Source organism: Streptomyces sp. NPDC033174, assembly GCF_055577795.1.
This window is the reverse complement of the sequence record NZ_JBVIPQ010000002.1, coordinates 12507-68796: the sequence shown is the minus strand read 5'-3', so window position 1 is coordinate 68796 and position 56290 is coordinate 12507. Positions and strand designations below refer to the sequence as shown.

51 protein-coding genes (1 of these 51 running past the window's edge) are annotated in these 56290 nt (G+C 71.6%); 30 read left to right on the top strand and 21 right to left on the bottom strand.

From position 1 onward, the window contains the following. Together ACZ5VC_RS06580 and ACZ5VC_RS06575 are read left to right on the top strand one after the other, a co-directional pair. On the top strand, positions 1-1299 hold the 3' portion of the coding sequence (locus ACZ5VC_RS06580; RefSeq protein ID WP_469119010.1) for an amino acid deaminase. 24 nt of this gene lie to the left of the window's left edge; the window shows 1299 of its 1323 coding nt (coding positions 25-1323); its start codon lies beyond the left edge, outside the window; the stop codon is at positions 1297-1299. 12 nt (positions 1300-1311) lie between these two features. After that, positions 1312-2931, top strand: a complete 1620-nt coding sequence (locus ACZ5VC_RS06575; RefSeq protein ID WP_469119009.1) for an N-acyl-D-amino-acid deacylase family protein — start codon at positions 1312-1314, stop codon at positions 2929-2931. On the opposite strand, the gene mptB is transcribed toward ACZ5VC_RS06575, so the two are convergent. Continuing rightward, entirely contained in the window at positions 2870-4345 is a 1476-nt protein-coding gene (mptB, locus tag ACZ5VC_RS06570) for a polyprenol phosphomannose-dependent alpha 1,6 mannosyltransferase MptB (protein ID WP_469119008.1), read from the bottom strand. The genes ACZ5VC_RS06575 and mptB overlap by 62 nt on opposite strands. 356 nt (positions 4346-4701) lie before the next feature. Between mptB and ACZ5VC_RS06565 the strand changes: the two genes are divergently transcribed. The 3 genes from ACZ5VC_RS06565 to ACZ5VC_RS06555 all read left to right on the top strand — a co-directional run bounded on the left by ACZ5VC_RS06565 (position 4702) and on the right by ACZ5VC_RS06555 (position 6735). Continuing rightward, positions 4702-4980 (top strand): hypothetical protein, encoded by a 279-nt coding sequence (locus ACZ5VC_RS06565; RefSeq protein ID WP_469119007.1) that lies wholly within the window; start codon positions 4702-4704, stop codon positions 4978-4980. A gap of 58 nt (positions 4981-5038) precedes the next feature. Continuing rightward, positions 5039-6250: a pyridoxal phosphate-dependent aminotransferase gene (locus ACZ5VC_RS06560; RefSeq protein ID WP_468714485.1), complete on the top strand. Its 1212-nt coding sequence runs from the start codon at positions 5039-5041 to the stop codon at positions 6248-6250. A gap of 92 nt (positions 6251-6342) precedes the next feature. Then, on the top strand, positions 6343-6735 hold the full coding sequence (locus tag ACZ5VC_RS06555) for an SCO4983 family protein (protein WP_469119579.1): 393 nt from the start codon (positions 6343-6345) through the stop codon (positions 6733-6735). A 219-nt stretch (positions 6736-6954) separates the two neighbouring features. On the opposite strand, the gene ACZ5VC_RS06550 is transcribed toward ACZ5VC_RS06555, so the two are convergent. Next, positions 6955-8778: a phosphoenolpyruvate carboxykinase (GTP) gene (locus ACZ5VC_RS06550; protein WP_469119006.1), complete on the bottom strand. Its 1824-nt coding sequence runs from the start codon at positions 8776-8778 to the stop codon at positions 6955-6957. 209 nt (positions 8779-8987) lie between these two features. Between ACZ5VC_RS06550 and trhA the strand changes: the two genes are divergently transcribed. After that, positions 8988-9650, top strand: coding sequence for a PAQR family membrane homeostasis protein TrhA (gene trhA / locus ACZ5VC_RS06545; protein ID WP_469119005.1), 663 nt, complete (start codon positions 8988-8990; stop codon positions 9648-9650). 26 nt (positions 9651-9676) lie between these two features. Further along, positions 9677-10306 (top strand): TetR/AcrR family transcriptional regulator, encoded by a 630-nt coding sequence (locus ACZ5VC_RS06540; protein ID WP_469119578.1) that lies wholly within the window; start codon positions 9677-9679, stop codon positions 10304-10306. Positions 10307-10309: 3 nt separating this feature from the next. On the opposite strand, the gene ACZ5VC_RS06535 is transcribed toward ACZ5VC_RS06540, so the two are convergent. Then, positions 10310-10990 carry a vitamin K epoxide reductase family protein gene (locus ACZ5VC_RS06535; RefSeq protein ID WP_469119004.1) on the bottom strand — a complete coding sequence of 227 codons (681 nt, stop codon included), beginning with the start codon at positions 10988-10990 and terminating at the stop codon, positions 10310-10312. Positions 10991-11187: 197 nt separating this feature from the next. On the opposite strand from ACZ5VC_RS06535, the gene ACZ5VC_RS06530 reads away from it, so the two are divergent. Further along, positions 11188-11601, top strand: a complete 414-nt coding sequence (locus ACZ5VC_RS06530; RefSeq protein WP_469119003.1) for a tyrosinase family oxidase copper chaperone — start codon at positions 11188-11190, stop codon at positions 11599-11601. Beyond that, positions 11585-12454, top strand: a complete 870-nt coding sequence (locus tag ACZ5VC_RS06525) for a tyrosinase family protein (protein ID WP_469119002.1) — start codon at positions 11585-11587, stop codon at positions 12452-12454. The genes ACZ5VC_RS06530 and ACZ5VC_RS06525 overlap by 17 nt, the downstream gene beginning before the upstream one ends. 57 nt (positions 12455-12511) lie before the next feature. Here the strand turns inward: ACZ5VC_RS06525 and ACZ5VC_RS06520 are convergent, their stop codons facing one another. The 5 genes from ACZ5VC_RS06520 to ACZ5VC_RS06500 form a co-directional block, all read right to left on the bottom strand. Continuing rightward, positions 12512-12781 carry a chaplin gene (locus ACZ5VC_RS06520; RefSeq protein ID WP_469119001.1) on the bottom strand — a complete coding sequence of 90 codons (270 nt, stop codon included), beginning with the start codon at positions 12779-12781 and terminating at the stop codon, positions 12512-12514. 288 nt (positions 12782-13069) lie between these two features. After that, positions 13070-13585 (bottom strand): hypothetical protein, encoded by a 516-nt coding sequence (locus tag ACZ5VC_RS06515; RefSeq protein WP_469119000.1) that lies wholly within the window; start codon positions 13583-13585, stop codon positions 13070-13072. Positions 13586-13806: 221 nt separating this feature from the next. Continuing rightward, the gene (locus tag ACZ5VC_RS06510) at positions 13807-14067 is read right to left on the bottom strand and encodes a hypothetical protein (RefSeq protein ID WP_469118999.1); all 261 of its coding nucleotides are present in this window, start codon (positions 14065-14067) and stop codon (positions 13807-13809) included. 245 nt (positions 14068-14312) lie between these two features. Continuing rightward, the gene (locus tag ACZ5VC_RS06505; protein ID WP_469118998.1) at positions 14313-14909 is read right to left on the bottom strand and encodes a hypothetical protein; all 597 of its coding nucleotides are present in this window, start codon (positions 14907-14909) and stop codon (positions 14313-14315) included. A gap of 260 nt (positions 14910-15169) precedes the next feature. Then, a complete protein-coding gene (locus tag ACZ5VC_RS06500) occupies positions 15170-15412 on the bottom strand; it encodes a chaplin (protein WP_469118997.1) in 243 nt (80 codons plus the stop codon). A gap of 338 nt (positions 15413-15750) precedes the next feature. Here ACZ5VC_RS06500 and ACZ5VC_RS06495 point away from each other — a divergent pair, with 338 nt between their 5' ends. Genes ACZ5VC_RS06495 through ACZ5VC_RS06455 form a run of 9 tightly spaced genes read left to right on the top strand, consistent with a single transcriptional unit; the run spans position 15751 to position 26133 of the window. Continuing rightward, complete coding sequence (locus ACZ5VC_RS06495; RefSeq protein WP_469118996.1) at positions 15751-16851, top strand: DUF3344 domain-containing protein; 1101 nt, start codon at positions 15751-15753, stop codon at positions 16849-16851. Position 16852: 1 nt separating this feature from the next. Next, the gene (locus ACZ5VC_RS06490) at positions 16853-18016 is read left to right on the top strand and encodes a glycosyltransferase (protein WP_469118995.1); all 1164 of its coding nucleotides are present in this window, start codon (positions 16853-16855) and stop codon (positions 18014-18016) included. Next, complete coding sequence (locus ACZ5VC_RS06485; RefSeq protein ID WP_469118994.1) at positions 18013-19464, top strand: sugar transferase; 1452 nt, start codon at positions 18013-18015, stop codon at positions 19462-19464. The genes ACZ5VC_RS06490 and ACZ5VC_RS06485 overlap by 4 nt, the downstream gene beginning before the upstream one ends. Positions 19465-19466: 2 nt before the next feature. Next, positions 19467-20801, top strand: coding sequence for an O-antigen ligase family protein (locus ACZ5VC_RS06480; RefSeq protein WP_469118993.1), 1335 nt, complete (start codon positions 19467-19469; stop codon positions 20799-20801). Further along, a complete protein-coding gene (gene murJ / locus ACZ5VC_RS06475; RefSeq protein ID WP_469118992.1) occupies positions 20794-22530 on the top strand; it encodes a murein biosynthesis integral membrane protein MurJ in 1737 nt (578 codons plus the stop codon). The genes ACZ5VC_RS06480 and murJ overlap by 8 nt, the downstream gene beginning before the upstream one ends. Beyond that, positions 22499-23218 (top strand): polysaccharide deacetylase family protein, encoded by a 720-nt coding sequence (locus tag ACZ5VC_RS06470; protein WP_469119577.1) that lies wholly within the window; start codon positions 22499-22501, stop codon positions 23216-23218. Before murJ ends, ACZ5VC_RS06470 begins: the two co-directional genes overlap by 32 nt. Further along, entirely contained in the window at positions 23215-24354 is a 1140-nt protein-coding gene (locus tag ACZ5VC_RS06465; RefSeq protein ID WP_469118991.1) for a glycosyltransferase, read from the top strand. Before ACZ5VC_RS06470 ends, ACZ5VC_RS06465 begins: the two co-directional genes overlap by 4 nt. Positions 24355-24361: 7 nt before the next feature. Further along, positions 24362-25018, top strand: coding sequence for a YveK family protein (locus tag ACZ5VC_RS06460; protein ID WP_469118990.1), 657 nt, complete (start codon positions 24362-24364; stop codon positions 25016-25018). A 2-nt stretch (positions 25019-25020) separates the two neighbouring features. Further along, a complete protein-coding gene (locus ACZ5VC_RS06455; protein WP_469118989.1) occupies positions 25021-26133 on the top strand; it encodes a GNAT family N-acetyltransferase in 1113 nt (370 codons plus the stop codon). A 31-nt stretch (positions 26134-26164) separates the two neighbouring features. On the opposite strand, the gene ACZ5VC_RS06450 is transcribed toward ACZ5VC_RS06455, so the two are convergent. From ACZ5VC_RS06450 to ACZ5VC_RS06440, 3 genes are all read right to left on the bottom strand, one after another. Beyond that, a complete protein-coding gene (locus ACZ5VC_RS06450) occupies positions 26165-27421 on the bottom strand; it encodes a glycoside hydrolase family 26 protein (protein ID WP_469118988.1) in 1257 nt (418 codons plus the stop codon). Between the two features lie 207 nt (positions 27422-27628). Beyond that, on the bottom strand, positions 27629-27865 hold the full coding sequence (locus ACZ5VC_RS06445; RefSeq protein WP_469118987.1) for a chaplin: 237 nt from the start codon (positions 27863-27865) through the stop codon (positions 27629-27631). A 183-nt stretch (positions 27866-28048) separates the two neighbouring features. Continuing rightward, entirely contained in the window at positions 28049-30085 is a 2037-nt protein-coding gene (locus ACZ5VC_RS06440) for a thioredoxin domain-containing protein (protein ID WP_469118986.1), read from the bottom strand. Between the two features lie 124 nt (positions 30086-30209). Between ACZ5VC_RS06440 and ACZ5VC_RS06435 the strand changes: the two genes are divergently transcribed. After that, positions 30210-33425, top strand: a complete 3216-nt coding sequence (locus tag ACZ5VC_RS06435) for a tetratricopeptide repeat protein (protein ID WP_469118985.1) — start codon at positions 30210-30212, stop codon at positions 33423-33425. Positions 33426-33451: 26 nt separating this feature from the next. Here the strand turns inward: ACZ5VC_RS06435 and ACZ5VC_RS06430 are convergent, their stop codons facing one another. From ACZ5VC_RS06430 to mca, 3 genes are all read right to left on the bottom strand, one after another. Continuing rightward, on the bottom strand, positions 33452-34030 hold the full coding sequence (locus ACZ5VC_RS06430; RefSeq protein WP_469118984.1) for a TetR/AcrR family transcriptional regulator: 579 nt from the start codon (positions 34028-34030) through the stop codon (positions 33452-33454). 135 nt (positions 34031-34165) lie between these two features. Beyond that, positions 34166-34402, bottom strand: coding sequence for a hypothetical protein (locus ACZ5VC_RS06425; protein WP_469118983.1), 237 nt, complete (start codon positions 34400-34402; stop codon positions 34166-34168). Further along, the gene (mca, locus tag ACZ5VC_RS06420) at positions 34395-35276 is read right to left on the bottom strand and encodes a mycothiol conjugate amidase Mca (protein ID WP_469118982.1); all 882 of its coding nucleotides are present in this window, start codon (positions 35274-35276) and stop codon (positions 34395-34397) included. Before mca ends, ACZ5VC_RS06425 begins: the two co-directional genes overlap by 8 nt. 96 nt (positions 35277-35372) lie before the next feature. Between mca and ACZ5VC_RS06415 the strand changes: the two genes are divergently transcribed. From ACZ5VC_RS06415 to ACZ5VC_RS06400, 4 genes are all read left to right on the top strand, one after another. Next, positions 35373-35774 (top strand): DUF4307 domain-containing protein, encoded by a 402-nt coding sequence (locus tag ACZ5VC_RS06415; protein WP_469118981.1) that lies wholly within the window; start codon positions 35373-35375, stop codon positions 35772-35774. Between the two features lie 165 nt (positions 35775-35939). Beyond that, complete coding sequence (gene greA / locus ACZ5VC_RS06410) at positions 35940-36437, top strand: transcription elongation factor GreA (RefSeq protein ID WP_468708003.1); 498 nt, start codon at positions 35940-35942, stop codon at positions 36435-36437. A 115-nt stretch (positions 36438-36552) separates the two neighbouring features. Next, complete coding sequence (locus ACZ5VC_RS06405; RefSeq protein ID WP_469118980.1) at positions 36553-38928, top strand: protein kinase domain-containing protein; 2376 nt, start codon at positions 36553-36555, stop codon at positions 38926-38928. 20 nt (positions 38929-38948) lie between these two features. Beyond that, the gene (locus tag ACZ5VC_RS06400; RefSeq protein WP_469118979.1) at positions 38949-41243 is read left to right on the top strand and encodes a protein kinase domain-containing protein; all 2295 of its coding nucleotides are present in this window, start codon (positions 38949-38951) and stop codon (positions 41241-41243) included. Positions 41244-41367: 124 nt separating this feature from the next. Here ACZ5VC_RS06400 and ACZ5VC_RS06395 read toward each other — a convergent pair whose 3' ends face one another. The 3 genes from ACZ5VC_RS06395 to ilvA all read right to left on the bottom strand — a co-directional run bounded on the left by ACZ5VC_RS06395 (position 41368) and on the right by ilvA (position 44683). Then, positions 41368-42219, bottom strand: a complete 852-nt coding sequence (locus ACZ5VC_RS06395; RefSeq protein WP_469118978.1) for an ABC transporter permease — start codon at positions 42217-42219, stop codon at positions 41368-41370. Then, entirely contained in the window at positions 42216-43253 is a 1038-nt protein-coding gene (locus ACZ5VC_RS06390) for an ATP-binding cassette domain-containing protein (RefSeq protein ID WP_469118977.1), read from the bottom strand. The genes ACZ5VC_RS06395 and ACZ5VC_RS06390 overlap by 4 nt, the downstream gene beginning before the upstream one ends. A gap of 200 nt (positions 43254-43453) precedes the next feature. After that, positions 43454-44683 carry a threonine ammonia-lyase gene (gene ilvA / locus ACZ5VC_RS06385; protein WP_468708010.1) on the bottom strand — a complete coding sequence of 410 codons (1230 nt, stop codon included), beginning with the start codon at positions 44681-44683 and terminating at the stop codon, positions 43454-43456. A gap of 146 nt (positions 44684-44829) precedes the next feature. On the opposite strand from ilvA, the gene ACZ5VC_RS06380 reads away from it, so the two are divergent. The 4 genes from ACZ5VC_RS06380 (at position 44830) to ACZ5VC_RS06365 (ending at position 46400) form a co-directional block, all read left to right on the top strand. Further along, positions 44830-45342 (top strand): MarR family winged helix-turn-helix transcriptional regulator, encoded by a 513-nt coding sequence (locus tag ACZ5VC_RS06380; protein ID WP_468708011.1) that lies wholly within the window; start codon positions 44830-44832, stop codon positions 45340-45342. 68 nt (positions 45343-45410) lie between these two features. Further along, positions 45411-45887 (top strand): sigma factor-like helix-turn-helix DNA-binding protein, encoded by a 477-nt coding sequence (locus tag ACZ5VC_RS06375; protein ID WP_469118976.1) that lies wholly within the window; start codon positions 45411-45413, stop codon positions 45885-45887. Continuing rightward, a complete protein-coding gene (locus ACZ5VC_RS06370) occupies positions 45884-46132 on the top strand; it encodes a hypothetical protein (protein ID WP_469118975.1) in 249 nt (82 codons plus the stop codon). The genes ACZ5VC_RS06375 and ACZ5VC_RS06370 overlap by 4 nt, the downstream gene beginning before the upstream one ends. Before the next feature lie 76 nt (positions 46133-46208). After that, entirely contained in the window at positions 46209-46400 is a 192-nt protein-coding gene (locus tag ACZ5VC_RS06365) for a DUF1059 domain-containing protein (RefSeq protein ID WP_469118974.1), read from the top strand. A gap of 81 nt (positions 46401-46481) precedes the next feature. Here the strand turns inward: ACZ5VC_RS06365 and ACZ5VC_RS06360 are convergent, their stop codons facing one another. Then, the gene (locus ACZ5VC_RS06360) at positions 46482-47636 is read right to left on the bottom strand and encodes a cystathionine gamma-synthase (RefSeq protein ID WP_469118973.1); all 1155 of its coding nucleotides are present in this window, start codon (positions 47634-47636) and stop codon (positions 46482-46484) included. Positions 47637-47695: 59 nt separating this feature from the next. Here ACZ5VC_RS06360 and ACZ5VC_RS06355 point away from each other — a divergent pair, with 59 nt between their 5' ends. The 3 genes from ACZ5VC_RS06355 to ACZ5VC_RS06345 all read left to right on the top strand — a co-directional run bounded on the left by ACZ5VC_RS06355 (position 47696) and on the right by ACZ5VC_RS06345 (position 52201). Continuing rightward, positions 47696-48808: a hypothetical protein gene (locus ACZ5VC_RS06355; protein WP_469118972.1), complete on the top strand. Its 1113-nt coding sequence runs from the start codon at positions 47696-47698 to the stop codon at positions 48806-48808. A 236-nt stretch (positions 48809-49044) separates the two neighbouring features. Beyond that, positions 49045-49707, top strand: a complete 663-nt coding sequence (msrA, locus tag ACZ5VC_RS06350; protein ID WP_469118971.1) for a peptide-methionine (S)-S-oxide reductase MsrA — start codon at positions 49045-49047, stop codon at positions 49705-49707. A 274-nt stretch (positions 49708-49981) separates the two neighbouring features. Further along, entirely contained in the window at positions 49982-52201 is a 2220-nt protein-coding gene (locus tag ACZ5VC_RS06345) for an FhaA domain-containing protein (RefSeq protein ID WP_469118970.1), read from the top strand. A gap of 39 nt (positions 52202-52240) precedes the next feature. Here ACZ5VC_RS06345 and ACZ5VC_RS06340 read toward each other — a convergent pair whose 3' ends face one another. The 3 genes from ACZ5VC_RS06340 to ACZ5VC_RS06330 all read right to left on the bottom strand — a co-directional run bounded on the left by ACZ5VC_RS06340 (position 52241) and on the right by ACZ5VC_RS06330 (position 56056). Continuing rightward, positions 52241-53020 (bottom strand): Imm52 family immunity protein, encoded by a 780-nt coding sequence (locus ACZ5VC_RS06340; RefSeq protein ID WP_469118969.1) that lies wholly within the window; start codon positions 53018-53020, stop codon positions 52241-52243. A gap of 31 nt (positions 53021-53051) precedes the next feature. Then, positions 53052-55328 carry a Tox-REase-5 domain-containing protein gene (locus tag ACZ5VC_RS06335; protein ID WP_469118968.1) on the bottom strand — a complete coding sequence of 759 codons (2277 nt, stop codon included), beginning with the start codon at positions 55326-55328 and terminating at the stop codon, positions 53052-53054. Between the two features lie 368 nt (positions 55329-55696). Further along, positions 55697-56056 carry a DUF1330 domain-containing protein gene (locus ACZ5VC_RS06330; protein WP_469118967.1) on the bottom strand — a complete coding sequence of 120 codons (360 nt, stop codon included), beginning with the start codon at positions 56054-56056 and terminating at the stop codon, positions 55697-55699. Positions 56057-56290: the final 234 nt, after the last annotated feature.

The following is a 56290-nucleotide window of genomic DNA, read 5'->3' as shown; positions in this document are numbered from 1 at the left end:
CAAACGCCCCGAGGAGGCTCCGTGCACGCCGAGAACCCGGTCGAGCAGCTGGCGAGCGAACGCGTCGACCACCGCTTCAAGGGCCTTCCGCCGGACGCCGAGGGTCTCACCGTCGGCGAACTGGCGGCCGAGCGGCGCGACCTCTTCACCGGCGGCTTCACCACCCCCGTGCTCGCGCTCTCCGCCGAGGCCCTGGAGCACAATCTGCGGCTCCTGGAGACCTACGCGCTCCGCCACGGCCTCGCCTTCGCCCCGCACGGCAAGACCTCGATGTCCCCGCAGCTCTTCGACCGCCAGATGGAACACGGCGCCTGGGGCATCACCGCCGCCGTCCCCCACCAGGCCCGCGTCTACCGCGCGTTCGGCATCCGGCGGATCTTCCTCGCCAATGAGATCGTCGACGCGGCCGCCCTGCGCTGGCTCGCCCGAGAGCTGGATGCCGACCCCTCCTTCGAGTTCATCTGTTACGTCGACTCCGTGCGCGGCGTCGAGCTGATGGACGCGGCGCTGGCCGGCTCCTCCCGCCGGGTGGACGTCGTCGTCGAGCTCGGCGCGGGCGAGGGTGCCCGCACCGGAGCCCGTACGGATGCCGACTGCACGGCCGTCGCCGACGCGGTCGCCGCCTCGACGGCCCTGCGCCTGGTGGGCGTCGCCGGTTACGAGGGCGAGGTCCCCGACGCCACGCCCGAGCGGGTCCACGCCTGGCTGCGCCGGCTCACCTCCCTGGCCACCGACTTCGACAAGGCCGGCCGCTTCTCCGCCGACCTGGACCGGATCGTGGTCAGCGCGGGCGGCAGCGCCTGGTTCGACGCGGTCGCGGACGTCTTCGGCGAGATCCCGGCGCTCTCCCGGCCCGTGCTCAAGCTGCTGCGGTCCGGCGCCTACGTCTCGCACGACTCCGGCCACTACCGCCGGCTCACCCCCTTCAACCGGGTACCCGGCGAGGGCGCGCTCGAGCCCGCGTTCCGGCTCTGGGCCCAGGTCGTCTCCCGCCCCACGCCCGAGCAGGCGTTCACGAACGCGGGCAAGCGCGACGCCGCCCACGACCTGGACCTCCCCGAGGCACAGGTGGTCCGCTCCGCCCGCGACGGCCGGACCCGCGAGGCGACGGGCATCACGCTCACCGGCCTGTCGGACCAGCACGGCTGGCTGCGCACGGCCCCCGAGGCGGACCTGGAGGTCGGCGACTGGGTGGGGATGGGCCTCTCCCACCCCTGCACGTCCTTCGACAAGTGGCAGCTGATCCCCGTCGTGGAGGCGGACGGCACGGTCACGGACTACATCCGCACCTTCTTCTAGGAGCCCCCGGCCATGGATCTGGTCCTGCGCGACGCCACCGTCATCGACGGCTCCGGTGGGGACTCCTACCGCGCCGACGTGGCCCTGGAGGGCGGACGAATCGCCGCGATCGTCAAGGAGGCGGCCACGGCCGGCTGCCCGCGCCCCACGGCCCGGCGGATGGTGGACGCCGGGGGACTCGCCCTCTCCCCCGGCTTCATCGACATGCACGCGCACAGCGACCTGGCGCTGCTGCGCGACGCCGCGCACGAGGCGAAGGCCGCGCAGGGCGTGACCCTCGAAGTCCTCGGCCAGGACGGCCTGTCGTACGCCCCCGTCGACGACCGCACCCTGGCCGAGGTCCGCAGGGCCGTCACCGGCTGGAACGGCGACGGCTCCGACATCGACTTCGACTGGCGGACCGTGGGCGAGTATCTGGACCGCCTCGACCGGAACTTCGGCGGCCGGGGCATCGCCGTCAACGCCGCCTATCTCATCCCCCAGGGCACGGTCCGGATGCTCGCGGTCGGCTGGGACGACCGCCCCGCGACATCCGACGAGCTCTCCCACATGAAGCGGCTCGTCGCCGAGGGCCTCGAACAGGGCGCGGTGGGGATGTCCTCCGGCCTCACCTACACCCCCGGCATGTACGCGGACGACGCCGAACTGACCGAGCTGTGCCGGGTCGTCGCCCGCTACGACGGCTACTACTGCCCGCACCACCGCTCGTACGGCGCCGGGGCCCTCGGGGCGTACGAGGAGATGGTGACCCTCACGCGCGAGGCGGGCTGCGCGCTCCATCTCGCCCACGCCACCATGAACTTCGGCGTGAACGAAGGCCGGGCGCCCGACCTGCTGGCCCTGCTCGACGACGCCCTCGACGCCGGCGCGGACATCTCCCTGGACACCTACCCCTACACGCCGGGGTGTACGACGCTGGTGGCGATGCTGCCCAGCTGGGCGGGCGAGGGCGGCCCCGAGGCCGTCCTGGCCCGGCTCCGGGACGACGCGACCGCCGAGCGGATCCGCCACCACATGGAGGTCGTCGGCGCGGACGGCTGCCACGGCGTACCGATCGAGTGGGACACCATCGAGATCTCCGGGGTGTCCGACCCGGCTCTGGCGGACCGGGTCGGCAGGACGATCCAGTACTCCGCCGACCTGCGCGGCGAGGAACCCTGGGTGACCGCCCGCCGGCTGCTGATCGACGACCGGCTCGGCACGACGATCCTCCAGCACGTCGGTCACGAGGAGAACGTCCGCGCGATCATGCGCCACCGGGTGCACACCGGCGGCTCCGACGGGATCCTCCAGGGCGACAAGCCGCACCCGCGCGCGTACGGCACGTTCCCGCACTATCTGGGCCGGTACGCACGGGAGTTGGGGGTGCTCTCGCTGGAGGAGTGCGTCGCCCGTCTCACCTCGCGTCCGGCGGCCCGCCTGCGTCTGCCGGACCGCGGCCTGATCCGGGAGGGCTACCGCGCGGACCTCGTGCTCTTCGACCCCGACACGGTCGCGGCGGGCTCGACGTTCGAGGCGCCGCGCACACTGCCGGTGGGCATCCCGCACGTCCTGATCGACGGACGGTTCGTCATCGAGGACGGCCGGCGTACGGACGTCCTGGCGGGGAAGGCGATTCGCCGGACGCGATGAGGTCCCCGGCCGGCCGGGGCCACGGCCGCCGTCGGATCCAGAGGGCGCCCAGTACGCACACGGCCCCGGCCAGCACGAACCCGTACGCCGGTGTGTGACCGGAGGGCTGGGTCTCGTACACCAGCGCCGCCGACAGGACCGCCAGCACCTGGCCCAGCCTGCTGTCCCAGGCGGTGGCGGCGATCACCGTCATGCCCCACAGGAGATACCAGGGCTGCACCATCGGCGAGAGCGCGACGAGCACCAGCAGGGCGAGCCCGAGGGCGTGGACGGGGTCGGGCCGCCGCCACGCCAGATGGGCGATCACCGCCAGTGCGGCCACCAGGCCGGCCTTCTGGACCACCGCCTTCACGGGGTCCGGGTCCGTGCCGAAGAGCGCCTGCCCGAGGTGACCGAGGCCCAGGCCCAGATCGCTGGTGAGGGAGAGCGCGGTGTGGATGGTCCCGGCGACGCTCTGCGTCCGCAGCCATCCGAAGCCGGTCCCGGCCAGGAGCGTCGCCCCGGCGGCGACCGCGCAGGCCACCAGACCGGGCAGGACGAAGGCCTTCACCGTCCGCCGGACCACCCCGCCGTCCGCCGCCCGCACCACCATCACACCGATGAAGAGCAACGCCAGGGCGGCCGGCGACTTGATCATCATCGCCAGGCCGACGACGGCGCCGGCGACCACCCAGCGCCCGCGCAGCGCGAGGACGACCGCGCACAGCATCAGGCCGGCCATCAGTCCGTCGTTGTGCGTCCCTCCGACGACATGGACGAGCAGCAGCGGATTGAGCGCGCCGAGCCACAGGGCCCCGCTCGCGGCGGTCCCCCGCGCGGCCGCGAGCCGCAGGAGGCCCCACACGATCAGGGCGAGCGCGGCCAGCGAGAGGATCCGCATCCCGAGGACGGCGGGCACGATGCCGCCTCCGGTGACCCTGACGACGGCCTGGGCGAGGACAAGGAAGACCGGGCCGTAGGGAGCGGGGGTGTCGCGCCAGTGGCCGCCGACGCTCGCGGCCGCGTCACCACCGACGCCGCCCGGGTCCAGGACGGAGGGGCCGGACGTGTAGACGTCGTGGCCCTCGACGACCATCGCGCCCTGGGCGATGTAGCTGTACACATCGGCGCTGTACAGAGGCGGCGCGAGAGCCAGCGGCGCGGTCCACCAGCCGAGCGTGACCAGCGTCCGGCGTGCGCCGAGCGTGGCACCGTCCGCGAGCAGTCGCCCGTACCGCCACCACGCGAGGACCAGCAGGGTCAGTCCGAGGTACGCGAGAACAGCGGCGGCGACGGTCGTGCCGTGGCCCCGCGGAACCCAGATGCCCCAGGGCTCGCGGGCCGGCAGCGTCCCCGCGGCCAGACCTCCCAGGGCGATGGCGAGCGACCCGGTCGCCCCCAGCCACCGGCACCGCGCCGCGCTCAACACCCACATGACCCGTCAACCTATCCGAGGCGGTCCCTGGGGTTTTCCCCCGCGGGATCCGGGGGCGTGCGGGCGTGTCCCGGGTGCCCGCCGGGGACGACGATCGGGAGGTCGCACCGACCGCCCAGAAACGAGGCCCCCATGTCCCGCACCCACGCCGCTCCGGCGCTCGCCCCCGCCCGCCTTCCTGTCCTGCCCGCCCCGGTCCGCGCGGCCCATCGGCTGTGGATCGTCGCCATCGGGGCCGGGATCTTCGAGACGGTGCTTCTCGTCGGCCGGACGGTGGCCGACGGTTCGGCGTCGGGAGGCGAGCTCGCCTCCGGCATCGCCGTGCGGACCGTGGTCTTCGCGTCGCCCTCACCGTGGTGGCGCTGCTGCGCCGCGGGCGCGCCTGGGCCCGGATCGCCCTGGCCGTCGGCCTCGGCGGTCTCGGCACGCTCTCCCTGGTCGTCGAGCCGGTCCGGGCCCTGGCCGACGGTGTCACGGTCACCGCCGCACTGGCCGACGCCGGCGCCCTGGACCTGGTCTTCGCCACCAGTCGGGTGATCCACCTGGCGGCGGTCCTGACGGCGACGGCGCTCATGTTCCACCCGGCGGCGAACGCCTTCTTCCGTCCCGCGCACCGCCTCGACGGCACGCGGTGACCCCCCACGTGTCCCAAAACACGAGGCGAGCCGAAGCCGCTCCCCGTAAGCTCGCGTCATGCAGGTGATCCAGTCCACGAAGCTCGCCAACGTCTGTTACGAAATCCGGGGTCCGGTGCTCGAGGAGGCGATGCGACTGGAGGCCGCAGGCCACCGCATCCTCAAGCTCAACACCGGAAATCCCGCCGCGTTCGGCTTCGAGTGCCCGCCCGCGATCCTCGAGGACGTGCTGCGCAATCTGCACGACGCGCACGGCTACGGCGACGCCAAGGGCCTGCTGTCCGCCCGCCGCGCGGTGATGAGCCACTACGAGACCAAGGGCATCCCGCTCTCCGTCGAGGACATCTACCTCGGCAACGGCGTCTCCGAGCTGATCCAGATGTCGATGCAGGCACTGCTCGACGACGGGGACGAGGTCCTCGTCCCCGCCCCGGACTACCCCCTGTGGACGGCCTCCGTCTCCCTCGCCGGAGGCACGGCGGTGCACTACCGCTGCGACGAGCAGGCCGACTGGATGCCGGACCTCGCCGACATCGAGCGCAGGATCACCGACCGGACCAAGGCCATCGTCGTCATCAACCCGAACAATCCGACGGGTGCGGTGTACGACGACGAGATGCTGCGGGGCATCACCGAGATCGCCCGGCGGCACAATCTGGTCGTCTGCTCCGACGAGATCTACGACAAGATCCTCTACGACGGCACGACGCACACGCCGACCGCCGCGATCGCCCCCGACCTGATGGTTCTCACCTTCAACGGGATGAGCAAGAACTACCGGGTGGCCGGTTTCCGGTCCGGCTGGCTCGCGGTCTGCGGCCCGAAGGCCCATGCCACGTCGTACATCGAGGGTCTGACGATCCTCGCGAACATGCGGCTGTGCGCCAACATGCCGGCGCAGCACGCGGTCGCCGCCGCGCTGCAGGGCCGGCAGTCGATCGAGGACCTGGTGCTGCCCGGCGGGCGGCTGCTGGAGCAGCGCGACGTGGCGTACGACCTGCTCACCAGGATCCCCGGCGTGACGTGCGTGAAGCCGAAGGGCGCGCTGTATCTCTTCCCGCGCCTGGACCCGGACGTATACAAGATCAAGGACGACCGGCAGATGGTCGTCGACCTGCTCCGGGCCGAGAAGATCATGGTGGTGCACGGCACCGGCTTCAACTGGCACGAGCCCGACCACTTCAGGATCGTCACGCTGCCGAACGCGAAGGACCTCGCCGACGCGATCACCCGGATCGGGAACTTCCTGGAGGGCTACGGCCAGCCGTAGCCCCTCTCCGGCCGGGCGGCTCCGGACATCACTCAACTTTAGAACCAATCTAAGCTAGGATGGCTGCACAGCTGCTGCAGGAGGCCATCCCCATGTACGAACCGATCCGCACCAAGTCGGTCCACCGGATGGCCGACGACGACCAGAACGCGTACCCGCACCGCTCGCGCGAGGAGGAGCTGGACATCCAGCTCGCCGGCCATCTGGCCGCGCTGCTCGCCGTCACCGACGAGATCGGCGACACCGCCGCGAGCGAGCGCATCGCCGAGCAGGTGGCGCGCCTCCGCGGCGCCCCGCCCGCCCGGCACGCGGGCCTCAGCGGCGACGCGACCCCGGAGCTCCACAGGCGGGCCCACGCCCTCGCGGGCCGCGCCCTGGTCGTCGCCGCCTCCCGGGCGGACACCGCCGCGGCCATCCTGGCCGCCGAGCGCATGGACGCACACACCGCCGCGCTGGCCTCGCCCCGACTGGTCGGCGCCCCCTGACGGCCCCGGTCCCGCGGGCCGGGGAGGCGCGCGGACCGGGTGCCACCCATCCCAGGACTCCGGCCGCAGCCGGGGTCCCCTTTTTTGTTTTTCGGCAGCAAAGCGCCGGCCCCCGGGGCCTGAGGGGGCTCCGGGGGCCGGCGTGCAACGCGACGGGTCAGGAGATGACCCACAGGTCAGGGCGGATGTCGACTGCCCCGCCGCGAAGTCGGGCGAGGATCAGCCCAGACGGGCGACCAGGGCGCGGTACTCGTCCCACAGCTCCTTCGGCGTGTGATCGCCGAAGGTGTTGAGGTGCTCGGGGACCAGGGCGGCCTCCTCGCGCCAGACGTCCGTGTCGACCTTGAGGAGGAACTCGAGGTCCTCCTCGGGCAGGTCCAGACCGTCGGTGTCCAGGGACTCCTTGGTCGGCAGGATGCCGATCGGCGTCTCGACGCCCTCGGCCTTGCCCTCCAGGCGCTCCACGATCCACTTCAGGACACGGCTGTTCTCACCGAAGCCGGGCCACACGAACTTGCCCGCGTCGTTCTTGCGGAACCAGTTCACGTAGTAGATCTTCGGCAGCTTCGCCTGGTCGGCGTTGGCGCCGACCTTGACCCAGTGGGCCATGTAGTCGCCCATGTTGTAGCCGCAGAACGGCAGCATGGCGAACGGGTCGCGGCGCAGCTCGCCGACCTTGCCCTCGGCGGCGGCGGTCTTCTCGGAGGCGACGTTCGCACCGAGGAAGACACCGTGCTGCCAGTTGAAGGACTCGGTCACCAGCGGCACGGCGGAGGCGCGGCGGCCACCGAAGAGGATCGCCGAGATCGGCACGCCCTTCGGGTCCTCCCACTCCGGCGCGATGATCGGGCACTGCGAGGCGGGCACGGTGAAGCGGGCATTGGGGTGGGCGGCCGGCGTCTCGGACGCGGGCGTCCAGTCGTTGCCCTTCCAGTCCGTCAGGTGGGCCGGAGCGGTCTCCGTCATGCCCTCCCACCAGATGTCGTTGTCGTCGGTGAGGGCGACGTTGGTGAAGACGGCGTTGCCCCAGAGGGTCTTCATCGCGTTGGCGTTGGTGTGCTCGCCGGTGCCGGGCGCGACACCGAAGAAGCCGGCCTCGGGGTTGATCGCGTACAGCCGGCCGTCCTCGCCGAACCGCATCCAGGCGATGTCGTCACCGATGGTCTCGACGGTCCAGCCGGAGATCGTGGGCTCCAGCATCGCCAGGTTCGTCTTGCCACAGGCGGACGGGAAGGCCGCGGCGACGTACTTCGACTCGCCCTGCGGTGGGGTGAGCTTGAGGATCAGCATGTGCTCGGCGAGCCAGCCCTCGTCGCGCGCCATCACGGAGGCGATGCGCAGCGCGTAGCACTTCTTGCCGAGCAGGGCGTTGCCGCCGTAGCCGGAGCCGTACGACCAGATCTCCCGGGTCTCGGGGAAGTGCGAGATGTACTTGGTCGAGTTGCAGGGCCACGGCACGTCGGCCTCGCCCTCGGCGAGCGGAGCGCCGAGGGTGTGGACGGCCTTGACGAAGAACCCGTCGGTGCCAAGCTCGTCGAGGACGGCCTGGCCCATGCGGGTCATGGTGCGCATGGAGACGGCGACGTAGGCGGAGTCGGTGATCTCGACGCCGATCGCGGACAGCGGAGAGCCGACGGGGCCCATGCAGAAGGGCACGACGTACATCGTGCGGCCCTTCATCGAGCCGCGGAAGATGCCCTTCTCACCGGCGAAGACGTCCTTCATCTCGGCCGGGGCCTTCCAGTGGTTCGTGGGGCCCGCGTCCTCCTCCTTCTCGGAGCAGATGAAGGTCCGGTCCTCGACGCGCGCAACGTCGGAGGGGTCGGATGCCGCGTAGTACGAGTTCGGCCTGAGCGTCGGGTCCAGCTTCTTGAACGTGCCCTTGGCGACGAGCTCCTCGCACAGACGCTCGTACTCCGCCTCGGAACCGTCACACCAGACGACCCTGTCCGGCTGCGTGATTGCTGCGATCTCGTCGACCCAGGAGACGAGCTCCTGGTGCTGGGTCGGGACGGTGGTGGGAGCCGCGTTGTCGCGCGCCACGATTGCTCCTTGTTGAGGGGTTTTTTAGGTGTATGCCCCGTGGGGGCTGCGACCCGGATGCTTCACGGGGTTAACCGCCTGGCGCTCATCCGGTGCCGACCGCACTCATTTGATCATCCGACGCAAGTGCCCATATGTCCAGAGGGTCGCCCACGTGAGCATGGCCACTCCCGCACAGTACTTACGGACGCGTAGGTAACATTCGGCCCATGACTGCAGCGCTTCCCGATGTGACCGAGATAAAGCCACGGCTGCGCGGCTGGCTGCACGCGGGCATGTTCCCGGCCGTCCTCGTCGCCGGCCTCGTGCTCGTCGCGCTCTCGGAATCCCCCCGGGCCCGGATCGCCTGCGGTATCTACGTCCTCACCGCCTGCCTGCTCTTCGGCATCAGCGCGATCTACCACCGGGGCACCTGGGGTCCGCGCGGCGAGGCCATCCTGCGGCGGCTCGACCATGCCAATATTTTTCTGATCATCGCGGGCACATATACCCCGCTGACCCTGCTCCTTCTCCCGGATTCCACCGGGCGGCCGCTCCTGTGGGCGGTCTGGACGGCCGCGGTCGGGGGAATCGCCTTCCGGGTCTTCTGGGTCGGCGCCCCGCGCTGGCTCTACACCCCCTGCTACATAGCGATGGGCTGGGCCGCCGTCTTCTTCCTCCCGGACTTCATGCGCGCGGGCGGAGTCGCCGTGCTCGTCTGCGTGGTCGTCGGCGGTCTGCTCTACAGCGCGGGCGGGGTCATCTACGGCATCAAGCGCCCCAACCCCTCCCCGCGCTACTTCGGCTTCCACGAGGTCTTCCACTCGCTCACGCTCGCGGCGTTCGCCGTCCACTACGTCGGCATCTCCCTGGTCGCCTACAAGCACGGCTGACCGGGACAATGACGTCCATGTCCCCCATGGCCGCCGACCACGACGCCGATCCCGGTACCGGAGGCCGTCCCGTGATGGGGCTGCGCGAGCGGAAGAAGCTCAAGACCCGGATCGCGATCCGGCGGGCGACCTACCGGCTCGTCGCCGAGCGGGGGTACGAAGCCACCGGCATCGAGCAGATCGCCGAGGCCGCCGAGGTCTCCCCCAGTACCGTCGTGCGCTATTTCCCGGTCAAGGAGGACATCCTCCTCACCGACGAGGACGACGCGCTGATGGACGCCCGGCTGCGGGCGCGCCCGGCCGGCGAGGAACCCCTGGAGTCGCTGCGGGCCGTGCTCCTCGAAGCGGTGAGCGCCGCGCTCACCAGGGAGCCCGAGGAGACCAGGCTGCGCGCCCGTCTGATGGTCGAGATCCCCGCCGTCCGGGCCCGGCTGACCGAGACGACGGCCCAGACGTCACTGCTGCTGGCCCGCGCCATCGCCGACCGCACCGGCCGGGGAGCCGACGACCTGGAGGTACGGGTCTTCACGGCCGCCGTCCTCGGCGCGCTGCGCGAGGCGACGCTCTACTGGGCGGAACGCGGCCAGGGCGACGACCTGATCCCGCTCCTGGACCGGACCCTGGACACGCTCAGGGGCGGCCTGAGCCTTCCCTGAGGATCAGCTGGTCCAGAAGTCCCACCAGCGGGTGAGGACGAGCATCCCGATGATCCCGATGTGCAGCACGGGCAGCACCCAGGTGAACTCGCCGAAGAACCGCCGCAGCCACCCCGGCGCCGGCAACAGGCCCTTACGCACGTTGTGCGAGGTCACGTACCAGAACATGACGATCGTGGCGGTCCACGCCAGGCTGCACCACAGGCACAGCGCATTGATCTCGTACAGCGACTGATACATCAGCCACATGCAGAAACCGACACCGAACAGAGTCCCCGCGTTCAGACCCAGCCAGTACCACCGGCCATAGCGCGCACCCGCCAGCAAGCCCACGCCGATCGCGATCACCATCCCGTAGGTGACCAGCCCCAGCATCGGATTCGGGAACCCGAACACCGACGCCTGCTCGCTCTTCATGATGTTCCCGCACGACACGACCGGATTCAGACTGCATCCGGGCCGGAAGTTCGGGTCCTCGAGGAGCTTGAACTTGTCGATGGTGATCACCCAGGCGGCCAGCAGCCCGGCCGCACCGGTGACCACGAACAGCCACGCCAGCGCCCGGCTCGCACCCACGAGTCCGCCCCCGGCCCGGCCGTCCTCTCCCGGGGAGGGTCCGCCGCCCCTCGCGCCGGGCACCTTCGCGAAGGGAGTGTCGGCCGAACCTGCGGTGAGTGAGGTCATGGTTCCGGATGCTAATAGCCCAACAGGGGGTCATCCGACCCGACTTCATCCGATCGGCGGATCCCGCGCCGCAATGCGTCCACGTCCCCCCTGGAACGCGTGTGCGTCCGCAACGAACGGCGGACCGGCTCGTTGTGCCCAGAGGGCGTTCGCCGCCCTTCGCCACACGCCGGGCACGACCGACACGGAGGTCGCTCATGTTTTCGCGCCGGGCCGCACTGCGCACACTCTTCACCCTGGCCGCCGCCGCCTTCACGGGCGGCGCCCTCGCCCGAATCGCCACCACCCCCCGTCCGGAGGGGGACCGAGCCCTCGAAGGGGAAGCGGACGCGTCCCTCGCCTTCGACGAGATGTACCGGGGCCGCCGCATCCAGGGCGGACCGGTCCCGCACCACGGCGCCGTCCATGTCCTGGTCGACGGCCGCCCGCTGCATCTGATGCGGCGCGCGGACGGCAGTTACCTCAGCGCCGTCGACCACTACGCATCCTGCCCGACGCCCCGGGCGGCCGCCCGGACGGCCGTGGACGCGCTGGGAACCGCGCTTCCGGCCCCCGCCGCCGCCCGTCATGGCGCACCGACCGGAGGGAACCCGCGTGGCGTACACGCGTAAGAACCAGCGCGATCTCACCAGCGCCGAGCGGAAGAAGTTCGTCGCCGCCGTCCTGGAGCTCAAACGTTCGGGTGTCTACGACGAGTTCGTCCGTACCCACATCGACTTCTATGTCGCCGACGGCGACGACGAACTGCGCGCGGCCCACATGGCCCCGACGTTTCTTCCCTGGCACCGCAAGTTCCTGCTGGACTTCGAGCGGGAACTGCGGCGGGTCGATCCCTCGGTCACCGTGCCGTACTGGGACTGGACCCGTGACAACACCCCTGCCGCGTCGCTGTGGAGCGAGGACTTCATGGGCGGCAACGGGCGTCGCGGTGATCTGCAGGTGATGACCGGGCCGTTCGCGTACTCCCGCGGCAGGTGGACGATCAGACACTCGATGACCGATGTCCGTTTCCTCACGCGGGACCTGGGCCGCCCACGCGACCCACTCGCCCTTCCGACAGCGGCCGACCTGCGGCAGGCGACCGACGACCCCGTCTATGACGTGGCGCCCTGGGACTCCACCAGCGCGTCGGGGTTCCGCAACAGACTCGAGGGCTGGGGGCGGGGCAGGGGGAACGCGAGCTGGCGCAACCACAACAGGGTGCACCGCTGGATCGGCGGCATGATGCTCGGCGGCGCCTCGGTCAACGACCCCGTGTTCTGGCTCCACCACTCCTTCGTCGACCTCCTCTGGTCCCGTTGGCGGCGCCGGCACCCTCGGTCCGGCTATCTGCCCGCGACCCCTCCCGCGCCCGGTTCCGCGCAGTACGGCCGGGTCGTCGCGCTCCATGAGCCGATGCCTCCGTGGAACGTCACTCCGGCGTCCCTTCTCGACCACAGCCGCATCTACCGCTACGCGGATTAACGCGAAGGCCCCCCGGCCTGTGGGCCGGGGGGCCTTGCGGAGCGTGTGGCAGGCGGATCAGCTGCCGTAGCCGCCGTCGTGGCCACCGTCGCTGATCACGCACTGGTTGCCGATGGCCGGGTTCAGGAGCGCGATGAAGTTCACGGTGTTACCGCTGACGCAGAGCGGGATGTGGATCGGGGCCTGAACGACGTTGCCCGAGGCGAGACCGCCCGAGTTTACGGCCGCACCGTGAGCACCAGCGTCTGCGACGGCCAGACCGGCTCCGCTGAGGGCAACGGCACCCGTGCCGGCGAGAACCGCGGCCGCCTTCGCGATACGAGACATCAATACTCCTTGGACGTGGAAAGGTGACCACAATTTCGCGGTCATCATGTTTCTTCAACGCGGCCCAGGGGGAGCCGGTAACGGCCTTGCCGGGGACATTCCCCCAACGGTGCATAAATGATGGCCCGCAAGTCCGATGAGCGGCCACCGCTGGAAACGGCGGCGGGCAGACGGACTCGCGGGCCGAGGCCATGCGACAAGCCCTGTGTGTAACGAGCAACGATCGTTCGGGTGACGGGGAAGAACCGTGTCTTCACCCTGCCTCGTCGGCCGCACCCGGAACGCGGATCAGACCTCCGGCGCCTGCAGGCCGAGGTTGGAATTCAGGTCTCCGGCCAGCTCGGGCGTGAGGACCGAGGACTTCGGAAGCGTCAGGTCCGGCATTCCGCGGCGCTCCGCCTGCGGGGCGGTGAGCGGCGCGGCGAACCTGGCGCCCGGGGTCGACGTGTGCAGGTCGGAGCTCGGCGAGCTGAGCAGCGCCCGGCCCGGGTTGATCTCCTTGACCACGCGCGGCAGCGGAGCGTCGACGGCGGCCTGGGGGAGCTCACTCGCGAACGGGACCTGCGGAAGCGCGGCGCCCACGACGCCGGCGCCCACCCCCTCCTGGAATCCGGTGGGCGCTCCCGGCGACAGCAGCGGCACACCGCTGCGCACGGTGGGAGCGTCCAGCGCGGGGGAAGCCGCCTCCAGTCCCTCCAGCGGGAGGTTGACCGGTACCTGGGCGGCGGCCGCGGGAGAGGCCAGGGCCGCCGAGGCGAGACACGAGACGATAATTCCCAGACCGGCTTGAGATCGCAGGTTCATTACTGCGCACGTCCTTCAAGAGCTTTTCGACGAGGCTGTCCTTGCTGTGCTTTACAACGAGCGTGCCGCTGGTTAAGTCGCCAAATTCCCCCATGTGCAGCAACGCGAGCCCTCGAAAACATGTCGGCCCCCACCCTCGAAAGGGCGGAGGCCGACATGAAGAAATGACTGGTCTGCGACACGCGCGGCACCACAGAATCCGGAGGACGAGCGGCCGGTGGCTAGTGACCCAGCGGAACGCCGCCGAGCAGCTGCGTGGCCTTCGTCGTGGCGTTCAGCTTGTCCGTGGCCTTCGTCACCGACCCGACGGCGGAACCGTCGGCCGTGCTGGTCAGCGCGTCGGTCTTGAGCGCCTTGCCGCCCACCGAGTCGAGTGCACCGTTCAGGCTGACCGGCGAGGCAGGGGCGGCGAAGGCCGGAGCGGCGACCCCCATGGCCATCACAGAACCGGCGACGACCGCGGCAACCTTCATGGGCTTCATTGAGCGAGTCCTTCCCTCGTGCTCCCTCGCGGAAGCAAGTCACTTACCGCACAGGCCTATTGGAGACTTCTGTACGTCCTTCTGCCTTCTGTAACGAGCCCTGCGCGTGGCGGAAACTCCGGGAGGAAGGATTTCTGGGCACTGCACCCGAATGATGAGAGGCAGTCGTATTTGCCGATCAGATTCAGCACACACGGCCGTGCCGGCTCAGCGGGGCTGAGCCGGCACGGCGTCGGGGGGCCGATCTATATGGTCGGCGGCTTGACCGAGGGGGTCGCCGGGGCGGCCGGGGCCGTTCCGGGCAGGATGCCGTCGACGACCCCGGTGACGAGGTCGAGCAGCGAGTCGAGCGTGCCCTTCACGAGGTCCACCACTCCGAGCGCGTCGCCCTTCAGCAACCCGTCGAGCAGAGAGTCCAGGGCCTTTTCGAGTGCCGCCAGGGCGTCGTCCACGACGTCCGTGGGCGCGGCTTCGGGTGCCGCGTCCGGTGCCGCCTTGGGCGGAGTGGCGGGTGTGGCGGGAAGGTGGCGCCTGATTTCCGCCAGCGCCTCCTCGATGTCCGCCTCCAGCTCCTCGGCCTCGGCGGCCGATATGCGGCCGTTCTCGGCCTTCAGCGCACGCTCCATCAGGTCGGACACCGGGTCAACGGCCTCGCCGAGGTCGGAGAGGGAGTCCACCTTCTCGAGGAGCGCGACGCTGTCGGGGTGGGACACCTGAGCAGCCAGGGATCTCGCCGCGAGGGGTGAGTCGTTGACGTCGGCGAAGGCGGGGCCTGCCGCGCCGATGGTGAGGGCAACACATATCGCGGCTGCTGCGACACGGCTGGGTGCCAGGAGACGCATACAAGGGTCCTTTCGGGATGCGCCGGAAACGTGTCTTCACCATCGAACGGCCCACAACCCTCTGCAACCGGTCGTCGCGCTGGGTGATTGCGCTCATCGGGTGAAACCGGGCTTCTGACCAGGGGCGCCCGTCCGCTCCTACGGTCACGGCACGGCTGCGCGTCCCCCCGCCGAACGGGTGCGAACACCGAAAAAACCGGCGCGCCGCACCCCATGGGGGCGGCGCGCCGGTCTGAGGAGGCCGCGGCTGGGCCCTGACCTCAGCCCTTGATGGTGCAGCGGTTCCCGATGGCCGGGTTCAGCAGCCCGCCGATGTTCACCGTGTTGCCGCTGAGGCAGATCGGGATGTGCACCGGAACCTGTACGACGTTGCCGGAGACGAGTCCGCCGGACTCCACGGCCGCGCCATGGGCTCCGGCGTCGGCGAGGGCCGCACCGGAGGCACCCACGACAGAGGCGGCAACGGTCGCGGACAGGACAGCAGCCTTCGCGATACGGGACATGGAGAGGTACTCCTCGATCGATTGATTTCTTGAGGCGAGTGCGGGAAATGTGCCCGGCTCCATCAAGAACGCATGACTTATTCATCGGTTGCTCTCCCGAACGGGTGATGGGCGGGGAATGGAGCAACACGCGCCGCAGAGAACGATCCGAAGAGATAAGAAAGTTAGCCTGAGTGGGCATCTAATGCCTAGTATCGCGCCGTGTTGGGGTTATAAAGTTCCCAAACCTTGCTTCCGGTCCTTCCGACCGGACATCCACCGAGCGGCTGACACTCCTCCCACTCCCCGGTCTCTTCACGGGTGTTGCCACGCCTCACTCATCAAAGCGGAGAACCTGTATGCGCAATTCAGTGGTTCTTGCTGTGCGTCGCGGTCTCTTGTGTGCGTTGTCCTGCGCGGCTCTGTCCGCCGTACTGCCGGCCGACGCCGCGCCGCGGGCGAAGGAAGCCCCTCGCGTGCCGTTCGCCCTCCGGTATCACGCGCTCCAGCACGGCGGGATCGTGCGTGCCGCCAACGCGGCCCTGAGCTGCCGCGCCACCAAGACGCTGGGCAGCGGGGCGGTGCCGTGCACCTCCGCGCGGCAGGGTGCCGCCCCGGCGACCAACGACGCCTTCGACCTGGTCCACGTGGACGTCGACCACGACCCGAACACCTTCAACTCCAGCCGCGCCGAGGTACGGATGCCCCAGGGCGCGCGGGTGAGTTACGCGCGGCTCTACTGGGGCGGCAACCTCCTCGCCGGTGACCACAGGCCCGCCGAGGACAACGGCCGCGTACTGATCGCCGAGCCGGGCGGGTCGTACCGGGAGGTCCTCGCGGACAGCACGGTCGGCCATCGGATCGCGGAGGGCGCCGACGCCTTCCAGGCCTCGGCGGACGTCACCGGCCTGGTCCGCGGTGGCGGCCCGGGGCAGTACACGGTGGCGCAGATCAACGGCGCGACGGGCCGCTCGCCGGTCGGCGCCTGGGCCGGCTGGACGCTGGTCGTCGCGTACGAGAAGAGCGACGAGCCACTGCGCCGTCTGGCGGTGTGGGACGGCTTCGACACGGTCGGCGCGGACGCCGGTCCGCTCCGGGTCGGCCTCGGCGGCCTCGCCGTTCCGAAGGACGCGGAGGGCCTGCTCGGCATGGTCGCCTATGACGGGGACCAGGGAACCGAGGGCGATTCCCTGACCGTCGAAACGGGCCGGGGCAGCGCCGTACTCGGCGACCCGGCCAATTCCCCGGACGACGTGATGAACTCCAGCATCACCGATTTCGGAAGGGGTCCGGCCGGGCGAACCCCCGGGCACAAGAACACTCTGGGATACGACTCCGATGTCTTCGATCTGCGGGGTGCGCTGCGTCATGGGGCCGACCGGGTCAATGTCGGCCTTACCACCCGGAAGGACACCGTATGGCTCGGTGCTCTCTTCCTCCAGGCGGACTCACGGAACTGACGTGGGGCCCGAGGCAGAGACGACCATTCCGGATTTCACCGTCCTCCATGTGGTGCAACCGGGTGACGGTGGAGTCGCCCGCGTGGTGGCGGATCTGGTGCGCGCGCAGGTCGCGGACGGGATGCGGGTGGCGGTGGCCTGCCCTCCCGGTACCCCGCTCGACGAGGCCGTGCGGGAGCACGGCGGTGAGGCCCATGCGTGGCGCGCCCTGCGCGACCCCGGGCCCCGGCTCGTCCGGGAGTGCCGCAGGGTCACCGAGCTGGTCGGGCTCGTCCGGCCCGACGTGGTCCACGCGCACAGCGCCAAGGCCGGGCTCGCCGCCCGCATGGCCGTACGCGGCCGGACGCCCACGGTGTACCAGCCGCATGCCTGGTCCTTCGAGGCCGTCGACGGTACGACGGCCACGCTGGCCAGGCGCTGGGAGCGGTGGGCCGCGCGCTGGACCGCGCGGGTCGTCTGCGTCAGTGACGCGGAGCGCCGGACCGGCGAGAAGGCCGGGATCAGGGCGTCGTGGTCGGTCGTCCACAACGGTGTCGACATCGAGCGGTTCGCCTCGAACGCCGGGGACCGCGCCGTCGACGGCGTGGTCGGCGAGGAGGCGCGGCCGCCGACCGTGGTGTGCGTCGGGCGGCTGTGCCGGCAGAAGGGGCAGGACGTCCTCCTGAAGGCGTGGCCGGCGGTCCTGGCCGAAGTGCCGGACGCCCGGCTCGTGCTGGTCGGGGACGGCCCCGACGCGGAACGGCTGCGGGCCTGCGCTCCTGCCTCGGTGGTCTTCGCCGGAGCCGTCGAGGACACCGCTCCCTGGTACCGCGCGGCGGACCTGCTCGTCCTTCCCTCCCGCTGGGAGGGCATGGCGCTCGCTCCGCTGGAGGCCATGGCGGGCGGACGGCCCGTGGTGGTCACCGATGTGGACGGCGCGCGCGAGAGCCTGCCGCCGGGCCATGAGGAGCGCTGTCTGGTCCCGGCCGAGGACCCGGCCGCGCTGGCGGCCGCCCTCGGCGGTCTGCTCGGCCGGCCCGAACTCCTTCACATCCTGGGCCGCGAGGCCCACCAGCACGTACTCAGCAGATTCGACGTGCGGCGCACCGGCGCGGCCATCGCGGATGTCTACCGCGAGGTGGCCGGCTCGCAGTGCCCCGAGCTCAGAGAGCCGATTTCCCAGTGACAACGGAAAGCACCAGTGTTCCCTCCTCGTCCGGGACCGTGCCGACAACAGGGCACGCTCCCGGCCTCACCTCCGTGGCGCCGCAGCGGAGCGCGTCCGACCGGCTGGCCCTTCCGCCGCGCCGGACCGCGCCCGTGCGGCCCCTCGCCCTTCCGCTGGTGGCGGCGGACTGTGTCGCGGTGCTCGCGGCGGCCGCCCCACTGTCCGTACCGCAGCGAGATGTCTGGCTGCTCGCCCAACTCACTCTTCTGCTGGTGTTGTTGAACGCTTCGGCGGGCTTCTACCGGCCGGGCGTCGTCATGTCCGTACTGGACGAACTACCCGCGCTCGCCGCCCGGGCCGCCGCCGCCTGGTGCGTGGCCGCCGCACTCCTCGCCTCGTACGCGCCCGGCGACGCGATCGGGCTCCTCACGCTGGCGAGCGCGTACGGCATCCATCTCACCGTCGTGTGCCTGTGCCGCGCCGCCCTGCACGCACGTCGGCGCCAGGCCGCGAGGGAGCGTCCGCGATCGGCGCTGGTGATCGGCGCGCAGGCCACGGCGCAGCGGCTGGCCACCGCACTCGCCCAGCACCCCGAGTACGGCATCCGGCCGGTCGGCGTCGTCGGCGCGCGGCACGACGGGCCGCCGTCGTCCGGTGCGGACGTCCCGGCGCTGCCGGTGCTGACCTCCATGGAGGAGATCCACCGCGCGGTCATCCAGAACACCGTGCGCGACGCGGTGTTCCTCACGGACGACAGCGGTCTCATGACCCTCTTCCAGCACTACGGCTGCACCACGTGGCGGGCGGGCGGCGCCGCGGGCGACACGTCGATGAGCGAGCACCTGTGGGGGTACGAGTGCCGGCGCGTCGACCCGCCGCGCGCCCGTCGCGGCCACACCGCCAAGCGGCTGCTCGACATCGCCGTCGCGGGGTTCATGCTGGCCTGCGCCGCTCCCGTCCTGCTGCTGTGCGCGGTGGCGGTCCGGCTGGCGGACGGTCCCGGTGTGCTGTTCCGCCAGGAACGGGTCGGCCAGCACGGGCGGTTGTTCACGCTGCTGAAGTTCCGCACGCTCCGCCCGGCCGACGAGAGGGAGTCGGCGACGCGGTGGAGCGTCGCCGGCGACGAGCGGATGAGCGCCGTCGGCGGCTTCCTGCGGCGCAGCTCGCTCGACGAGCTGCCGCAGCTGTGGAACGTCCTGCGCGGTGACATGAGCCTGGTCGGCCCCCGGCCCGAGCGGCCCTTCTTCGTCGCCAAGTTCAGCCGTCTGCACGCGGGCTACGCGGCCCGCCACCGGATGCCGGTCGGGCTGACCGGGCTGGCGCAGGTCCACGGGCTGCGCGGGGACACCTCGATCGAGGACCGCTGCCGCTTCGACAACCACTACATCGACCACTGGTCGCTCTGGCAGGACGTGTGCATCCTGCTGCGTACCGCCGCCTCCTTGGTCCGACCGGCGGGGAGCTGAGGATGGCGGGGGGAATCTGCGCGGTACCGGCGCGAAGCGCGCTCCGGTGGGAGCGGGTCCGTGCGACGGGGCCGCTGCTGCCGGTCCTGGCGGTCGTCGCGCTGTTGAGCGCGCCGGCCGGTGACGGCTCGTCCGGTACGGGAACGGTCGCCGACGCGGCCTCGGGGGCCCTGGTCCTGGTGTGCCTGGTACGGATCCTGCGGGAGCGGGCTCGGCCGCTGTCCCGCACGGCGGCGGTGGTGCTGGCACTTCCGGTGTTCGGGATCTGTCTCGCGGCGGTCACCTCGCACGATCCGGCGTCCAGCCTTCCGGGGGTCGCCCGGTACGTCCAGGTCTTCGTCCTGGTGCCGGCCGCCGTCGTGCTGACCGTCCGCGACCGGCGGGACTTCGCCGTGGTGGCCTGGTCCCTGGTCGCGCTGGCCCTGGTCCAGGGCGCGGTCGGAGTGGCGCAGTACCTGACCGGTACGGGCGCCTCGTACATGGGTGAGGACATCCGCGCGGTGGGGACCTTCGGGCCGACCGACGTGATGGGCATGGCGACGGTGGTCGCGTTCGGGATCGTCATCGCGGTCGGTGTCGGGCTGGGCACGGCGGGGCCCGCCCGAGTGCCCGCCCTGGTGTGCGCGGGGCTGCTGCTCGTCCCGCTGGTGCTGTCGTTCAGCCGCGGTTCGTGGATCGCGACGGTTCTGGCGTGCGCGGTGCAGCTGGTGCTCTCCGGGGCGCGGCGGGCCGTGCGGGTCGCCCTCGCCGTGGGGGCGCTCGCCGTGGTGCTGGTCGGCGGTCTCGGGATCGGCTCACAGCTGGTGAAGGAGCGGGCGGCCAGCATCACGCAGGTCACCGAGGCGCCCGACCGGTCGGTGACCGACCGGTACACGATGTGGGCGGCGGCCGGGGCGATGTGGCGGGCCGAGCCCGTCACCGGTGTCGGGCTGAAGGGCTTCCCCCAGTACCGCGACAGCCACGCCTCGCTGGCACTCTCCTCGGGCAGCGACACCGCGGGCGCGGGCCGGGCCTTCGAGCGCCAGGAGCTGCTCTCCCCGCACAACATGTATCTGCTGGTCCTCAGCGAGCAGGGCCTGGTGGGGGCGGCGCTGCTGGTGGGCAGTTGGGCGGCGCTCCTGGTCGGGGCGCTGCGGCGGCTGCCGGGCGCGCGGCGCGCCGGGCGCGGCGCGGACTGCGCCCTGGTGGCGGTGGGGCTGCTGGTGTGGCAGTTGGTGGACTTCGCGTACGCGGACATCGGCGGCCCCTCCACGGTTCTCACGGCGGTCGTGCTGGGGCTCTGTGCCTGGTGGGCGCTGGCCTCGGACGGCGAGCGGGTGGAGGCGGACCGTGCCTGACGTACAGGAGTCGGCGCCGCGCGCGGCGGTGGTCACACCGGCCGGGCGCGGCGGGCGCCGCCGCGGCTGGTCCCCGTCGAACGCGTTCCTCGCGCGGGCGGCGCTGGTCACGGCCGCGCTGACCGCCGCCGGGGCGCTGCTGGGTCTCCTACGGGACCAGATCCTCGCGCACTACTTCGGTGCCGGACCCGACACGGACGCGTTCCTGGTCGCCTGGACGGTCCCGGAGTTCGCCTCGACGCTGCTGATCGAGGACGCGATGGCGCTGATCCTGGTGCCCGCGTTCAGCCGCGCGCTGACGCGCCGCGCCGAGAACCAACCGCTCGATCCGGTCCACGCGTTGGTGCGTTCGACCCTTCCCCGGATCACGCTGTGGCTGGGGGCGGTCGCCGCGCTGGTGGCGGCGGGGGCGCCGTGGGTGGTGGGCGCGCTGGCCCCGGGGCTCGCGGCGCCGGGACTGGCAGTCGACTGCACCCGGCTGACGGCGACCTGTGTGCTCAGCTTCGCGCTGGCCGGGTACTGCAGCGCGGCCCTTCGCGCGCACGGCCGGTTCCTTGGCCCTGCGGCCATCTACACCGTGTACAACGCCGGGATCATCACCACGGTCGTGCTGATGTGCCGGCAGTGGGGCGTACGCGCCGCGGCGGCCGGAGTCGCCTTCGGCGGCGTGCTGATGCTGCTCATCCAGATCCCCTCCCTGCTCGCGGCGTTGAGGGTCCGGGGTGCGGCCTTCAGGAAGGCGGCGGGCCGCCGCGAGGGGCGGCTGATCGTGCTCGGCCTCGTCGCGCCGGTCATCGTCTTCGCCGTGAGCCGGCAGGCCCAGGTGCTCGTGGAGCGCTTCCTCGCCGCCCCGCTCGCCGCCGGTGCGATCTCGCACCTGAACTACGCGCAGAAGGTCGCGCAGGTGCCGATGGTCCTCTCGCTGATGCTGTGCACGGTCTCGTTCCCGGTGGTGGCCCGCGCCGCGGCGGCCGGCGACACCGCCCTTGCCCGGCGCCGCGTCGAGCGCGATCTGCTGCTGGCCGGCGTGGTCGTCCTGATGGGCGCGGCGGTGGTGATCGCGGGCGCCCCGCAGATCGTCGACGTGCTGTTCCAGCGGGGCGCGTTCGACAGCGCGGACACGGCGGCCACCGCGGCCGTCATGCGGCTCTACGCGCTCGGCCTGCTCGGACAGACCCTGGTCGGCGCGCTCGTACGCTGCTACTTCTCCGCCGCGCGCCCCTTGTGGTTCCCCGTCGTCGCCATGCTGACCGGTCTGGCCGCGACCGCGCTCACCGGCGCGGCCGGGGTTCGCCTCTGGGGAGCGCCCGGGATCGCCGCCGCGAACGCCCTCGGCATCACTCTGACCGCCGCGCTGCTGCTGTACGGCGTGCCGAGGCAGGGCATCCCGCTGCGGACCGGCCGGGTGTGCGCCGGTCTCGCCAGGCTCGCCGCGGCCGCCGCCGGGGCCTGCGCAGCGGCCTGGCTCTGCGCCGCGCGCGTCGAGGCGCCGTCGCTCGCCGGGGCCGCCGTCTGTCTGGTCGTCACCGTCGTGTTTCCGCTCCTCGCCCGGGTCTTCCGGGCGCCGGAGGTCCCGTCCCTGATCCGCTCCGCCGCACGGAGGCTCCCGCATGTCCGCCACATCCGCCGCCACGGCGCCCGCCCGCTCCCGGAGCGGGACTCGGCGTCTGCTGCCGAGGCCGCCCCTGTGGGTGGCGATGTACCACTCGATCGCCGACCCCTCGGATGACCCGTACCAGGTGACCGTCTCGCCGGTCACCTTCGCCCGGCAGCTGCACTGGCTGAGCGACCGGGGCTTGCGCGGGGTCGCCGTGCGGGAGCTGCTGGACGCCACCGCCCGGGGCGGGGCGGACAACCTGGTCGGGCTGACCTTCGACGACGGCTACGCCGACTTCCTCGGCAGCGCCGTTCCACTGCTGCGCCGCCACGGGTTCACGGCCACCGTCTTCGTCCTGCCCGGCAGGCTCGGCGAGGTCAACTCCTGGGACGAACGCGGACCGCGCAAGCCGCTGTTGACCCGCGACGGGATGCGCGCCGCCGCGGCCGCCGGGATGGAGGTCGCCTCGCACGGCCTGCTGCACACCTCCCTCCCCGCCCTGGACGACCTGGGCCTGCAGCGGGAGATCGAGCAGAGCAGGGACCTGGTCCACGAGATCACCGGCACCGCGCCGGAGGGCTTCTGCTATCCATACGGCGATGTCGACGCGCGGGCCATGAACGCCGTCCGGGACGCGGGCTACCGCTATGCCTGCGCGATCAACCCGCGATCGCTCACCGGGGTGTTCGCGCTCCCGCGCGTCCACATCGGCGAGCAGGACACCTCCTGGCGGCTGCACGCCAAACGGGGTCTGCACGCCCTGCGCCGCAGACATCCCGTGGACCTTCCGAGGCCCCGCCGCGCCCGGGTCGGCCCATGAAGGCCCTGCACGTCATCACCGGGCTCGGCATCGGTGGCGCCGAGCAGCAACTGCGGCTCCTGCTGCGCCACTTGCCGACCCGGAGCAGTGTCGTCACCCTCACCAACCCGGGTCCCGTCGCCCGGGGCATCGAGGCCGACGGCGTGCCCGTCACCCATCTGGGCATGACGGGCAACCGCGACCTGGGGGTGCTGCCGGGGCTCGTCCGCCTCATCAGGGGCGGCGGATACGACGTGGTCCACACCCACCTCTACCGGGCCTGCCTCTACGGCCGGATCGCGGCCCGCCTCGCCGGTGTCCGTACGGTCATCGCCACCGAGCACTCCCTCGGCGAGGCGCAGATCGAGGGCCGGCCGCTCACCGCGGGCGCCCGCGCGCTCTATCTGACCGGGGAGCGCCTGGGGACCTCGACGGTCGCCGTCTCCCCGTCCGTGGCGAGGCGCCTGGAGGAGTGGGGCGTGCGGCCCTCCCGCATCCATGTCGTTCCCAACGGCATCGAGATCCGCCGCTTCGCCTTCGACCCTGCGGCCCGGCGCGCGACGCGGCGGCGCCTCGGCCTGCCGGAGGACGCCTTCGTCGTCGGCGGGGTGGGTCGGCTCACGGCGGGCAAGCGCTTCGACCGGCTGGTGCGGGCGGTGGCGTCGCTGCCCGGCGCCCGGTTGCTGCTGGTGGGCGAGGGCGACCAGCGCCGGCCTCTGCTGAAGGTGGCGCAGGAGTACCGGGCCGCGGACCGGGTCCATCTCACCGGCGCCTGCGAGGACCCCCCGCCCGCCGGGGGCACCACGGACTCCCCCGACCTGCCGTCGCTGCTCGCCGCGATGGACGTCTTCGTCTCCACCTCCCCCGACGAGGCGTTCGGCCTGGCGATCGTCGAGGCCCTGGCCACCGGGCTGCCGGTGCTGTACGTCGCCTGCCCGGCCATCGACGACCTCCCGCCGGACGCCACCCCCGGCGCACGCCGGATCAACGAGTCCGTCCCCGAACTGATCTCCGCCCTGCGAGGCATCCGCCGCGCCGGGCTCGCCCGGCTGCCCCAGCCCGCGGCCGCGCACCGCTACGACATCGCCCGCAGCGCACAGCAGTTGATGTCCCTGTACGAGAACGCCGTCCACGGCGCACCCCTTACCCCGAGATGAGTTGCTCATGAACCAGTTGCTGTCCACCGTCAGGACCTGGCGCACGCGCCGATGGTGGGTCCTGCCGGGATCGGCCCTGCTCGGCGTGGTCGCCGGCGGTGGCTACGGGCTGCTCAAGACGCCCGAGTACGCGGCGACGAGCTATGTGGTCGTCGTGCCCGCCGAGAAGTCGGACCCCGCGGCCGCGCTCGGCTTCGCCACCGCGTACGGCCGCGTGGCCACGGACATCGCCGTCACCGGCGACGCGCAGGTCTGGGCAGGGGTCTCGGCCGCCACCCTGCGCGCCGGTGTGCAGGCCGCCACCTCCCCCGACGCCCCGATGATCTCCCTCACCGCCCGGTCGTCGCGCCCCTCCACCGCGGTCGCGATGGCCGACGGCGTGGCCCGGGCGCTGGTCGTCAACGGCGCCCATGTTCAGCCCAGTACGGGGGTGAAGGTGCTGCAGTTCTCCCGCGCCGCCGAGCCCACCCGCCCGGTGTCGCCGTCCGCGCCGCTCTCGGCGCTGGTCGGCGGCTGCGCGGGCGGGCTGCTCGGCGGCTTCGCCCTGCTCGTACGCCCCCGGGGCCGGCGGGACCAGGAGACGGCGGCGGTGCGGGCGACGGTCCCGGGTCCGGCGGAGAATCGGGACGCGCCGACCGCCACCCCCCAGCCGGAGGCGGTGTGAGAGTGGGGCACGACCACGTGGTGACCGTCTGCCGGGACAGCGCCGAGTTCGGCCGGCTGGCCGACGAGTGGACCCGCCTGTGCGGAAGATGCTCGACGGCCACGCCGTTCCAGAGCCATGCCTGGCTGTACTCGTGGTGGCTGTCGTACGGGAGGCCCGGCGCGCTGCGGGTCGTCCTGGTCCGCCGTGACGGGGCCCTGATCGCGGCCGCCCCGCTGATGCGGGCCCCCGGTGCACTGCCCGTACTGACCCAACTGGGCGGTGCCATCAGCGACTTCACCGATGTGCTGCTCGACGACCACTGTCCCGACGCGGCGCCCGTGCTCGCCGAGGCGCTCGCGGACGTCGCGCGGAACGCCGTCATCGATCTGCGGGAGGTACGGCCGGGGGCCTCCGCCGAGCGGATCCACGCCCACTGGCGCGGCCCGCGGTGGCGTCTCGCGGACTCGGTCTGCCTGGAACTGCCCGCGCTCCCGATGGACACGCTCCTGGCACGGCTTCCGTCGCAGAAGGCCCAGCGGACCCGGGCCAAGCTGCGCAAGCTCGACGCGCTCGGCATCGACGAGCGCGTCGTGCCGGGCCCGGACGTCCCCGCCGCGCTCACCCGCCTCCTCGACCTCCACCGGCTGCAGTGGCAGGGGCGGGCCGTGAACGCCGAGCACACCCGCGAACGGTTCTCCGAGCATCTGACCAGGGCCGTACGGCCGATGGTGGAGTCGGGGCACGCGAGGGTCACGGAGTTCCGCATGGCCGGCGAGGTGGTCGCAGCGGACCTCACCCTCATGTCACCGCGGCTGGCGGGCGGCTATCTGTACGGCGCCGATCCCGTGCTCCGTGCCCGGAAGGTGGACGTGGCGACGATGCTGCTGCGCAACGGGTTGCGGGAGACCTGCGCGGACGGGCGCGCCACGCTGAGCCTGTTGCGCGGCAGCGAGCCGTACAAACAGCACTGGCGTCCCGAGGCGGTGGGCAACCGGCGGCTGCTGCTCGCCCGGGCCCGTCTGGCCCCGGTCCTGGCGGTGCGGGCGGCGTTCGCGCAGGCCCGGAGCTGGGCGGCGGACCGGCTCCGGGACCGGGCGTGGGTACGGAGGCTGCGCGGCGGCGGAGGAAAGTGAGCTCCTCCGCCGCCGCGGATGTGTGCCGGCGTCAGGAGCGCCGGCTCTCCCACCAGTCGAGGCGCACGCAGGCCTTGCCGCCGATCCACTGCTCGACCCAGGGACCGAGGTCGACGGGCATGCAGTCGTGGGTGCCCGACGGCTTGGGCGTCGGCCGGGGCGAGGGAGTGGGCGTCGCCGCCGGCTCGGGAGGTGTCGTCGGCTTCGGCTCGGGCACCGGGTCCGTCGGGACGGGCACGGTCGGGACTGGAACGCTCGGGACCGGAACGCTCGGGACCGGCGCCGGCGTGCGGCCGAAGAGCAGCGCACGGAACACCTTGGAGGACTTGGGGTTCTCGTCGCACTGCCAGACGCCGTGCGGGCAGTAGTCGGTGATCGTGTGATAGAGCGGCTTGTGCTCGTCCATCCATTCGAGCATGCGCCGCATGTACTCCTGATTGTCACCGTTCCGGAAGAGACCCCACTCGGGGTACGAGATCTCCTTTCCGTGTTCCTTCGCGAAATCCACATGCTTGCGCAGCCCATAAGGCTCGCTCACATGTCCGTCGAAAGACATTCCGTTCGGCTGGTCGTAGGAATCCATTCCGACGATGTCGACGACGTCGTCGCCCGGATAGCACTCCGTCCACGGGACGGCGTCCCTTCCCCGGCTCGGTGTGAAGTCGAATCGGAACTTCTGACCGGGGACGGCGCGCATGGCGGTGACGATGCGTTTCCAGTACTGCTTCCACGCCTCCGGGTCGGGAGCGCAGCGGTGGCTGTAGGTGATTCCGTTCATCTCCCAGCCGAGGACGATGACGGTGTCGGCCGCCTTCAGATCGACGAGCCGTTCGGCCAGCGTCCGGAAGTGGCCGTCGAACTCGCCCTGGGCGCCGCGCCGCAGCTGCCGGTGCACCTCGGAGTCCGGCAGGTGGCCCTCGTTGCGTTCCAGCATGGGAACGTTCAGTACGAAGAGCCGGTCGTCCCGCGCGTTGCGCCATTGCGCCCAGCTCTCCAGGAAACGCGGGGCGCCCTCGATGTTGGACCACACATCGCCGGGCAGGTAGGTGTGACCGACCCGGAGTTCCGTCCCGCCGAGCCATTTCTCCAGCCGCGCCATGCGCGTGACGCCCTCGGGGCCGTAGTCGAGATAGGCGCCGAGCGCACCGGTCGGAGGCGGGCCGGGGTCCCGCGCCGCGGCCGACTCGGCGGCGTGCCCGGGAGAAGACGCGACATGGGCGGAGGCGAGGAGACCCGCGGTGAACACCCCCAGCCACACACGTGTTGATCTGCCAGGTCGGTAGCGCATGTCAGCTCCTTCGCGGGACGGCGAGATCCGTTGATCACACGGCCCAAAAGTATTCCTAATGAGCCGTTCGGGAACTCGGCCGGAGCTTTGCGTAGCCCATTGGGGGCTTTCATCGCCCACTTGGGGCACAGAAAAAGGCCGGCCCCGGAACAGACGAGCTGTTCCGGGGCCGGCCCCGTGCGTTGCGTCCCTGGGGGCGCGGTGGCGTCAGTCCTTGATCTTGCAGCGGTTCCCGATCGCCGGGTTCAGCAGCCCGATGAAGTTGACGGAGTTGCCACTGACGCAGATCGGCGCGTGGATCGGCACCTGAACGACGTTCCCGGTCAGGATGCCATCGTTTCCACTGGCCACGCCGAAGGCACCCGAGTCCGCCATGGCGGGAGCGGCGCCGCCAAGGGCCATGACGAGTCCGGCAACGGCGACCGCAGCCTTCTTACACAGCATTTCGGCTGGTTCCTTTCCGCGGCGGAAGAAGTTTCACGGATTTCGTGAATCTCGGGTCGTTTCGACCCGCGCCTCCGCTGCACATTTCCACGACCATGCCAGAAAAAGGAAACCGACCGACACAGGACCGAGGGCATTCACCCTATTGACTTCATTTAATTACTTCATACGGCGGCGTCGTATTCAGGAAAGAGGAACGGAGAGCTGCCGTGCCAGTACGGCGGGGTCGGTCGTCGGCGCGTCACAGGTGAAGTGGCGGCAGACGTACGCGGCCGGCGCCCCGTTCACCAGCGGACGGTCCCTCAGCAACGGGAACTCCTCGCTGTCCGGCTCGCCGAAGGCGACGACCGCGCCCGGCGCGGTGCCGAGCAGGGCGGTGCGGTGCAGCTCCCGCGCGGACGCGTCCCCCGGCGCGCCGGCCACCGCGATCTCGCGCGGACCGTCGAGGAGCGCCTCGGCCACGGCGAGCCCCCAGCCGATGAAGCGGGGCGCGCGCGGGCCCAGCGCCTTGACCACACCGAGCGCTCCCTCGGCGGCGGCGCGGTGGGCCTCGGACCCGGTGTGCGCGGCGTACGAGAGAAGCGCGCCGGCGGCCGCCGTCCACCCGGAGGGGGTGGCACTGTCGGTGGGGTCCTGGGGACGGCGGATCAGCGTCTCGGCGTCGTGCGCGGTGTCGTACAGCGCCCCGCCCTCGGCGACGAACTGGTCCAGGACGATGTCCGTCAGGAAGCCGGCGAACTCCAGCCAGACGCCCTCGCCCGTGACCCCGGCCAGCGCGAGGAAGCCTTCGGCGACATCGGCGTAGTCCTCCAGCACTCCGGCGTTCGCGCCCACCGTACCGTCCTTCGAGGTACGGGCGAGGCGCGCGCCGGCGTCCATGTGGAGCCGTACCAGCAGATCGGCGGCCTCCGTCGCGCGCTCGACCAGGTCGGGGCGGTCGAAGTACGCGCCGGTCTCGGCGAGCGCGGCGATGGCGAGGCCGTTCCAGGCGGCGACGATCTTGTCGTCGCGGCCGGGGCGCGGGCGGCGGTCGCGAGCCGCCACCAGCCGCGCCTTGATCGAGGCGATCCGCTCGGCGTCCGCGACGCCCTCGTCCTGTGGCAGCTGGAGGACGGACGCGCCCTCTTCGAAGGTGCCCTCCTCGGTCACGCCGAAGTACGGGGCGGCGTACCGGGCGTCCTCCCCGCCGAGGACCTCGGCGAGCTGCTCCGGGGTCCACACGTAGTACGCCCCCTCGACGTGCTTGCCGCTCGCGTCCTCGCTGTCCGCGTCCAGCGCGGAGGCGAAGCCGCCCTCGGCGGTGCGCAGTTCGCGGACCATGAAGTCGGCGGTCTCCAGGGCGACCCGACGGGCCAGATCGCTGCCGGTGGCCCGCCAGAGGTGGGCGTAGACGCGGCACAGCAGGGCGTTGTCGTACAGCATCTTCTCGAAGTGGGGCACGACCCATTCGCGGTCGACCGAGTAGCGGGCGAAGCCTCCGCCGAGCTGGTCGTAGATGCCGCCCCGGGCCATCGCCTCGCAGGTGTCGGCGGCCATCTGGAGCGCGCCCTCGGAGCCGGTGCGGGCGTAGTGGCGCAGCAGGAACTCCACCGTCATCGACGGCGGGAACTTGGGGGCGCCCCCGAAGCCGCCGCGCTGGGCGTCGTAGTCCCTGGTCAGCCCGAGCAGCGCCTGCGCCAGGTCCTCCTCGCCCGGCACGCCCTGGCCGCCGTACGACAGCGAGCGGCCGGCCAGATCGCGGACAATGTTCCCGGCCACCTCGCCGACCTCGTCGCGGCGGTCGGCCCAGGCGGTCGAGACGCCCTCCAGGACCTGGGCGAAGGAGGGCATCCCGTGCCGGGACTCGGGCGGGAAGTACGTACCGAAGTAGAAGGGCTCGGCGTCCGGGGTCAGGAAGACCGTCATGGGCCAGCCGCCCTGCCCGGTCGCCGCCTGCACGGCCTCCATGTAGACGGCGTCCACGTCGGGGCGCTCCTCGCGGTCGACCTTCACCGCGACGTAGTGCTCGTTGACATAGGCCGCGGTGGCGTCGTCCTCGAAGGACTCGTGGGCCATCACATGGCACCAGTGGCAGCTGCTGTAGCCGACGCTGAGCAGTACGGGGACGTTGCGGCGGCGCGCCTCCTCGAACGCCTCGGCCGACCAGGGCCACCAGTCGACCGGGTTGTCGGCGTGCTGGAGGAGGTACGGGGACGTCTCATGGGCCAGTCGGTTCGGCATGGGCCCATCCTGCCGCAGCCCCCGTTGATCCCGGTTGATCGCCTCGCTCCCTCGCGCCGACGCGCGTCACGCAGGACACTTGTCCCGCGACCGAAGCGGATTCGAAGCTCTCGTAGGGGGACATATGCGGGACGGCCACCGGGCGGAAGCCGAGCGGCTGTTGGTGCGGGCCGTGGAGGAAGAGGTGCGCCGCTCGGGTGGCCGCTCGGACTCCGCGGTGCTGCTGGCGCGCGGCCGGGCAGCGCTGGACGGCATGGCGGCGAGCGCGGCCGAGGAGTACGAGGCGTATCTGCACGCCCTCGAGGAGGCGGAGGCCGGGGAGCGATCGCTGGCCGAGCGGTTCAGCAAGCAGTCGGTGGGAACACCCGCTCTGGTCACGGCGGTTGCCGCGGTCGCCGCGATCGGCGCCGATGTCGCGCTGGGCACGGCGACCGGCGTCGCGCTGGGCGCCGGGGCGGTCGTCGCGGTGGCCGGGGCCGCCGCCACCGTCGTCAAGGTGACCGCGTCGCACTGGCCGGCCGCCCACCGCAGGGCGGGGGCGCTCGGCCAGCCGGGCGGCCCCGAGCAGCTGCGGCTGCAGTGGCTGACGGCTCTGGACGTGCGGGGCGTCCGTCCCTTCCTCGACCAGCAGCGGATGCTGCTCGCCGCGAAGAAGCCCGCGCCGAAGGTGCCGCAGCTGCGCGGCGGCGACAAGAGCGCGGCGGCCCGCAGGCGCAATGTGCTGGAGCAGTCCTTCAGTCATCTGCCGGACCCGGGCGGGCCGTTCGCCGGCCGCCGCCAGGAGCTGGCGCAGATCGCCCAGTGGGTGCACGCGGCGCGGGCGTCGACACAGACCAGGCCGACGGTCGTGGTGCTGCACGGGGAGCCGGGCGCCGGGCGCACCACGCTGGCGGTCCGGGCGGCGCACCAGCTCCGGGACCAGTTCCGGGGCGCGTGCGTCGTCGACATGCGCGGCGGCAGCACGGGCGAGAAGCCCCTGACGACCCGGGAGGCGCTGCTGCACCTGCTGAACCGGCTGGGCGCGCCGCGCGAGCAGCTGCTGTTCCGGGAGCGGTCCTCGGCCGAGCAACAGGTCCGCAGGCTCGGCGAGTTGTATCACCAGCAGCTGACCGGGCTGCCCGTGACCGTGGTCCTGGACGACGCGCACGACGCCTCGCAGGTGCGCACGCTCATCCCGGAGCGCTCCGACAGCCTGGTCCTGGTGACCTCGCGGGAGCCGCTCGACCTCGGGGAGGACGTACCGGCATGGGTGCACCAGCTTCCCGTGCCGGGGCTGGACGCGGCGGGGACCGAGGAGCTGCTGCGGGCGGTCGCCCAGGAGCCGGACCAGGGCCCCTACGACTCCGAAGCGGTCGAACGGATCCGGGAGTTGTGCGGCGGGCTTCCGCTGGCGCTGCGGGCCGCCGGATCGTCACCCGCCGGCCGGTCCACGGCCGAGCTGGCCGGCCTGCTGGACGGGCCGGGGCCCCAGCTCGAGCGGGCCCTGTCCTTCCGGTACGCCACCGGTCTCGGCGAGGACGCGCGGCGGCTGCTGCGCCGGCTGGCCCTGGCCGGCCGGGCCTCCCTCGGCGCGGCGGCCGCGGCGGCGCTCCTCGGCCTGCCCGACGAGCAGGCGGCGCAGCCCCTGCTGCGCGAGCTGGCCCGGGCCGGGCTCCTGGAGCATGTGCGCGGTGAGCGTTACCGGCTGCACGACTCCGTACGGTCCTTCGCCTCCGCCCGGCTGACCGCCGAGGAGGAGGCCGGCGAGATCACGGCCGCGCAGGAGCGGCTGATCCAGAACTACGCGGAGCTGGCCGACGCGGTGATCCGGATGGTCGACGGCAAGATGTCCACGAGGGCCGGGCAGTTCGGCGGGCACGGCTTCACCTCGCTCGACGCGGCGCTGCGCTGGCTGGACGACGAGTCGAGCTTCATCACGGCCGCCCTGCGCCACGCCGAGGGCGTCGACCAGCAGACCGTACTGAACCTGCTGGGCGCGCTCTGCGACTACTGCCTGCTGCGCGGCGACCTCTACCGGCTCGGCGAGATCAACGAGCTGACCGAGGCGGTCGACCAGGGGCTGCTCGTCCGCTCGGTGCGCTGGCGCACCGGCATCGCGGCCCGTCAGCTCGGCGAGCTGGACAAGGCGCGGACGACCCTGACCTCGGTTGTGTCGCTCTACCAGGAGGCGCATCAGGACGCGGGCGCGGCGCTGGCCCTGTGCTCGCTCGGCATCACCCTGCACCACCAGGGCAATCTCAAGGAGGCGGCGGCGAAGCTGCGGGAGGCTCTGGAGCTCCAGGCCCCCGACGACCTGGCCGCCGACCGTGCGTGGACGCTGCACGCGCTGGCGGCCGTCGAGCGGGACCGGGCCAATCTCGCCGAGGCACTGACCCTGCTGGCCACGGCGCTGTCGCTGCACCGGGAGAACGAGTCCCTGCACGGCGAGGCGTGGGCCCACTTCCAGCTCGGCCAGGTGTGTCTGCGGATGGGCGATGTGGTGCGCGCGGAGGCGGAGCTGACCGAGGCCCTCGAGCAGTACGGCCGCACCCGCGACGGGCGCGGGGAGGCCTGGGCGCTGACCCAGCTGGCGCGGGCCCGGCTGGTGGCCGGCGACCCGGCCGCGGCCGTCGAGGAGCTCACCGGCGCGCTGGCGCGGCACCGCGACAACGAGGACGCGCGCGGCGAGGCCTGGACGCTCTACTACCTGGGCCAGGCGCTGGAGGAGCGCGGCGAGCGGGACGAGGCGGTACGGGAGCTGGAGCGGGCGCGCGCGATGTTCTCCCGGATGCGGGACGTGTACGGGCTGGCCTGCGCCCGGCACCACTCGGGACGGGTCACCCGCGACCAGCGCGCCGCCCAGACCGGGAACCTGCGCAACTCCGGGTTCGCCCGCCAGCTCCTGGTCGACGCCCGCGCCGACTTCCACCGCATCGGGGTGGCCCACGGCGAGGCCTGGACCTGTCTGGAGCTGGCCGTCGTCGACGCCGGCAACAACAAGGCGCCCCAGGCCCTGGAGCTGTGCGACGAGGCGGTGGACCTCTTCCTCTCGTACGACGACCGGCGGGGCGCGGACTGGGCCCGCTTCCTGCGCTGCACCCTGCTGCCGTACGCCTCCCCGGGCGGCGTGGAGGTCGGCACGGTGGTGGCCGAGGAGGAACTGGCCCGTCTGCGTGAGGAGTCGCACCCGACCCGGGACGGCCGACTGGAGGACTGCGCGGAGGCGTACGCGCTCGTCCTGGAGCGGGGTGTGCGGCTGGAGGCCGGATGGCAGGCCTGGCAGCTGGGGATGTTCCCGAACCGGCACGCGCGGGAGGTGATGGGCGTCCCGGTGGGGGCGGAGCCGGGCAGGGCGTCGTGACGGGGCTCAGGACGTCGTGACGGGGGTCAGGACGTCGTGACGATCCGTTCGACCGCGGCCGTGACGAGCTGATCGCGCTCGGCCTCGGACAAGACGTCCGGCAGGGTGAGCTGTTCGACGATGAGCCAGTTCAGCGCCAGGTACAGCAGCCGGACGGCGGTCGCGTCACCGGGCAGGCCCGAGCCCTCGTGGTAGGTCACATTGGCCTCGAGGTCGGTGCGGACCCGCTCGGTCAGGACCTTCCTGAGCTCCGGGCGGCGGGTGGCCTCCAGGCGCAGTTCGAGCAGCGCCAGATAGCCGGTCCGGAAGCCGCTGACGCGGCCGACGAGCTCGCGCATCAGCAGCGCGTACCTCTCCCGGTCCGGCCCGCTCGCCCGCTGCCGGGCGATGGTCGCCTCGTCGGGCTGGAGCCGTTCGTAGACCCGGGCTCCCGCCTGGGTGAGCAGCTCGTCACGGTTGGCGAAGTAGTTGGACGCCGTTCCGGTGGGGACGCCGGCCTCGGTGTCGACGGCCCGGAAGGTCAGGCCCCGGGCGCCCTCCCTGGCCAGTACCTCGATGGCGGCGTCGACGAGGGCCGCGCGCCGCTCGGCGTTCCTGCGGGCCATGGGACCACTCCTGCCGTAAGTGCTCGGCCTCCTACCACTACAGGCAGAGTACTACCGGCGCCCCACGAGGCGTTCCGGGGCATACGCCATGGCTCCATGACGCGGGACGTCATGGAGCCGGGCGGCGCGGTGCCGCTACTTCCGGGCGGCCGGCTCTCCGGTCTTCGCGGCCGGGGCCGACGGGTCGGGGGCCTCCTCGAAGGTGACCCTGCCCATGTGGCGGTTCATCGACTTCATCAGCAGCCAGACGCCCACCGCCATCACCGCGAAGACGACGAAACCGAGGATCCCGGGGGTCACCTTGTTCTCGTCGAGCTCCTTGGCCAGCGGGGCGAGCTGGGTCAGTGCCACGTGTGCGCTCATGTCAGGCATTGTCGCGGATGCCCGCGAAGAGGTCGCTCTCGGGGAGGGAGGTATCGACCAGGGACTTGACGAGCTCGTACTCCTCCGTGGGCCAGACCTCCTTCTGGATCTCCATCGGCACGCGGAACCAGCCGCCGTCCGGGTCGATCTGCGTGGCGTGGGCGATCAGGGCCTTGTCCCGCGTCTCGAAGAACTCCGCGCAGGGAACGGACGTGGTCAGCGTGCGCTCGGCGCGCTGGAACTCCTTCCAGCGCTCCAGCCACTCGCCGTAGGGCGACTCCATGCCGCGCTCGAGCAGCGCCTCGTGCAGCGCGACCGTGCGCGGACGGTTGAAGCCCTGGTTGTAGTAGACCTTCAGCGGCTGCCAGACCGGGCCGAACTCCTGCTCCGGGTACTTCTCGGGGTCCATCGCGCCCTCGAAGGCCACCATCGTGATCTTGTGGGTCATGATGTGGTCGGGGTGCGGGTACCCGCCGTTCTCGTCGTAGGTCGTGATGACCTGCGGGCGGAAGGCGCGGATCTTCCGGACCAGCTCGCCCGACGCCTTGTCGATGTCCTCCAGGGCGAAGCAGCCCTCGGGCAGCGGGGGCAGCGGGTCGCCCTCGGGGAGGCCGGAGTCGACGAAGCCGAGCCACTCCTGCTTGACGCCCAGGATCGCGCGGGCCTCGTCCATCTCCTTCCTGCGCACCTCGTGGATGTTCTCCTCGATGTACGCGTCGCCCTGGAGCTTGGGGTTGAGGATGGAGCCGCGCTCGCCTCCCGTGCAGGTGACGACCAGCACGTCCACCCCCTCGGACACATACTTGGCCATCGTGGCCGCGCCCTTGCTCGACTCGTCGTCGGGGTGGGCGTGAACGGCCATCAGTCGCAGCTGCTCAGTCAAGACTCGATCCTCAGTGATTCGTCGCGTCGGGCGGCTTCTATAGTGACGGAATCGGGGGGCGGAAAATTCCCTGCCCTTACGACGAGAGGAAAGAGCATGAGCGCGGTGCGCGAGGGGCTGCCCGAGGGCCGCTACGGCCGCTCGGCGGACGAGCGCGCCGACCGCAAACTCATGATCGCCGGCATGGTGCTCGGCGCTCTGTTCCTGGCGCTGATGGGCTGGTTCGGCTGGTACTACGTCGTCGACAACAAGATCAGCGCCGAGATGATCAAGTTCGACGTGGTGAGCGACACCGAGGTGCGGGTGCACCTGGAGGTGCGCAAGGACAAGCACGTCAAGGGTTCCTGCACCCTGCGCTCCCGGTCCGAGAGCGGCAGCGAGGTCGGCCGCAAGGACGCCCGCTTCGAGCAGTCCGCCGACCGCATCGACCAGGTGATCACCGTCCGGACGACCGCGAGGGCGACCAGCGCCGAGCTGGTGGGCTGCACCGCCGACTGAAGCGGGGCGCGCCACCCCGCTGACCTGCGGAGACGATAATCACGGGGGTTTTGTCCTCCCCCTTTGCCCGCGGAATTGTTAGGCTCGTGGTTTCGCCCATCCAGGAAGGCACATCCTTCTGGGTAGGGCGATGCTTTGTATATCCAGTACCTACGAGGAGCACCTGTGACCCAGACCAGTGAGAACGTCACCTGGCTCACCCAGGAGGCGTACAACCAGCTCAAGGCCGAGCTGGAGTACCTGTCTGGTCCCGCGCGTACCGAGATCGCCGCCAAGATCGCGGCAGCGCGCGAGGAGGGCGACCTGCGCGAGAACGGCGGGTACCACGCGGCCAAGGAGGAGCAGGGCAAGCAGGAGCTCCGCGTCCGCCAGCTGACCCAGCTCCTGGAGCACGCCAAGGTGGGCGAGGCGCCCGCGGACGACGGCGTGGTCGGACCCGGCATGGTCGTCACCATCGCCTTCGACGGCGACGAGGACGACGCCATGACCTTCCTGCTCGCCTCGCGCGAGTACGCGAGCGCCGACATCGAGACGTACTCCCCGCAGTCGCCGCTCGGCGTCGGCGTGAGCGGCAAGAAGGTCGGTGACGACGCGGAGTACGAGCTGCCGAACGGCAAAAAGGCCGCCGTCAAGATCCTCGGCGCCAAGCCCTACACCGGCTGAGGCCCTTCCTTCCGCTTCTTCCGCAAGGGCCGGACCCCTCGGGGTCCGGCCCTCGCGCATGCCAACTCCCCCCGGGCGCCCGTGCGATGATGCGGACCGGTGGATCTTGAGGGGGATGGGGCGCGTGCTGGGACCGCTGCGCGAGGGGGCGCCACGGCAGATCGGACCGTACGAGGTCCTGGCCCGGCTCGGCGCCGGCGGCATGGGCGAGGTGTTCCTGGCCCGGGAGCCGGGCGGCTCCTTCGCCGCCGTGAAGACCGTGCGGCGCGACCTGGCCGGCGATCCCGCCTTCCGCGACCGCTTCCGCCGCGAGATCAAGGTCGCCCGGGTCGTCGACAGCGTCTACGCCGCCGCGCCCGTCGGCGGTGACGCCGACGCCGAGGTGCCGTGGCTCGCGACCGCGTACATCCCCGGGCCCAGCCTCTCCCAGGCGGTGCGCCGGCACGGGCCCCTGCCCGTCGGGACCGTACGGGCGCTCGGCGCCGGCCTCGCCCGGGCGCTGGGCGACCTGCACACCACGGGGGTGCTCCACCGGGACCTCAAACCCGGAAACGTCATGCTGGACGCGGCGGGCCCCCGGGTGATCGACTTCGGCATCGCCCGCGGCAACGGCGCCACGACGATGACGGCCACCGGAATGATGATGGGTACGCCCGCCTTCATGTCCCCCGAGCACGTCGCCGGGGCGCGCCGGGTCGTCGGGGCGTCGGACGTCTTCTGCCTCGGTTCCCTGCTCTGTTACGCGGTGACCGGTGAGGACCCCTTCGGGGACGGGCCGGTGGCGGCCGTCCTGTACCGGGTCTCGCAGGCCGAGGCGGACCTGAGCCGGGTCCCGGCCGAGGACGGACTGCGGGACGTCCTCGCCGCCTGCCTGAGCGTCGAGCCGGGCCGGCGGCCCACGCCCGAGCGGCTGGCCGCCCTGCTCGGCGGGGAGCGGGCAGTGACCTGGCCCGCCGGCGTCCAGGAGCACATCGGGGAGTACCGCGCCGAGCTGGCGCGGGTGGCGGCGGCCGGGACGCCGCTGCTGCCGGTCGCCCCCGCTCCCGCTCCGGGGGTACACCAGCTGCCGACGATGCCGCCCGCCCCTGCCACGGCGCCGGATCCCGGCCCCCGGCGCGGGCGCCGGGCCCTCCTGGCCGCCGTGGTGGCCCTCGCCGTGCTGGGCGGCGCGGGGCTCGGGTACGTACTGCTGCGGCCGGAGGACGCGAAGAAGCAACCCCCGGCCAAGGCCGCCCCGCCCGCATCCGGGCCGCTGGTGCCCGGCGTCGACGACCGGGGCCTGGCCGACTCCTCCGGGGTCGTCCCGCAGAGCGCGTCCCAGCGCCCCGCGGGCTGGAAACCCTGGCGGGCGAAGCTGACGGCGCCCGCGCTCGGCTGCTCGGCCGGGACGGCCGTGCTGGTGTGCCGGACGACGGACGGGCGCTACGAAGCGCTGGACACCGCGAACGGAAAGCCACTGTGGAGCGCGGACCTCGTCGAGGACGCCCGGGACAACATGAGCTTCGTCGGCCCCACCGGCGCCGTGTTCCTCGCCGGCGGCACGGCGCGCCCCGCCGTCCACGACACCGCCGTCGTCCTCGTCTCCGGGGACAGGCTGCAGGTGCGCGACGCGCGCACGGGCACGGTCCGCTGGGAGAAGGAAGCCTGGGGCTCCCAGGGCCTGGGCACCCGGCCGCTCGTCGGCGACGGGGTCGTGTTCGCGGCGACGAGGACGGCGGGGGAGACGGACTCCGAACAGGTCGGCATGACCGCGTTCTCCCTTGCCGACGGCACGCCGCTGTGGACGAAGGCCCTGACCAACGCGGTGATCCCCAACTCCGACAAGCGGTCCTTCGAGCCGGTGGCCTTCGCCCGGCACCAGGTGTTCGCGCTGAGCGACGGCGGTCTCGTCGCCTACGACGCGAAGACCGGCGCCCTGCGCGGCCAGGTCGGGCAGGACGCCGAGGCGTGCGCGGAGCTGAAGGTCCTCGGCGCCCTGTCGTACTGCACGGACGTCTCCTACAGCCGGGACGGGCAGGAGCGGCTCCGGGTGCTCGACTCCGTCACGCTCGCGTCGAAGAAGGACCTGCCCGCGCCCGTGGAGAAGCTGCGCCCCGACGTCGTCGGACCGAACACGCTCATCACCTTCGACGGCGGCCTGCGGTTCCACGCCCCCCGGGACGGCAGGAGGCTCGGGCAGTACCCGGCGAAGGCCACCCCCGCCGGGCTGGAGCAGGGCTGGTCCACTCCGCTGCTCGCCGGTGACCAGGTGGTGTACGCCGACTTCTCCGCGCTCTACGCCGCGCGGCTCGGCAAGGACGGCACGCCCGCCGGGCTGCGGACCGTCCCCGTACCCGGCGCGCCCGGCCCCCGCGCGGGCGAGGGTTTCGACCCCGTGTTCGGCGACACCTTCGCGCGCAGGGTGCGCGCACCCGAGGTGCTGCCGATCGGCGGGATCGCCCACATCGTCTACGACAAGGGCGTCGTCGTCTCCGTAGAGCTGCCCAAGTGACGCACTGAGAGGACCCTTCCGTGCTGGAAGCCCTGCCCGCCGGGCAGCCGCCGCGTCTCGTCGGCCCGTACCGTCTCCTCGCCCGGCTCGGCGCCGGGGGCATGGGCGAGGTGCATCTGGCCTCCCGCGCGGACGCGCCGACGGCCGATCCGTACCGGATGGCCGCCGTGAAGACCGTCCGGGGGGACCTGGAGGTGGACGACGACTTCCGGGCCCGGTTCCGGCGCGAGATCACGGCGGCGCGGGCGGTGAGCAGCCCGTACGCGGCGCTGCTCGTCGACGCGGACGCGGACGCCCCGGCGCCCTGGCTGGCGACGGAGTACGTGCCCGGGCCCTCGCTCGCGGAGGCGGTGACCCGGACCGGGCCGCTGCCCGTGGCGGCGGTGCGGGCGCTGGGCGCCGCGCTCGCCACCGCGCTGGACGCCGTGCACGCGGCGAAGGTGCTGCACCGGGATCTGAAGCCCGCGAACGTTCTTCTGGGGCCCGCGGGCCCCAAGCTCATCGACTTCGGTATCGCCCAGGCCTTCGAGGCGACGGCGCTGACGTCGACCGGCATGATCATGGGATCGCCGGGGTTCATGTCGCCGGAGCATCTGATGGGTAGCCGGGCCGTGGTGCCCGCGTCGGACGTGTTCTGTCTCGGCGCCGTGCTCGCCTTCGCGGCGTCGGGGCGCGGGCCCTTCCACGACGACGAGATGGCGGCGGTGATCTACCGGATCAGCCGCGCCGAGGCCGAACTGGAGGGTGTGCCCGACGAGTTGCGGCCGGTGGTGGAGCGCTGCCTGCGGCTCGACCCGGCCGGGCGGCCGTCGGCGGCACAGCTCGCGGACCTGCTGGGACCCGGGGCGCCCACCGTCGTCCCGTGGCCGGGCGGGGTCCTGTCGCTGCTGTCCGAGTACGGCGACAGCGCACGGCGCATCGGCGAGGCGGCTGCCTCGGGGGCGGGCGTGGCGGATCTGCCGACGGTGGGTCCGCAGGTGCCCTACTCGCCGACGGCGCACGGTTTCTCGCCGCCGGCGGCGGGGCCGTCCGGGGCGGGGCCGCGCCGCCGGCCGTGGGGGCGGATCGCGGCGGGCGCCGTGGCGGTGGCGGTGCTCGCCGCCGGTGGCGTCGTGCTGCTCAACAGCCGTGGAGGGCAGGGTGGTTCGACGGGCCGGACGGGTGCGGGGCCGGGAGCGGCGTCCCCCATCGGCGGGGACAAGCCCGCCGCCGTGGAACGTGTCGTCCTGCCGTACGGCGGCGAGGGGCGCACCGGCGACTTCGGCACGGCCGGCTCCGAACGCTCCGCGCGCCCGGCCGGCTGGTCGCCGTGGTCGGTGAAGGCCGCGCCGGGCGTGGGTCCGTGCGTGCTCGGCGGCGACGTCCTGATCTGTACGGAGCCGGGGGGCGGGGTCCTCGCGCTGCGGGCGGCGGACGGCCGGCGGCTGTGGTCGAAGCCGGGACGGGGCGCCGAGCCCCGGCTCACCGCGCAGTACCCGGCCCTCCACGATGGAACGGCGTTCGTCACGGGACCGGACGGCGTCACCGCGTACCGGCCGGCCGACGGAAAACAGGTCGGGCACATGCCCGCGCCCCAGGGCGACTGGGCGGTGAAGGGCACGGACGTGGCCGGCGGTGTCCTCTACAGCACCTATGTGAACACCCGCGACGAGAGGTCCGGACTGGTCACGGCCGTCGCGCTCGCGGGAGGCGGGAAGGAGCTGTGGAAGACGCCCCTCGACGCTCTTCCGGAGGTTCCGGTGGCGGCGGGCGGCCGGGTGTTCGTCCCGGCGGGCGGAGTGGTGGTGGCGCTGGACGCCCGTACCGGGCGACAAAGGGCGAAGGGCGCCGAGAAGGACGTCTGCTGGTCGCTCGTGGTCCACGAGCGGCGTGTGCTGTGCCGTGGTGCGGCAGGCGGCGGGATCACCGTGCTGGACGCGACGACGCTGAAGCCGCTGCGGACGATCGGCGCGGGGGTGTCGCCGACGGCCGCTCCGGCGGTGAACGGGCGGGGGATCGTGGCACTGAGCGATGGTGACCAGCTGTACACGTACGACCTGGAGACCGGCCGTGAGCGGTGGCGCCGCAGCGCGTCGGACGCCGGAGACCTGCTCTACTTCGCGGGCGACCGGCTGCTGTCGGGGGGCGGCACCACGGTGGTCTCGCTGCCGCTGGAGGACCCGCCGACCGACCCTCTCCGCTACCGGAGCACACGTCTGAAGGGGCCGCAGGGCACGGACGGTTCCGAGGACGGCCTGGTGGAAACGCTGACCGCCGGAGGGGCGCTGTTCATCTCCCACTCCGGCGGTCTGGTGGTCTCCGGCTACGCGCCCTGACCGGTGGTCCTCGCGCCCGTGCTTCGCGCGCCCGTCTCCTTCACGCCGACTCGTTCGGGCCGACTCCTTCGGGCCGACTCCTTCGGGCCGACTCCTTCGGGCCGACTCCTTCGGGCCGACTCCTTCAGGCCGTCGCCGAGCGGTACTTGCGTACGGCGAGGGTCCTGAAGAACAGAAGGATCACCAGGGAGAAGAGCACCGAGGCCAGGACAGGATGCTGCATCGGCCAGGCGTCGGACTGGACGACACCCGGGTTTCCGAACAGCACACGGCAGGCCTGGACCGTGGCGCTGAACGGGTTCCACTCGGCGATGTGGCGGATCCACGGGGTCATGCCCGCCGTCGGCACGAACGCGTTGGAGATGAACGTGACCGGGAAGAGCCAGATCAGCCCGCCCGAGGTGGCCGCCTCGGGCGTGCGCACCGAGAGCCCGATCAGCGCTCCGATCCAGGAGAAGGCGTAGCCCAGCAGAAGGAGCAGCCCGAACGCGCCGAGCACCTGGCCCGGATCCGTGTGCGTCCGCCAGCCGACCAGCAGCGCGACGATCGCCAGGACGACCAGTGTGAGCGCGGTCTGTACGAGATCGGCGAGCGTGCGGCCGGTGAGGACGGCGCCGCGGGCCATGGGCAGCGACCGGAACCGGTCGATGAGGCCCTTGTGCATGTCGTCGGCGATGCCGGCGCCGGCGCCCGCGGTCGCGAAGGTGACCGTCTGGGCGAAGATGCCGGCCATGAGGAACTCGCGGTACTGCTGGGGGCTCGTACTGCCGTCGACGACCATCGATCCGCCGAAGACGTAGCTGAACAGCACCACGAACATGACCGGTTGGATGAGGCCGAAGATGACCATCTCCGGGATCCTGGTCATCCGGATGAGATTGCGTTTGGCGATGACCAGGGAGTCGCTGATCGACTGGGCCACGCCCCCGCGCGGCCTCGGCGCCGCGACCTGTGGGGTGTCCGTCACTGCGGTCACTTCCCCGCCTCCTTACGGGCCTTGGGCGCGTCCTTGCCGGTGGCGTCCTTCGTGGCCTCGCCGTTCTCCTCGTCCGCGAGTTCGGCCGCGTGGCCGGTCAGCGAGATGAAGACGTCGTCGAGGGTGGGGCGGCGCAGACCGATGTCGTCGATCTCGACGCCGACCGTGTCGAGATCGCGGATGACCTCCGCGAGGAGCTTGGCCCCGCCGGTGACCGGGACCGTGAGCTTGCGGGTGTGGTTCTCCACCGAGACCTCGCCGTGGCCGACGCCCGCGAGGCCGTAGCGCGCCAGGACGTCACGGGCCGGCGCGATCATCTCCCGGTCCTGGACGACGACTTCGACCCGCTCGCCGCCTGTCTGTGCCTTGAGCTGGTCCGAGGTGCCGCGGGCGATGACCTTGCCGTGGTCGACGACGCAGATGTCGTGGGCCAGGTGGTCTGCCTCCTCGAGATACTGCGTGGTGAGGAGCAGGGTCGTCCCTCCCGCGACCAGTTCCTGGATGATGCCCCAGAGCGCCTGGCGGTTGCGCGGGTCGAGGCCGGTCGTCGGCTCGTCCATGAACATCACGGGCGGGGAGACGACGAGGGCGGCCGCGAGGTCGAGCCGGCGGCGCATACCTCCGGAGTACGTCTTCGCCGGGCGGTCGGCGGCGTCGGTGAGGGTGAACCGCTCCAGGAGCTCGTCCGCCCTCTTCTTCGCGGCCTTGGCGTTCATCTGGTAGAGACGGCCGACCATCTGGAGGTTCTCGCGACCGGTCAAGTACTCGTCGACGGCGGCGAACTGGCCGGAGAGGCCTATGGAGCGGCGGACTTCGTTGGGGTGCTTGAGCACGTCGATTCCGGCGACGACGGCCCGTCCGCTGTCGGGCTGGAGGAGCGTCGTGAGGACGCGCACGGTGGTCGTCTTCCCGGCGCCGTTGGGGCCGAGCAGACCCAGGACGGTGCCCTCGGGGACATCGAGGTCCACGCCGTCCAGAGCCCTTACGTCACCGAAGGTCTTGACCAGACCTTCGGCATGGATCGCGCCTGGCATACGGGTTCTCCCAGTGGTGGCAGGTGCTGTCTTCTGATGACTCTCGGGGTGTTTTCTCCCCAAAGCTTAGATTTGCCAGGGCATCGGCGCCCATGGATTTGCGAGCTGGGCCAGACGGTAACGCGATACATCGCGATCTACAAGAGATTCGACGCCGGGCGTGCGCCCCGCGAGCGGTTGCGCGGGGCTGGGGTCGCGCCTCAGGCGATGACCGTGTAGCCCGCCTCGCGCAACGCCGCCGCGACCTCCGCGCAATGCTCCGGACCCTTGGTCTCCAGATGCAACTCGACTTCCACCTCGGTCAGTCCGAGGCGCGGGTCGGTCCGCACATGACCCACGTCCAGCACGTTGGCGTCGGCCGCGGACAGCACCCCCAGAAGCGTCGCGAGAGCACCGGGCCGGTCCGTGAGCCTCAGCCGCAGCGACAGATACCGGCCGGCCGCCGCCATGCCGTGGCGCAGGATGCGCTGCATCAGCAGCGGGTCCACATTGCCGCCCGACAGGACCGCGACCACCGGCCCCCGGAACGCCTGCGGATCGCTCATCAGGGCTGCCACCGGGCTCGCGCCCGCGGGCTCGACGACCATCTTCGCCCGCTCCAGGCAGAGCAGCAGCGCGGAGGAGAGCGCGTCCTCCGAGACGGTGCGGACCTCGTCGACGAACTCCTCGACGAGATGGAAGGGAACATCGCCGGGACGGCCCACCTTGATGCCGTCCGCCATCGTCTGCGGGGAGGAGATCGCCACCGGATGTCCGGCCTTGAGAGAGGGGAGATAGGCGGCCGCGCCCTCCGCCTGGACGCCGATCACCTTCACATCGGGCCGCAGCGACTTCACCGCCACCCCGATACCGGCGACGAGACCGCCGCCCCCGACCCCGACGACGATGGTCCGCACCTCGGGGCACTGCTCCAGGATCTCCAGGCCGACCGTGCCCTGCCCCGCGATGATGTCGGGGTGGTCGAAGGGGTGGATGAAGACCGCGCCCGTCTCGTCCGCGTACTCCTGCGCGGCGGCCAGCGTCTCGTCGACGACATGACCGTGCAGCCGCACCTCGGCGCCGTACTCCCGGGTCGCGGCGACCTTCGGCAGCGGCGCCCCGACCGGCATGAAGACGGTCGCGCGCACCCCGAGCAGCGCGGAGGCGAGCGCGACGCCCTGCGCGTGATTGCCCGCGGACGCGGCGACGACACCGGCCGCCCGCTCCTCGGGGCGCAGCCCCGCGATCCGTACGTACGCCCCGCGCAGCTTGAACGAACCGGTGCGCTGGAGGTTCTCGCACTTGAAGTGGACGGGCGCTCCCACCAGCCGCGACAGATGCCGGCTGCCCTCCATCGCCGTGATTCTGGAGACCCCCGAGAGCATCTTCTGCGCCCCCAGGACGTCATCGAGGATCAGGGGGTGCAAGGGGCCAGTCCTACGGAAGGTCATGACATCAAGTCTTGCAGCTCACCGGCCGGGCGGCCGCCCGGCCGCCGGGCATCCCACGGGTTTGCGCAGCGCCGGTACGGACCCGGGCCGCTCCGCGTACTCTGTCCCCCACCAACCGACCACCGCACGAGAGAGCCCCCACAGCCATGCCCACATCTCAGGACATGACGACTGAGCTTGACCCCGGTCTCCTCGATGCCCTCCAGCACCAGGTGGCCGTCTTCGCCCGCCGCGCGGAGCAGACGCGCCTCGGCGGCACGGGGCAGCTCCGCAACTCGATGGACCGCGCCGCGTACCTGCTCCTGAACCGGCTGGACCAGGAGGGCCCGATGGGCGTCAAGGCGCTGGCGGCCGGGATGGGGATCGACTCCTCGACCGTCACCCGCCAGGTGGCCCCGCTCGTGGACACCGGCCTGGTCAAGCGCACCTCGCACCCCGAGGACGGCCGCGCGGTCGTCCTGCAGCTGTCCCCGCGTGGCCTGGCCCGGCTCGAGGAGGTCCGCTCCTCGCGGCGCGAGCTGATGGCGCAGGTGACCGACGGCTGGACCGAGGAGGAGCGCACCTCGTTCTGCACCCTGCTCACCCGCTTCAACTCGGCGCTCTCCGCCCGGCAGTCGGGCCTGCCGCCCGCGGAACCGGAAACTCCGCCGGCGTCCTGAAACCACGCCCCGACATGGGCACCGCAGACCTCTTGACCCGGGCCGCGTGACTGGCCTCATATGAGGACGTGCGAGAGCGGCAGGCAGCTGGAGAGCGCCACCGCGCCCGGGAGTTCGAGGCCTTCGTCGCGGGCGCGGCCGGGCGGCTGCTGCATGCCGCGACCCTGCTCACCGCCGAGCGGCCCGGCCGCGATCCGCGCGCCCGCCGCCTCCTCACCACGGCCCTCGCCCGGACCTACGCCGGCTGGGACCGGCTGCGCGGCGAGGACCCGTACGACCGCGCCCGTCAGGAACTGGCCACCCGCTTCGCCCGCACGGCCTGGCGCCATCACCGCGGCCAGGGCGGCGTCCTGGCCCGGCTCTCCCCCCAGGAGCGGCTCATTCTGGTGCTGCGGCTGTACGAAGGTGTGGCCGAGGAGCAGACGGCGGCGCTCCTCGGACTGCCGGTGGAGCGGGTGAGGGCCATCTGCGCCCGCTCGGTCGCCGCGATGCACGGCCCGCCCCCGCAGCCCTCGGGGCGCCCCGCCCGGCCGGTGACGCCATGACGCCGAGCCGCAAGGAGGACGAGGTCCGCCGCATGCTGGACGGGCCGCATGCCGCGGTCCCGGCGGACCTGGCCGCGCGGGCCGCCGAACGCGGGAACACCCTGCTCCACCGCCATCGGGCGCTGCGACGCGCGGGATGGCTGCTCCTGGCGTGCGCGGCGGTCGCGTTCCTGGTGTGGGCGTCGGTCACCGAGCCGTGGTCGGCGCCGCCGGCCGAGACCTCGCCCCCGCTCGAAGGCTGGTGAGTCCAGCGCTCGAAGGGCGGCGGGCGCGGCCGTAGCCTGGAGGGAGCGGCACGCAGTTCGAGCCGAAGGAGCAGCCATGACCAGGAAGTACGCCGACTGCAGGGACACCCCCAGCGTCGCCAACTGCTCGCTCTACATCTCCGGCGAGGAAGAGGAAGTCGTCAGGGCCGCGGCCGAGCACATGCAGTCCGTGCACGGCCACACGGACACCGCCGAACTCCGCGAGGAGATCCGGGCGTCCCTCAAGGACGACACGCTCACGGCCTGAGCGCGAAAGAGCGCGTGCGAGGGAGCACCCGGACCGCCGTCGGTCCCGGTCCTTGGGCAGGTTCTAGTCCTTGGGCAGGTTCTAGCCGAGCGCCTGGCGCAGATCCGCCAGCAGGTCGTCCACGTTCTCGATACCGACCGACAGACGCACCAGGTCCGCCGGCACCTCCAGCGCCGACCCCGCCACACTGGCGTGCGTCATCCGGCCCGGGTGCTCGATCAGCGACTCGACGCCGCCGAGGGACTCGCCGAGCGTGAACAGCCGCGACCGGTCGCACACCGCGACCGCCGCCTCCTCGCCGCCCGTGACCTGGAAGGAGATCATGCCGCCGAACGCCTTCATCTGCTTGGCGGCGATCTCGTGACCCGGGTGCTCCGGCAGGCCCGGGTAGAGGACCTTGGTGACCTTCGGGTGCTGGGTGAGCATCTCGGCGATCTTGCCGGCGTTCTCGCTGTGCCGGTCCATCCGGACGGCGAGCGTCTTGATGCCGCGCAGCACCAGCCAGGAGTCGAAGGGACCGGCGACGGCGCCCATCGCGTTCTGGTGGTAGGCCAGCTCCTCGCCGAGCGTCTCGTCGGCCGCGATCAGTGCGCCGCCGACGACATCGGAGTGGCCCCCCATGTACTTGGTCAGCGAGTGCACGACGACGTCCGCGCCCAGGGACAGCGGCTGCTGGAGATACGGGCTCGCGAAGGTGTTGTCGACGACGAACGTGGCACCGACCGTGCGCGCCACATCGGCGATCGCCGCGATGTCGGTGATGCCGAGCAGCGGGTTCGAGGGCGTCTCGACCCAGATGACCTTCGTGCGCTCGTTGGCCGCGGCGCGCACCGCCTCCGGGTCGGAGCTGTTCGCGACGGAAAAGTCCACGCCCCAGCGCTGCACGACCTTGGCGAAGAGCCGGAACGTGCCGCCGTAGGCGTCGTTCGGGATGACCACGTGGTCGCCCGGCGCCAGCAGCGTACGCAGGAGGCAGTCCTCGGCCGCGAGGCCCGAGGCGAAGGCGAGCCCGCGCCGGCCGCCCTCCAGGGCCGCCAGGTTCTCCTCGAGCGCGGTCCGGGTCGGGTTGGCGCTGCGGCTGTACTCGTAGCCGCCGCGCAGGCCGCCCACACCGTCCTGCTTGTACGTGGACACCTGGTAGATGGGCGGGACGACCGCGCCGGTCAGCGGGTCGGCGGTGTTGCCCGCGTGGATCGCGCGGGTCTCGAAGCTCTGGTGGGTGTGCTGGTCGCTCATGAAGCCTGAGCGTAGTCCCGGCCACCGCTGCTCCCCGAACCGTCCGGGACAATGGCGTCATGGAGATTCTCTGGTTCCTGCTCGCGATGGCCATGCTGACGGCGGTCGTCGTTCCGTTCGTGCGGCACCGGGGCGGAATCCGCCAGGTCGCACCCGGATCACCGGACGCCGCCGACCCGGACGCGTACGGCTTCGTACGGCAGGAAGAGCTGGACGTCCGGCTCCCCGGCCCCGACGAGGACCTCCTCGATGTCCTCGACGTGGTGCAGCGCACCCAGGACTGGCGGGCCGCGTCCCAGCTGCTCGCCGGCACGCCCAAGGAGGGCGAGGTGCGCTGGCAGCGGGTGCAGGCGTTCGCCGGCGCGGCGTCGCTGGAGCTCCAGCAGCGGCCGGGCGTCGGCGGGGCGTGGCTCCGCGCCTGGCGCGCGGAGGCGCCCAAGGACGCGGGCGGCGCGGCCGTGCACGCGGAGTTCCTGGTGCAGCAGGCCTGGCGCTCATCGTCGGCCGGCACCGACGACTTCCGGATCATCCTCGAAGAGGCCCGCTCGGTCTGCGAGCAGACCGCCCTCCTGGCCCCCGGCGACCCCATCCCGTACATCGTCGAGCTGGCCGTCGCTCGCGGCCTCGGCTACGCGCCCGACCGGTTCGACCAGGTGTGGGCGAAGGTCATCGACCGCGCCCCGCAGCACATGGGCGCCCATCTCGCGGCCCTGCACTACTGGTGCGAGAAGTGGCACGGCTCCCGCGAGGAGGCGGACCACTTCGCGACGACCGCCGCGGCCCGCGCCCCCGAGGGCTCCCTGCTGGCGGCGCTGCCGCTGTTCGCGGTGTACGAACACCTGCCCGAGGTCAATCTGGTGCAGGGCTTCTACCGCAGCGCGGTGGTGACCAAGGCGATGGAGGGCGCGCTCTACGCGGTCCGGTCGGCCCGGACGGACGACCCGATGCTCGCGCACGTACGCCACCTGCTGGTCCTCTTCCTGGTCCGCGCGGAGCGCTGGGCCGAGGCGATGGAGCAACTGGTCCATGTCGACGGCCACATCGGCGCCCTGCCGTGGACGCTGGACGGCGACCCGGCGGCGGAGTACACGGTCTACCGGAACCTGGCGGTGGCGGGATACGAGGCGAACGGCGGGAACCCGGCGACGCTGCCGGGCCAGTACGGGCAGTAACGCGTCCGCCTCGTCGGGGCGGGCGGCGACGTCGGCGAGGGCTCCGAGGGCTCCGAGGGCTCCGAGGGCTCCGAGGGCTCCGAGGGCTCCGACCCGCAACGATCCGGCCGCGGCCTGTGTGACGGCCCGCGACAAGGCGGTCGCCAAGGCGGGCTGACGCGCCAGGGCCGCAGGAATGCGGGGCGGGGTCCGTACGTTGTGCCGTACGGACCCACTCCCCGAGGAGGAGCCCCCGCATGTTCCTGTCCCGCACCCCCGTGCTCCCCACCCCGGACCAGGCCCTGAAGGGCCGTCCCGACCCCGAATTCCAGGTCCCGTCCCGCCACACGGTCCTCGGCAACCCGCTCCTGGGTCCGTACCCGGAGGGTCTGGAGATCGCGGACTTCGGCCTCGGCTGTTTCTGGGGCGCGGAGCGCACGTTCTGGCAGACCGAGGGCGTCTGGACGACGCTCGTCGGCTACCAGGGCGGCTACACCGTGAACCCCGCATACGAAGAGGTCTGCTCGGGCCTGACCGGCCACACCGAGGCGGTCAGGGTCGTCTTCGACCCGAAGACCGTCTCGTACGAGAGGCTCCTGAAGCTCTTCTGGGAGTCCCACGACCCGACCCAGGGCTTCCGCCAGGGCAACGACGTGGGCACCCAGTACCGCTCGGCGCTCTACACCCACTCCCCCGAGCAGGCGGCGGCCGCGGCGGCCTCCCGCGAGGCGTACCAGAGGGTCCTGACGGGCGCGGGCCACGGCACGATCACGACGGAGATCCTCCCGGCCGAGGGTCGCGTGTTCTATCCGGCGGAGCCGTATCACCAGCAGTACCTGGACAAGAACCCCGGGGGCTACTGCGGCATCGGCGGGACGGGCGTCTCGTGCCCGATCGGCGTGGCACCGGCGGCGGACTGATCCAGAGAGCACCACTCAGGCGTCACGCAGGGCATCACCGAGGGGCGGTTCCTATTCGGAACCGCCCCTTCGTCGTCTCTCACCGCAGCCAATCCGGTGAATTCTGGCGACACACCGCAGCCTTCCGCTACGTACGGCTATAGATGCACTATTCGCCATACCCTCGCCCCATCCGTCCGTATTACGGGCAGATAGCGCCCCGGAGGCTGTAGTGGGAACGCTGGGCAAGCTCGAACAGCGATTCGAAACTTTGGTTAACGGCACCTTCGCGAAGGTGTTCAAGTCCGCAGTCCAACCGCTGGAGTTCGCCGGCGCGCTCCGCCGTGAGTGCGACGTGAACGCCCGGATATGGAGCCGGGACTGCACCATCGCACCCAACGGCTTCGTCGTCGAACTCAGCCCGGCCGACCATGAGTTGAACAGTGCGTGCCTGGTCATGCTCGGCGAGGAGTTGGTCGAGAAGGTGCGCGAGTACGCCGTTGAACAGCGCTACTCGTTCGTCGGCCCGCTGAAGGTCCAGTTGCAGCGGTCGGAGAAGCTGAAGCCCGGTCAGTACCGCGTACGCAGCCGACTCGAAGTGCCGCCCGAAGTCCAGCAGGCGCTGCAGGCCGGCCGGCGCCACCGCGTCACCTCCGCGGCGCCGGGCGGGCCGGCCGGTGGCAGGGCCGGGGCCCGGCAGGCATCGGCGCACGTCCTGCGCGGAGAGAAGATGGTCCTGGGAGCGGAGGACTTCATATCGATCGGCCTGTCGTTCGACGAGACCGGCAGGTTGGTCCGCGCCACCCCTCGGAGTTCTCTCACCGCGCAGGCGAATCCGCTCCTTCCCCCCGAGCCCCTGTCGCATCGTGCGGGCCTGGCTGTACTGCCAGGTCGCGACATACGCGCCCTTCCCGTCGGTGGAAGGCGCGGACGGCCGGTCCTCGGCCCCGCCGACGGTCAGGCGCGTCCCACTCACGGGGATACCGGCCGCCAGGAAACCGCCGGACCGCCCGAGCCGCAGGCCAGGAGCCTCCCCGCAGACCAGTACGGACGTCGTCACGCCGACCCTCTGTCCGACGAACCCTCCCCCTCACTCCCGAAAGGACACCTCGTGAAGAAGAACCGCAGCAAGCGCGCTGGAGGGCCCGCGCCCGCAAGGCGCAGGAGTTTCGCCAACGAGCCCGGCTTCAAGCCGGACCGGCGCGTCCCCGACAGGGTCGAGGCCAGGAGCGAGGCCAGGGTCGAGGCCAGGACGGAGGTCACGACGGGGGTCACGACGGGGGTCATGACGCCGGAGGAGCCTCTGACCGACGCGCGGGCGGCCGCCGAGGCCATGCCCCGGGACGAGATGGCGGAGAACCACACACCGGCGCCCCCGAGGAACGGCCGCGGCACGGAACACCTCGCCTCTCCCTATGTCAGGGGGACGCAACTGTCCAGCTTCGCCGGTGCGATGCCGCCGCACGCCCGCCCGCCCGCGCACCACAGTTCCGGGGTCCGGCCGGCACCGGAGTGGGGCCGCGGCGGAGCCCTCGGACAGAGCGCGTCCGCCGAACTCTCCTCCGAACGCCTGCTGCGCCGCCGGTCGAAGGAGCGCCGAGGCCTCGGCTGGTTGCGCATCGGCAGCAGGACCGCCGACCGGGAGCGTCAGGAGAAGCTGGCGATCCTGCGCACGCCCGTGATCGAGTGCCACAAGATCGCCGTCATCAGCCTCAAGGGCGGAGTCGGCAAGACGACCACCACGACAGCCCTGGGCGCCACGCTCGCCGTTGAGCGCCAGGACCGGGTCGTGGCGATCGACGCCAACCCGGACGCGGGCACCCTCAGCCGCCGCGTGCGCCGCGAGACCAGCGCGACCATCCGCGACCTGGTGGCCGACATCCCGAACATCACGAACTACATGGCCGTACGACGCTTCACGTCCCAGTCCCCGAGCGGCCTCGAGATCCTCGCCAACGAGGTGGACCCGACCCTGTCGACGGCGTTCAACGACGAGGACTACCGACAGGTCGTCGGCTGCCTCGGACAGCACTACCCGATCATCCTGACCGACTCCGGCACCGGGCTGCTCCACAGCGCGATGCGGGGCATTCTGGACTTCGCCGACCAGCTGATCGTGGTCACCACGCCCAGCGTGGACGGCGCGACGAGCGCCAGCACCACCCTGGACTGGCTCAACGCCCACGACTACGAGGACCTCGTGGACCGGAGCATCACCGTCGTGTCCGAGGCGCGCAGGGCAAGCAAGCTGGTGAAGGTGAGCGAGGTTCTGGACCACTTCCGTGCCCGCTGCCGGGGCGTGGTGGTGATTCCGTTCGACGAGCACCTCGCCGCGGGCTCCGAGATCGACCTGACGCAGATGAAGGAACGGACTCGCCAGGCCTACTTCGACCTGGCGACGCTGGTGGCAGCGGACTTCCCCCGCACCCAGCCCGACGCCGCGAACTGGGCCGCCGCGCATGCCCACTCGGGATACACCGCGGCCAGCCTGTTCGCCGCCCCGGCGTGGGGCTGATCCGAGGGAGACGCCACGGCTCCGTTCACCGTCCGCCCGTCAGAACTTGGACCGGTCGAACGGCACGGCAAGCGGTTCCAGTGCCCCGGCCGCCCGCAATTCCGCATTGACGTCGATGATCGTTTCATTGGTCGGTGACTCCGCACCACCCCGCGTGAGGTCGATGACCAGCCCACCCGCCGCGGTACGGGTGTACGTCCCCGGCAACCCGGCGGGCGCCAACTCCGCGCGCCGGGCGGACAGATAGACCGCCCGGCCGCAGCGGGGATGGGAGTTCTTCAGGTCGAAGTGATCGGCCACAGCCCGGTACTGAGACCTGTTGTACGCCTGCCCAGCGTCGACGTCCCACGCATCGGCGATGACGTGCAGGATCTCAGGAGCACGCCGAATCACCTCCGCAGATTCGTCCACCGTGCGGGAGCGAAATGTGATCGAAATCGAGTTGGTGATGTACGGCGACGAGCCACCCGCGTGGATTGCCGACTTAACCTTTGGCATTCCGTGATTGTGCGCCCACAGAGACGTCGTATAACCGACAACGTCCAGGTCCGGCCCGGTGTTCTTTCGCTCGATGTACTCGGTCAGCGCAGGAACCGACAGCAGGACCAGAGGATCGGAAGGAAGGCCGTCATCTGCCTCGTGCCAACCATGGAAGGTCGCGCTATCAACACGGTTGAGCCCCTCGAGCGTGGCAAACCATCGTTCGGCGATGGACTGCACATCCTCTTGCCGAGTAGCCCAAAAGCCGTTGACACCAACATCGAGCACGAGGTTCTCCTCAGACTTCGGCGCCGGGTTCTCGAAGGCGCCCTTGTTCAACGATCAGCATGCCGCGTTCAGCGCTCTGGGATCAGCCAGTGACATCTCCCGGAGTGTTGATCACCTTAACGTCGATACCCCTTTCCTCGAACATGATCCTCGCCGCCTCGGCGACGTCCGGGTCGGAGAGGTGCCATTCGACCGGCTTCCCCCGCGCCGCGTCCAGTTGCCGGGTGGCCTGATCCGCCCACCGGTCGGCGATCTTCTCCGTGAGCTCCCCCGTTTCGGCGTTGTAGAAGTCCTTGCCCCTGTACCCGTACTTGGCCTCCAGGTAGGTGCCCCTCGCGGAGTCCCATCCGTCGAAGTCGACGTCCTTACCCTTGAGCTTGTCGAGCGGAACCCTGTATTCCTTCCCACGCCCCACCTTGGAAATCTGCTCCTGGTAGCGCGCACCCATTTCGGTCGGGTAATTCCAGACGCCCGGCTTTATCTTCGCCCACGCCCCGTCGCCCTTGTCCTTGAGACCTGCCCGCGGGTTCTTGAGATCCTTGTACCACGCCGGCTTCGGGGTGTTCTTGGCTCGCTCGAACTCCTTCTTCCGCTTCGCCGCGGCAGCAGCCTTCTTCGCCTCGTCGGCCTGCTTCTGTGCCTCTTCGGCAGCCGCCTTCTTCTCGGGGTCTACCTCGTCGCACGTCTTCTCCAGCAGCAGGACAGGAACCGACGTACGCACCGCGGCCACGACACCCGTGCCGGCGCCCGGGACGCCCAGGCTCGCGCCACCGCCGTACGGGACGCGCAAACCACCGCCCCCGGCGACCGTGCAACCGGTCAGCCCTGCCTCGTCCGCGGCGTCGTCCGCGTGTTCCTGGGCTTCCTTGGCGGCCTTCTCCGCGCCCTCGACATCGCCGGCCTTGGCGGCCTTCTTCGCCTTGGCCGCGGCTTCCGAAGCCTTCTGGGCCACCTCGCCCAGCCTGCCGAGCTTCCCGAGCTTGCCGAGTTTTCCGAGCTTGCCGACCAGCTTGGCTTCGCCGTACCCGGGAATGAAGAGCGACCCGATGTTCCACAGGCCGGTGCCGATCGCCTGGCCCTCGTTGCCCTCCTTCCACATGTCACGGACTTCGTCGCCGATGAACATGTCGTCCACGACCTTCAGCCCGGTGGAGCCGGACGCCGTGGTCCAGTCCCATGCCGCCCCGAAGTAATCGCCCCTGGACCACTTGTCGGACGCGCCCTTGGAGTCCTCGACCCACTTGTCGCCGAGGCCCTTGCCGTAGTCCTTCAGCCCGTTCCACGCTTTGACGGGGTGCATGACCGTGTCGAACGTGCCGGTGACGTCACCCCAAAAGCCGTCAGCGGCCACCCCCTTGAAGAAGCCGCCCGTCTGATGCCCGGCGCAGGAGAGGAACGCGCCGAAGCCGGAGGTGCAGCTCTCGTCGTCCTTCTCGTCTCCGCCTCCGTCTCCGTCACCCGCGTCGCCGCCGTCTGTCCCCTCGGTGGCGTCCACGTCGTCGCCGCCCTCATCGACCTGGATGGCTGTAGCCCCGTCGGCCGAGCCGCTGGACCCGTTGCCCCCTGTGGAACCGGACGCTCCTCCTGACCCACCGGCTGCCCCCGAACCGCCGGACCCAGTGGACCCCCCGGACCCGGTGGAGCCTCCCGAGGCGGAACCCGCCGAATCCGATCCACCCGCATCCGATCCGCCCGCCGCTGTCGAGCCCCCCGAGTCCGCGCCGCCGGTTGTCGGCCGTCCGGCGTCCGACCCGCCGGAACCCGTACTACCGCCATCGCTGGAGTCCGCGCCGCCGGTATCGCCACCGTCCTGAGCCACCACGTCGTCGCCGCCCGGTGCGGGGCACGCGCTTCCGGTCAGCTCACAGAGCGCGCTCCGGATCCCACCGGTCAGCTGCCCCCCGATCCCGGTCGCCACCAGACCACCGATGAGCGCCACGACGACCAGCACCAGACCCAGGTACTCCAACGCGGTCTGGCCGCCGTCCCGGCGCCACGTGATCATCCGCGCGACACTGAACGGCCGGTGCTCCGCCCTCTGTTCGGGTCGCAGCTCGAACCAGTCACGCGAACCGGGCCGGAACAGCAGGACCACCACAGCGACGGGCATCACCAGCTGCGTCACACCCTGCCCGCTGCCAGAGCCCAGACTCGCGAAAGCGCCGAGGATCAGCCACACATGTACGGCCAGGAGCCCGCGCCAGACCCGGATGCCGCCCGTCCGCACATAAAAAGACAGGACGAACCCGATGACGCCCGGCAACGCCGCGTACAGCAACAGTCCGAGCAGCTCGCCGTCGACAGCGTCGAGCGATGAGGCGAGGGTCAGTACACCGACGTAGCCCACAACCGTGAACACGAACAACGCCCGGACGATGAACAGCACTGCCTGCAAAGGCCGCGGCAGCGAGTGCCTGCCTGCTGGGACACGTACGGCTCCCTCGCCGCCGCCGCTCGCGCCCGCGAAGCCCCATATGCCAGACACGACAAGCCCCCCACCCAGTCGGCGTGCAGCGACAGTTCAGCCACTCCACTCATCCGACCACGAGGCCACCGCTCGGGCATGGGCCCCAGGGCCTGCTGACGGGCCCAAAGAAGTTCAACGACGACACTGCGTGCACCCGCGGTCGACCGACGGAGCAGTGACAGCTGGGCGGGCAACGTGACGGCCGAGGAGCCTCCGGCTCATTCTCCCGGTGGAACCAGCCCCGGCTGCCAGGCCGGGCGCTACTGGCCCAGGCGCCCCTGGGCGTCCCGTAGCGCGGTGGCCGTCGTCGCCGGGTCATAGGCCGGCGGGACCCCGTCGATCAGCAGCACGTCGCCGCTCATGTGCCGGGTGCGCAGCGGTATCAATGCCTGGTAGGCCTCGGAGTCGTACCAGCCGCGCGCCCGGTCCATCGAGGGGAAACCGATGATCACCAGCGCCCCGGTCCACTCGCCCTCCCGGACCTCGCGCTCGGGGGCGCCGTGGACCAGGAAGCGTCCGCCGAAGGGGTCGAGGGTCTCCTGGATGCGCTCCATGTAGACGAAGACCTCCTCGTCGAGCCCGGCGGCCGGGTGCAGATTGCCGAGGGCGTAGGCGGTCATGAAGTCCTCCTCGTACAGGGGCTGTTCGGATGTCTCGATCCTGCCGGGGAGCGGGGAGGCCGTCGATTACCTGCCGGGTAATCCCGTGGGGCGTGGCCGAGGCGGCGCCCGTACGTGACACACGGCGGCGGGGGGGGGGGGGGGAGAGGGGGGGGGGGGGGGGGGGGGGGGGGGGGGGGGGGGGGGGGGGGGGGGGGGGAGAGGAGGTGATTCACTTTGTCCAGTCGGAGTGTT

Coding starts and splice junctions, on each gene's coding strand:
- ACZ5VC_RS06575 (WP_469119009.1), top strand. CDS start 1,312: ATGGATCTGGTCCTGCGCGACGCCACCGTCATCGACGGCTCCGGTGGG.
- mptB (WP_469119008.1), bottom strand. CDS start 4,345: ATGTGGGTGTTGAGCGCGGCGCGGTGCCGGTGGCTGGGGGCGACCGGG.
- ACZ5VC_RS06560 (WP_468714485.1), top strand. CDS start 5,039: ATGCAGGTGATCCAGTCCACGAAGCTCGCCAACGTCTGTTACGAAATC.
- ACZ5VC_RS06555 (WP_469119579.1), top strand. CDS start 6,343: ATGTACGAACCGATCCGCACCAAGTCGGTCCACCGGATGGCCGACGAC.
- trhA (WP_469119005.1), top strand. CDS start 8,988: ATGACTGCAGCGCTTCCCGATGTGACCGAGATAAAGCCACGGCTGCGC.
- ACZ5VC_RS06540 (WP_469119578.1), top strand. CDS start 9,677: ATGGCCGCCGACCACGACGCCGATCCCGGTACCGGAGGCCGTCCCGTG.
- ACZ5VC_RS06535 (WP_469119004.1), bottom strand. CDS start 10,990: ATGACCTCACTCACCGCAGGTTCGGCCGACACTCCCTTCGCGAAGGTG.
- ACZ5VC_RS06530 (WP_469119003.1), top strand. CDS start 11,188: ATGTTTTCGCGCCGGGCCGCACTGCGCACACTCTTCACCCTGGCCGCC.
- ACZ5VC_RS06520 (WP_469119001.1), bottom strand. CDS start 12,781: ATGTCTCGTATCGCGAAGGCGGCCGCGGTTCTCGCCGGCACGGGTGCC.
- ACZ5VC_RS06515 (WP_469119000.1), bottom strand. CDS start 13,585: ATGAACCTGCGATCTCAAGCCGGTCTGGGAATTATCGTCTCGTGTCTC.
- ACZ5VC_RS06510 (WP_469118999.1), bottom strand. CDS start 14,067: ATGAAGCCCATGAAGGTTGCCGCGGTCGTCGCCGGTTCTGTGATGGCC.
- ACZ5VC_RS06505 (WP_469118998.1), bottom strand. CDS start 14,909: ATGCGTCTCCTGGCACCCAGCCGTGTCGCAGCAGCCGCGATATGTGTT.
- ACZ5VC_RS06500 (WP_469118997.1), bottom strand. CDS start 15,412: ATGTCCCGTATCGCGAAGGCTGCTGTCCTGTCCGCGACCGTTGCCGCC.
- ACZ5VC_RS06495 (WP_469118996.1), top strand. CDS start 15,751: ATGCGCAATTCAGTGGTTCTTGCTGTGCGTCGCGGTCTCTTGTGTGCG.
- ACZ5VC_RS06480 (WP_469118993.1), top strand. CDS start 19,467: ATGGCGGGGGGAATCTGCGCGGTACCGGCGCGAAGCGCGCTCCGGTGG.
- ACZ5VC_RS06470 (WP_469119577.1), top strand. CDS start 22,499: ATGTACCACTCGATCGCCGACCCCTCGGATGACCCGTACCAGGTGACC.
- ACZ5VC_RS06465 (WP_469118991.1), top strand. CDS start 23,215: ATGAAGGCCCTGCACGTCATCACCGGGCTCGGCATCGGTGGCGCCGAG.
- ACZ5VC_RS06460 (WP_469118990.1), top strand. CDS start 24,362: ATGAACCAGTTGCTGTCCACCGTCAGGACCTGGCGCACGCGCCGATGG.
- ACZ5VC_RS06450 (WP_469118988.1), bottom strand. CDS start 27,421: ATGCGCTACCGACCTGGCAGATCAACACGTGTGTGGCTGGGGGTGTTC.
- ACZ5VC_RS06445 (WP_469118987.1), bottom strand. CDS start 27,865: ATGCTGTGTAAGAAGGCTGCGGTCGCCGTTGCCGGACTCGTCATGGCC.
- ACZ5VC_RS06440 (WP_469118986.1), bottom strand. CDS start 30,085: ATGCCGAACCGACTGGCCCATGAGACGTCCCCGTACCTCCTCCAGCAC.
- ACZ5VC_RS06435 (WP_469118985.1), top strand. CDS start 30,210: ATGCGGGACGGCCACCGGGCGGAAGCCGAGCGGCTGTTGGTGCGGGCC.
- ACZ5VC_RS06430 (WP_469118984.1), bottom strand. CDS start 34,030: ATGGCCCGCAGGAACGCCGAGCGGCGCGCGGCCCTCGTCGACGCCGCC.
- ACZ5VC_RS06425 (WP_469118983.1), bottom strand. CDS start 34,402: ATGCCTGACATGAGCGCACACGTGGCACTGACCCAGCTCGCCCCGCTG.
- ACZ5VC_RS06415 (WP_469118981.1), top strand. CDS start 35,373: ATGAGCGCGGTGCGCGAGGGGCTGCCCGAGGGCCGCTACGGCCGCTCG.
- ACZ5VC_RS06405 (WP_469118980.1), top strand. CDS start 36,553: ATGGGGCGCGTGCTGGGACCGCTGCGCGAGGGGGCGCCACGGCAGATC.
- ACZ5VC_RS06390 (WP_469118977.1), bottom strand. CDS start 43,253: ATGCCAGGCGCGATCCATGCCGAAGGTCTGGTCAAGACCTTCGGTGAC.
- ilvA (WP_468708010.1), bottom strand. CDS start 44,683: ATGACCTTCCGTAGGACTGGCCCCTTGCACCCCCTGATCCTCGATGAC.
- ACZ5VC_RS06380 (WP_468708011.1), top strand. CDS start 44,830: ATGCCCACATCTCAGGACATGACGACTGAGCTTGACCCCGGTCTCCTC.
- ACZ5VC_RS06370 (WP_469118975.1), top strand. CDS start 45,884: ATGACGCCGAGCCGCAAGGAGGACGAGGTCCGCCGCATGCTGGACGGG.
- ACZ5VC_RS06365 (WP_469118974.1), top strand. CDS start 46,209: ATGACCAGGAAGTACGCCGACTGCAGGGACACCCCCAGCGTCGCCAAC.
- ACZ5VC_RS06360 (WP_469118973.1), bottom strand. CDS start 47,636: ATGAGCGACCAGCACACCCACCAGAGCTTCGAGACCCGCGCGATCCAC.
- ACZ5VC_RS06355 (WP_469118972.1), top strand. CDS start 47,696: ATGGAGATTCTCTGGTTCCTGCTCGCGATGGCCATGCTGACGGCGGTC.
- msrA (WP_469118971.1), top strand. CDS start 49,045: ATGTTCCTGTCCCGCACCCCCGTGCTCCCCACCCCGGACCAGGCCCTG.
- ACZ5VC_RS06330 (WP_469118967.1), bottom strand. CDS start 56,056: ATGACCGCCTACGCCCTCGGCAATCTGCACCCGGCCGCCGGGCTCGAC.